This window comes from Pseudomonas sp. KB-10, from assembly GCF_018221585.1.
In the GTDB taxonomy this organism is placed as follows: domain Bacteria; phylum Pseudomonadota; class Gammaproteobacteria; order Pseudomonadales; family Pseudomonadaceae; genus Aquipseudomonas; species Aquipseudomonas yangonensis.
Genome location: NZ_QYYB01000001.1, coordinates 627,722 through 685,006 on the forward strand (window position 1 = coordinate 627,722; position 57,285 = coordinate 685,006).

Annotated in this window: 47 protein-coding genes, 1 tRNA gene and 1 pseudogene (2 of these 49 only partly in view); 15 read left to right on the forward strand and 34 right to left on the reverse strand. The window is 63.6% G+C overall.

Annotated elements, in window-relative coordinates; translation table 11 throughout:
• Window positions 1-976 carry the 5' portion of a D-amino acid dehydrogenase gene (dadA, locus tag DXK50_RS02835; protein ID WP_161866225.1) on the reverse strand. Its footprint begins 323 nt before the window's first position, so only the first 976 of its 1,299 coding nucleotides appear in the window; the start codon lies at window positions 974-976; its stop codon lies off the left edge, out of view.
• 156 nt (window positions 977-1,132) lie between these two features.
• Here dadA and dadR point away from each other — a divergent pair, with 156 nt between their 5' ends.
• Window positions 1,133-1,621 (forward strand): transcriptional regulator DadR, encoded by a 489-nt coding sequence (gene dadR / locus DXK50_RS02840; RefSeq protein WP_017678280.1) that lies wholly within the window; start codon window positions 1,133-1,135, stop codon window positions 1,619-1,621.
• 168 nt (window positions 1,622-1,789) lie between these two features.
• Here the strand turns inward: dadR and DXK50_RS02845 are convergent, their stop codons facing one another.
• Window positions 1,790-2,143, reverse strand: coding sequence for a YkgJ family cysteine cluster protein (locus DXK50_RS02845; RefSeq protein ID WP_161866224.1), 354 nt, complete (start codon window positions 2,141-2,143; stop codon window positions 1,790-1,792).
• A 255-nt stretch (window positions 2,144-2,398) separates the two neighbouring features.
• Between DXK50_RS02845 and DXK50_RS02850 the strand changes: the two genes are divergently transcribed.
• Window positions 2,399-3,712 (forward strand): NAD(P)/FAD-dependent oxidoreductase, encoded by a 1,314-nt coding sequence (locus DXK50_RS02850; protein ID WP_212629265.1) that lies wholly within the window; start codon window positions 2,399-2,401, stop codon window positions 3,710-3,712.
• A gap of 59 nt (window positions 3,713-3,771) precedes the next feature.
• Here DXK50_RS02850 and DXK50_RS02855 read toward each other — a convergent pair whose 3' ends face one another.
• Entirely contained in the window at window positions 3,772-3,996 is a 225-nt protein-coding gene (locus DXK50_RS02855) for a DUF1127 domain-containing protein (protein WP_024306379.1), read from the reverse strand.
• Between the two features lie 183 nt (window positions 3,997-4,179).
• On the opposite strand from DXK50_RS02855, the gene DXK50_RS02860 reads away from it, so the two are divergent.
• Window positions 4,180-5,634 (forward strand): aminotransferase-like domain-containing protein, encoded by a 1,455-nt coding sequence (locus DXK50_RS02860; protein ID WP_212629266.1) that lies wholly within the window; start codon window positions 4,180-4,182, stop codon window positions 5,632-5,634.
• 6 nt (window positions 5,635-5,640) lie between these two features.
• Here the strand turns inward: DXK50_RS02860 and DXK50_RS02865 are convergent, their stop codons facing one another.
• Together DXK50_RS02865 and DXK50_RS02870 are read right to left on the reverse strand one after the other, a co-directional pair.
• A complete protein-coding gene (locus DXK50_RS02865; protein WP_212629267.1) occupies window positions 5,641-6,789 on the reverse strand; it encodes an MFS transporter in 1,149 nt (382 codons plus the stop codon).
• 192 nt (window positions 6,790-6,981) lie between these two features.
• Window positions 6,982-8,475, reverse strand: coding sequence for an aldehyde dehydrogenase (locus DXK50_RS02870; RefSeq protein WP_212629268.1), 1,494 nt, complete (start codon window positions 8,473-8,475; stop codon window positions 6,982-6,984).
• Window positions 8,476-8,729: 254 nt separating this feature from the next.
• On the opposite strand from DXK50_RS02870, the gene DXK50_RS02875 reads away from it, so the two are divergent.
• Entirely contained in the window at window positions 8,730-9,089 is a 360-nt protein-coding gene (locus tag DXK50_RS02875; protein ID WP_024306375.1) for a cupin domain-containing protein, read from the forward strand.
• A gap of 108 nt (window positions 9,090-9,197) precedes the next feature.
• Here the strand turns inward: DXK50_RS02875 and DXK50_RS02880 are convergent, their stop codons facing one another.
• The 4 genes from DXK50_RS02880 to gabD form a co-directional block, all read right to left on the reverse strand.
• Entirely contained in the window at window positions 9,198-10,337 is a 1,140-nt protein-coding gene (locus DXK50_RS02880; protein WP_212629269.1) for an MFS transporter, read from the reverse strand.
• Window positions 10,334-10,861 carry a TetR/AcrR family transcriptional regulator gene (locus DXK50_RS02885; protein WP_161866216.1) on the reverse strand — a complete coding sequence of 176 codons (528 nt, stop codon included), beginning with the start codon at window positions 10,859-10,861 and terminating at the stop codon, window positions 10,334-10,336. Before DXK50_RS02885 ends, DXK50_RS02880 begins: the two co-directional genes overlap by 4 nt.
• A 118-nt stretch (window positions 10,862-10,979) precedes the next feature.
• Complete coding sequence (gabT, locus tag DXK50_RS02890) at window positions 10,980-12,260, reverse strand: 4-aminobutyrate--2-oxoglutarate transaminase (RefSeq protein WP_003242299.1); 1,281 nt, start codon at window positions 12,258-12,260, stop codon at window positions 10,980-10,982.
• Window positions 12,261-12,520: 260 nt separating this feature from the next.
• Window positions 12,521-13,972 carry an NADP-dependent succinate-semialdehyde dehydrogenase gene (gene gabD / locus DXK50_RS02895; RefSeq protein WP_212629270.1) on the reverse strand — a complete coding sequence of 484 codons (1,452 nt, stop codon included), beginning with the start codon at window positions 13,970-13,972 and terminating at the stop codon, window positions 12,521-12,523.
• 350 nt (window positions 13,973-14,322) lie between these two features.
• Between gabD and DXK50_RS02900 the strand changes: the two genes are divergently transcribed.
• From DXK50_RS02900 to DXK50_RS02915, 4 genes are all read left to right on the forward strand, one after another.
• Window positions 14,323-14,399 (forward strand) — tRNA-Arg (locus DXK50_RS02900).
• 150 nt (window positions 14,400-14,549) lie between these two features.
• Window positions 14,550-15,563: a virulence RhuM family protein gene (locus DXK50_RS02905; protein WP_212629271.1), complete on the forward strand. Its 1,014-nt coding sequence runs from the start codon at window positions 14,550-14,552 to the stop codon at window positions 15,561-15,563.
• Between the two features lie 168 nt (window positions 15,564-15,731).
• Window positions 15,732-16,346: a biliverdin-producing heme oxygenase gene (locus DXK50_RS02910; protein WP_212629272.1), complete on the forward strand. Its 615-nt coding sequence runs from the start codon at window positions 15,732-15,734 to the stop codon at window positions 16,344-16,346.
• Window positions 16,343-18,592 (forward strand): ATP-binding protein, encoded by a 2,250-nt coding sequence (locus DXK50_RS02915; RefSeq protein ID WP_212629273.1) that lies wholly within the window; start codon window positions 16,343-16,345, stop codon window positions 18,590-18,592. The genes DXK50_RS02910 and DXK50_RS02915 overlap by 4 nt, the downstream gene beginning before the upstream one ends.
• Window positions 18,593-18,894: 302 nt before the next feature.
• On the opposite strand, the gene DXK50_RS02920 is transcribed toward DXK50_RS02915, so the two are convergent.
• Window positions 18,895-20,322: an HD domain-containing phosphohydrolase gene (locus tag DXK50_RS02920; RefSeq protein WP_212629274.1), complete on the reverse strand. Its 1,428-nt coding sequence runs from the start codon at window positions 20,320-20,322 to the stop codon at window positions 18,895-18,897.
• A 98-nt stretch (window positions 20,323-20,420) separates the two neighbouring features.
• On the opposite strand from DXK50_RS02920, the gene DXK50_RS02925 reads away from it, so the two are divergent.
• Window positions 20,421-21,194, forward strand: coding sequence for an alpha/beta fold hydrolase (locus DXK50_RS02925; protein ID WP_212629275.1), 774 nt, complete (start codon window positions 20,421-20,423; stop codon window positions 21,192-21,194).
• A 69-nt stretch (window positions 21,195-21,263) separates the two neighbouring features.
• Here DXK50_RS02925 and DXK50_RS02930 read toward each other — a convergent pair whose 3' ends face one another.
• Window positions 21,264-22,847, reverse strand: coding sequence for an aldehyde dehydrogenase (NADP(+)) (locus DXK50_RS02930; RefSeq protein ID WP_212629276.1), 1,584 nt, complete (start codon window positions 22,845-22,847; stop codon window positions 21,264-21,266).
• Between the two features lie 210 nt (window positions 22,848-23,057).
• Window positions 23,058-24,059, reverse strand: a complete 1,002-nt coding sequence (araD1, locus tag DXK50_RS02935; protein ID WP_212629277.1) for an AraD1 family protein — start codon at window positions 24,057-24,059, stop codon at window positions 23,058-23,060.
• A 121-nt stretch (window positions 24,060-24,180) separates the two neighbouring features.
• Here araD1 and DXK50_RS02940 point away from each other — a divergent pair, with 121 nt between their 5' ends.
• The gene (locus DXK50_RS02940) at window positions 24,181-25,125 is read left to right on the forward strand and encodes a LysR family transcriptional regulator (RefSeq protein ID WP_161865904.1); all 945 of its coding nucleotides are present in this window, start codon (window positions 24,181-24,183) and stop codon (window positions 25,123-25,125) included.
• 78 nt (window positions 25,126-25,203) lie between these two features.
• Here the strand turns inward: DXK50_RS02940 and DXK50_RS02945 are convergent, their stop codons facing one another.
• Window positions 25,204-26,175 (reverse strand): LysR substrate-binding domain-containing protein, encoded by a 972-nt coding sequence (locus tag DXK50_RS02945; protein ID WP_249186601.1) that lies wholly within the window; start codon window positions 26,173-26,175, stop codon window positions 25,204-25,206.
• Between the two features lie 176 nt (window positions 26,176-26,351).
• On the opposite strand from DXK50_RS02945, the gene DXK50_RS02950 reads away from it, so the two are divergent.
• The 4 genes from DXK50_RS02950 (at window position 26,352) to DXK50_RS02965 (ending at window position 31,111) form a co-directional block, all read left to right on the forward strand.
• Window positions 26,352-27,377, forward strand: a complete 1,026-nt coding sequence (locus DXK50_RS02950) for a TRAP transporter substrate-binding protein (protein WP_212629278.1) — start codon at window positions 26,352-26,354, stop codon at window positions 27,375-27,377.
• Between the two features lie 73 nt (window positions 27,378-27,450).
• On the forward strand, window positions 27,451-27,999 hold the full coding sequence (locus DXK50_RS02955; protein ID WP_249186661.1) for a TRAP transporter small permease subunit: 549 nt from the start codon (window positions 27,451-27,453) through the stop codon (window positions 27,997-27,999).
• A gap of 16 nt (window positions 28,000-28,015) precedes the next feature.
• Complete coding sequence (locus DXK50_RS02960) at window positions 28,016-29,308, forward strand: TRAP transporter large permease (protein WP_212629280.1); 1,293 nt, start codon at window positions 28,016-28,018, stop codon at window positions 29,306-29,308.
• Window positions 29,309-29,374: 66 nt separating this feature from the next.
• Window positions 29,375-31,111: an IlvD/Edd family dehydratase gene (locus DXK50_RS02965; protein WP_212629281.1), complete on the forward strand. Its 1,737-nt coding sequence runs from the start codon at window positions 29,375-29,377 to the stop codon at window positions 31,109-31,111.
• 138 nt (window positions 31,112-31,249) lie between these two features.
• On the opposite strand, the gene pelG is transcribed toward DXK50_RS02965, so the two are convergent.
• From pelG to DXK50_RS03070, 21 genes and pseudogenes are all read right to left on the reverse strand, one after another.
• Window positions 31,250-32,620 (reverse strand): exopolysaccharide Pel transporter PelG, encoded by a 1,371-nt coding sequence (gene pelG, locus DXK50_RS02970; RefSeq protein WP_212629282.1) that lies wholly within the window; start codon window positions 32,618-32,620, stop codon window positions 31,250-31,252.
• Window positions 32,621-34,147 (reverse strand): GT4 family glycosyltransferase PelF, encoded by a 1,527-nt coding sequence (pelF, locus tag DXK50_RS02975; RefSeq protein ID WP_212629283.1) that lies wholly within the window; start codon window positions 34,145-34,147, stop codon window positions 32,621-32,623.
• A complete protein-coding gene (locus tag DXK50_RS02980) occupies window positions 34,144-35,133 on the reverse strand; it encodes a HEAT repeat domain-containing protein (protein ID WP_212629284.1) in 990 nt (329 codons plus the stop codon). The genes pelF and DXK50_RS02980 overlap by 4 nt, the downstream gene beginning before the upstream one ends.
• Window positions 35,111-36,478 carry a PelD GGDEF domain-containing protein gene (locus tag DXK50_RS02985; RefSeq protein WP_212629285.1) on the reverse strand — a complete coding sequence of 456 codons (1,368 nt, stop codon included), beginning with the start codon at window positions 36,476-36,478 and terminating at the stop codon, window positions 35,111-35,113. Before DXK50_RS02985 ends, DXK50_RS02980 begins: the two co-directional genes overlap by 23 nt.
• Before the next feature lie 5 nt (window positions 36,479-36,483).
• Window positions 36,484-37,002, reverse strand: a complete 519-nt coding sequence (locus tag DXK50_RS02990) for a penicillin-binding protein activator LpoB (protein WP_125880879.1) — start codon at window positions 37,000-37,002, stop codon at window positions 36,484-36,486.
• A gap of 27 nt (window positions 37,003-37,029) precedes the next feature.
• Window positions 37,030-40,626, reverse strand: a complete 3,597-nt coding sequence (locus DXK50_RS02995) for a tetratricopeptide repeat protein (RefSeq protein WP_212629286.1) — start codon at window positions 40,624-40,626, stop codon at window positions 37,030-37,032.
• A complete protein-coding gene (locus DXK50_RS03000; protein ID WP_212629287.1) occupies window positions 40,604-43,375 on the reverse strand; it encodes a bifunctional glycoside hydrolase 114/ polysaccharide deacetylase family protein in 2,772 nt (923 codons plus the stop codon). Before DXK50_RS03000 ends, DXK50_RS02995 begins: the two co-directional genes overlap by 23 nt.
• A gap of 578 nt (window positions 43,376-43,953) precedes the next feature.
• Window positions 43,954-44,925, reverse strand: coding sequence for a GGDEF domain-containing protein (locus DXK50_RS03005; protein WP_212629288.1), 972 nt, complete (start codon window positions 44,923-44,925; stop codon window positions 43,954-43,956).
• Window positions 44,926-45,003: 78 nt separating this feature from the next.
• Window positions 45,004-45,786 carry a type IV pili methyl-accepting chemotaxis transducer N-terminal domain-containing protein gene (locus tag DXK50_RS03010; RefSeq protein WP_212629289.1) on the reverse strand — a complete coding sequence of 261 codons (783 nt, stop codon included), beginning with the start codon at window positions 45,784-45,786 and terminating at the stop codon, window positions 45,004-45,006.
• A gap of 294 nt (window positions 45,787-46,080) precedes the next feature.
• The gene (locus DXK50_RS03015; RefSeq protein ID WP_212629553.1) at window positions 46,081-47,106 is read right to left on the reverse strand and encodes a hypothetical protein; all 1,026 of its coding nucleotides are present in this window, start codon (window positions 47,104-47,106) and stop codon (window positions 46,081-46,083) included.
• 13 nt (window positions 47,107-47,119) lie between these two features.
• Window positions 47,120-48,037: a flagellar hook-associated protein FlgL gene (flgL, locus tag DXK50_RS03020; protein ID WP_212629290.1), complete on the reverse strand. Its 918-nt coding sequence runs from the start codon at window positions 48,035-48,037 to the stop codon at window positions 47,120-47,122.
• A 23-nt stretch (window positions 48,038-48,060) separates the two neighbouring features.
• A complete protein-coding gene (gene flgK, locus DXK50_RS03025; protein WP_212629291.1) occupies window positions 48,061-49,428 on the reverse strand; it encodes a flagellar hook-associated protein FlgK in 1,368 nt (455 codons plus the stop codon).
• A 3-nt stretch (window positions 49,429-49,431) separates the two neighbouring features.
• Entirely contained in the window at window positions 49,432-50,556 is a 1,125-nt protein-coding gene (locus tag DXK50_RS03030; RefSeq protein ID WP_212629292.1) for a lytic transglycosylase domain-containing protein, read from the reverse strand.
• Between the two features lie 3 nt (window positions 50,557-50,559).
• The gene (locus DXK50_RS03035; RefSeq protein WP_212629293.1) at window positions 50,560-51,654 is read right to left on the reverse strand and encodes a flagellar basal body P-ring protein FlgI; all 1,095 of its coding nucleotides are present in this window, start codon (window positions 51,652-51,654) and stop codon (window positions 50,560-50,562) included.
• Window positions 51,655-51,663: 9 nt separating this feature from the next.
• Entirely contained in the window at window positions 51,664-52,326 is a 663-nt protein-coding gene (gene flgH, locus DXK50_RS03040) for a flagellar basal body L-ring protein FlgH (RefSeq protein ID WP_161865883.1), read from the reverse strand.
• Between the two features lie 5 nt (window positions 52,327-52,331).
• On the reverse strand, window positions 52,332-53,117 hold the full coding sequence (gene flgG / locus DXK50_RS03045; RefSeq protein WP_161865882.1) for a flagellar basal-body rod protein FlgG: 786 nt from the start codon (window positions 53,115-53,117) through the stop codon (window positions 52,332-52,334).
• 145 nt (window positions 53,118-53,262) lie between these two features.
• Entirely contained in the window at window positions 53,263-53,994 is a 732-nt protein-coding gene (locus tag DXK50_RS03050; protein ID WP_212629294.1) for a flagellar basal body rod protein FlgF, read from the reverse strand.
• Window positions 53,995-54,003: 9 nt separating this feature from the next.
• Window positions 54,004-55,191: a flagellar hook protein FlgE gene (gene flgE, locus DXK50_RS03055; RefSeq protein WP_212629295.1), complete on the reverse strand. Its 1,188-nt coding sequence runs from the start codon at window positions 55,189-55,191 to the stop codon at window positions 54,004-54,006.
• Between the two features lie 35 nt (window positions 55,192-55,226).
• A pseudogene (flgD, locus tag DXK50_RS03060) lies at window positions 55,227-55,832 on the reverse strand (flagellar hook assembly protein FlgD); the annotation flags it as partial.
• Between the two features lie 71 nt (window positions 55,833-55,903).
• Entirely contained in the window at window positions 55,904-56,332 is a 429-nt protein-coding gene (gene flgC, locus DXK50_RS03065; protein WP_161864085.1) for a flagellar basal body rod protein FlgC, read from the reverse strand.
• A 2-nt stretch (window positions 56,333-56,334) separates the two neighbouring features.
• Window positions 56,335-56,688, reverse strand: a complete 354-nt coding sequence (locus tag DXK50_RS03070) for a flagellar basal body protein (protein WP_161864086.1) — start codon at window positions 56,686-56,688, stop codon at window positions 56,335-56,337.
• Between the two features lie 183 nt (window positions 56,689-56,871).
• Between DXK50_RS03070 and flgA the strand changes: the two genes are divergently transcribed.
• Window positions 56,872-57,285 carry the 5' portion of a flagellar basal body P-ring formation chaperone FlgA gene (flgA, locus tag DXK50_RS03075; protein ID WP_249186602.1) on the forward strand. The gene runs 300 nt beyond the window's last position, so the window shows 414 of its 714 coding nt (coding positions 1-414); the start codon lies at window positions 56,872-56,874; its stop codon lies beyond the right edge, outside the window.

Below are 57,285 nucleotides of genomic sequence, written 5' to 3' on the forward strand. Positions count from 1 at the left end.
GGTTGAGCGACAGGTCGAAACCAGCGATCTCGGCCATGCCGCCGACGCGGATACGGCCGTCGAAACGGGTGATGGCGACCTTGTAAGTCTCGTCGAGAATGGTCGAAGTCGGCGCCATGTCGGCGTTGGTGATCGGTACGGTCAGCGAGTAACCCTTGAGCGGGTAGACCGGCGCGCGCACGCCCAGCGGCTTGAGCAGCTGCGGGCTGTAGCTGCCGAGGGCGAGCACGTAGCGATCAGCGGTTTCCAGCTTGCCGTCGATCCACACGCCGTTGATGCGGTCGCCCACGGCGTCCAGGCGCTGGATGTTCTGGCCGAAACGGAACTCGACGCCGAGCGCCTTGGCCATGTCCGCCAGCTTGGTGGTGAACATCTGGCAGTCGCCGGTCTGGTCGTTAGGCAGGCGCAGGGCGCCGGCCAGCTTGTGTTTGACGCCAGCCAGGGCCGGCTCGACGCGGGCGATGCCGTCGCGATCGAGCAGCTCGAACGGCACACCGGAGGCTTCCAGCACGGCGATGTCCTTGGCGGCGGCATCGACCTGGGCCTGGGTACGGAACAGCTGGGTGGTACCGAGCTGGCGGCCTTCGTAACTGATGCCGGTCTCCGCACGCAGCTCGTCGAGGCAGTCGCGGCTGTACTCGGACAGACGCACCATGCGCTCCTTGTTGATCGCATAGCGGCTGGCGGTGCAATTGCGCAGCATCTGCGCCATCCACAGGTACTGGTCGACGTCACCGGTGGCCTTGATCGCCAGCGGCGCGTGCTTCTGCAGCAGCCACTTGATGGCCTTCAGCGGCACGCCGGGGGCGGCCCAGGGCGAGGCATAGCCGGGGGAAACCTGACCGGCGTTGGCGAAGCTGGTTTCCAAGGCAGGGCCGTCCTGGCGGTCGACCACCACCACCTCGAAGCCCTGACGGGCGAGGTAGTAAGCACTGGCGGTACCAATCACACCGCTGCCGAGAACCAGAACACGCATGTTTTTCTCCCCGCCGCGCCCAGGGCGCGTGCGTTACAGGCCATTGTTGTCGATGGGCGCAGTATAGGAAGAGCCGCGCAGTGCTTTTCACCATATACACGGCTATATTTGGCGAGAATTCTTGGCAAAAAGCCGTTTTGCAGAGGCGGATTCCCCATGAGAACCCAGCATCAAAGCCGTCGTGAACTGGACAAGATCGACCGCAACATCCTCCGCATCCTGCAGGAGGATGGGCGTATCAGCTTCACCGAACTGGGCGAGCGCGTGGGGCTGTCGACCACGCCCTGCACCGAGCGCGTACGCCGCCTGGAGCGCGAAGGCATCATCATGGGCTACCACGCCCGCCTCAACCCGCAGAACCTCAAGGCCAACCTGCTGGTATTCGTCGAAATCAGCCTGGACTACAAGTCCGGCGACACCTTCGAGGAATTCCGCCGCGCCGTGCTCAAGCTGCCGCACGTGCTGGAATGCCACCTGGTGTCCGGCGATTTCGACTACCTGGTGAAGGCGCGCATCAACGAGATGGCCAGCTACCGCAAGCTGCTCGGCGACATCCTGCTCAAGCTGCCGCACGTGCGCGAATCGAAAAGTTACATCGTCATGGAAGAGGTGAAGGAATCGCTGGCCCTGCCGGTGCCGGAGTGAAGCAGCGGCAAGCTGCAAGCGAGAAGGATTATCGCTGGCACTCTCCGTACCGGAGTGAATCTGTAGGAGCGAGCTGCTCGCGAAGCTTTTGCGTGGCCAGGTTCGCGAGCAGAGCTCGCTCCTACGGAATGGCGTTCTTTATGCGCTGCTCCACAGCATCCCAGGGATTTACACCAGGCGCTGCCGCGTGGTGGCGATCAGCCGGTGCACCTGACGCTCCACCGCCGGCTCGATCGGCTGCTCGGGGCCGCGGCCACGGGGACAGGGCAGGTTCGGCGTGGTGCCGAACAGGCGGCAGATAAGCGGGCGCTGGTCATACACCTCGCAGCCGTTGGGCCCCAGATGCACGCAGTTGTATTCGGCCAGCGCCGCATCGTGCTCGGCATCGCTCTTGACCGGCAGACGCGCCAGCTCTTCGGACGAGGCGGTGACCGGCCCGCAGCAATCATGGCAGCCGGGCACGCAGTCGAAGCGCGGAATCTGCCGGCGCAGGTGGTCGATCTTGCGGTCGGTGCAGCTCATCGTTGGGTATCCTTAGGTGATGGCGGCAAGTTTACTGCCAGGCGCCGCAATGTCATTCGCTCAGACACCTCTAGTCGCGGCTAAAGCCCCTGCCACCAGGGCCGAGCATTTCCTGTGGGAGGCGCTTCAGCGGCGACAGACCAAAACGCCATGAGCGGAGGCAGCCTGCTTTTTTCTGCCTGTCTCTTGGCGTGATAACAATCACGCGCTTATGCTGCGTTGAATTTTCCACACAACACAATCAGGATTTCGCACATGAACGCCCGCGTTCACCAGCCCGTCCACAGCCCACAGCATGCCGCTTCCTATTACGCCGCCAGCGTCAATCGCCAGCAGGCCTACCCACCGCTGGACGGCGAACGGCAGGTGGACGTGTGCATCGTCGGTGGCGGGTTCAGCGGCCTGAACACGGCCATCGAGCTGGCACAGAAAGGCCTCTCGGTGGCGTTGCTGGAGGCGCGCAAGATCGGCTGGGGCGCCAGCGGCCGCAACGGCGGGCAGCTGATTCGCGGCGTCGGCCATGATGTCGAGCAGTTCGAATCGGTGGTCGGCAAGGAGGGCGTGCGCCAGTTCAAGCTGATGGGCCTGGAAGCCGTGGAGATCGTGCGCAGCCGCGTCGGGCAGTTTCGCATCGACTGCGACCTGACCTGGGGCTATTGTGATCTGGCCAACAAGCCGGCGCACATGGACGGTTTTGCCGAGGACAAGGCCGAGCTGGAAAGCCTCGGTTATCGCCACGAACTGCGCATGGTGCCGAAGGAGCGCATCCATGAAGTGGTCGGCTCCAATAACTACCATGGCGCCATGATCGACATGGGCTCGGGCCACCTGCACCCGCTCAACCTGGCGCTCGGCGAAGCCGCTGCCGCCCAGTCGCTGGGCGTGCAGCTGTTCGAAGACTCACCGGTGACCGGCATCGACTACGGCAGCGAAGTGCGCGTGCACACTGCCAACGGCCAGGTGCGCGCCAGGTACCTGGTGCTGGCCTGCAATGCCTACATCAACGGTCTCAACCCGACGCTGAGCGGCAAGGTGCTACCGGCCGGCAGCTATATCATCGCCACCGAACCGCTCTCCGAAGATCAGGCGCGCCAGCTGATCCCGCAGAACATGGCGCTGTGCGACCAGCGCGTAACCGTCGACTACTACCGCCTCTCGGCCGACCGCCGCCTGCTGTTCGGCGGTGCCTGCCACTATTCCGGGCGCGATCCGGCCGACATCGCCGCCTACATGCGGCCGAAGATGCTCAGGGTATTCCCGCAGCTGGCCAACGTGCGTATCGACTTCCAGTGGGGCGGGATGATCGGCATCGGTGCCAACCGCCTGCCACAGATCGGCCGACTCAAGGACCAGCCCAACGTGTTCCACGCCCAGGCCTACGCCGGGCACGGCGTCAACGCCACGCATCTGGCAGGCAAGCTGCTCGCCGAGGCCATCGCCGGACAGGAAAGCCGCGGCTTCGACCTGTTCGCCCAGGTCCCGCACATGACCTTCCCCGGCGGCAAGCACCTGCGCTCGCCGCTGCTGGCACTGGGGATGGCCTGGCACCGCTTGAAAGAATTGCTGTAGGCCTACACATCGCGGCTGAAGCCGCTCCTACGGGCGAGCCGTATAGTGAAGCTAGGGCCCTACAGCTTCCAGAACGGCAGGCGCGCCTCGCGCTCGGCCTGGGCGCGGCTCAGGCCGATGTCGCGCAACTGCTGATCGGTGAGCTTGCGCAGCATGCCCCGTGTATTCAGGCGCCGCCAGAAAGCCGGCCAGTTGCGGCCGAAATAGCGCGCCTCATCCTTGCACGGTGTTCCCCGCACGAACTCGCCCACGGCTGCGAAATCTGTCTTGCTGAATCCGCTCATGGTTGCTCTCCCGCTGCCTTCTGTCATGGGAGATCAGCATGGCGTGACCATAAAATGCATGACAGATCCAAAAATCTCTTATTAACTCCATACAGATTTCGCCGTTTTCCCACTGAATGGGATTTTTCCCGGCGATCTGTACTGGTTGCTGTCGAGACACCTTGCAACAGGCGGACGACTGTCATGACGCTCTATCTGAACCTGGCCGAACTGATCGGCACCCGTATCGAGCAGGGACTGTACCGCCCAGGCGACCGCCTGCCGTCGATACGCAGCCTGAGCCAGGAACACGGCGTCAGCCTGAGCACCGTGCAGCAGGCCTACCGCCACCTCGAGGACATGGGGCTGGCCGCGCCGCGACCGAAGTCCGGATATTTCGTGCCGGTGGGGCGGCAAATGCCCGCTCTGCCGCAGATCAGTCGAGCCGCACAGCGCCCCGTGGAAGTCTCGCAGTGGGATCACGTACTGGAACTGATCAGCAGCTCGCCACAGCACGACATGCTGCAGTTGGGCCGTGGCCGCCCAGATATCAGCAGCCCTACGCTCAAGCCGCTGCTGCGCAACCTGTCGCGCCAGGCGCGCCGGCAGGACCCGGACGTACTCACCTATGGCGGCATTCGCGGCGATATTCGCCTGCGGGAACAGATCGCCCGGCTGATGCTCGACTCCGGTTGCCAACTGGAAGCCCAGGACCTGGTGGTCACCACCGGTTGCCACGAAGCCCTGTCGGCGGCCGTGCGCGCCATCTGCCAGCCCGGTGACATCGTCGCGGTCGACTCGCCGAGCTTCCATGGCGTCATGCAGGCGCTCAAGGGCTTCGGCATGAAGGCGCTGGAACTGCCCACCGACCCGCTCACCGGGATCAGCCTCGATGCCTTGGAGATGGCTCTGGAGCAGTGGCCGATCAAGGCAATCCAGCTCACTCCCAACTGCAACAACCCGCTCGGCTACATCATGCCCGACGCCAACAAGCGCGCCCTGGTCGCTCTGGCGCAGCGCTTCGATGTGGCTATCATCGAGGACGACGTCTACGCCGACCTCGCCTACAGCTACCCGCGCCCACGCAGCATCAAGTCCTTCGACGAGGACGGTCGCGTGCTGTTCTGCAGCTCATTCTCCAAGACCCTGGCGCCAGGCCTGCGGGTCGGCTGGATCGCCCCGGGGCGCTACCTGGAGCAGGTGGTGCACATGAAGTACCTGGGCACCGGCAGTACCGCGCAGCTGCCACAGCTGGCGCTGGCCGAATACCTCAAGGACGGGCATTACGAACCGCACCTAAGGCGCATGCGCGCGCAGTACCTGCGCAGCCGCGACCTGATGGTGGATTGGGTCAGCCGCTATTTCCCGGCCGGCACCCGGGTCAGCCGACCGCAGGGCAGCTTCATGCTCTGGGTGGAGATGCCACAGGGCTTCGACAGCCAGAAGCTCAATCGCGCGCTGCTGCCGCACAAGATCCAGATCGCGCCGGGCAGCATCTTTTCCGCGGCCGGCAAGTACCGCAACTGCATCCGCCTGAACTACGCCGAACCGCCGAGCGCGGCCCTAGAGGCAGCGGTGAAGCAGATCGGTACGACCATCGCCGAGCTCATCGAGGAAGCCGACCTGCAGCAGACCCGGGCGCTGGGGCAATGGCGGTGAGGGGATTCAGGAGCGCGCTGCCTCCATCTCGCTGAAGGCGCCACGCTTGCTCGCCAGGATGATGAACACCAACGCACCGGTGGCCATCATCAGCGGCAGCGCATGGCCGCTCAGCCACTGGCTGACGGCGCCGGTGGTCAACGGCCCGATCAGGCAGCCCAGCCCCCACAGCTGGGCGACGTGAGCATTGGCGCGCACCAGTTCGTCGTCACGATAACGCTCGCCGATCATGATCAGCGACAAGGTGAACAGGCCACCGGCACTGGCGCCGAAGGCCACCAGCACCGGCCAGATCAACGGCGTGTGCAGCAAGGATGGAATGGCCAGGCTGGACAGCAGCAGCACGACGCCACAGGCGCGGAACAGCAACTGCCGCGACATGCGGTCGGCCAGCCAGCCGATGGGCAGCTGCAGCACCGCATCGCCGACCACCACAACGCTGACCATGAACAACGCCACTTCCTGAGTGAAGCCCTGGCGCAGACCGTAGATCGGCAACAGGGTCAGCATCATCGCTTCGAAGGCGGCGAACAGCATCACTGCCCAGGCGATCGCCGGCAGTTTGCGGCAGAACACCAGCAACCCGCGCCCGGAAGCGCTGTGTGCATCCACCTGCGGCGCGCCGCTGCGCCCGATCAGGATCAGCGAGCCGCCGATCAGCAGGCACACGCCCGTCCAGAACCCCCGGTCGGTCGCCGTGCCGAGCGCCGTGAGCAGCAGGGGGCCGCTGAGCTGGCTGAGGGCATAGCCGGTGCCGTACAGGGCCACCAGGCGGCCGCGCCACTTCTCCACGGCGAGTTGGTTGATCCAGCTTTCGCCCAGGATGAACACCACAGTCAGCGCCACACCGATGAACAGGCGCAAGCCGACCCAGACCGCGTAGTTTTGTACCAGCGCCAACGCCGCCACCGACACCGCGCCGAGCAGCAGGCACAGCTGCATCAGCACGGTGGTGCCGAAGCGTGCCGCCAGGCGCCCCGCCAGCAAGGCACCGAGCAGCACGCCAACGGCTGGGGTCGCGGCCATCACGCCGATGGCGAAGGAGTCGTAGCCCCAGCTTTCCAGGCGCAGCGACACCAGCGGCATGGTCACGCCCAGCGCCAGGCCGATGCTGATGACTGCCGCACAGACGGCGAAATAGGTGCCCCAACGCATTGGCGAATTCCTTGGCTGACGAGCCGCTGCAAAGACAACGGCCGGGTTCCTCGGGAACCCGGCCGTAGGTTTCGGGAGCGAGATAGCCGGCAGTTTCGCTGCGTTCTCGGCCCTCTCCCCCAGCCCCTTTCCCATAAATGGGAGAGGGGAGCCGATTACCTGGCCGACAGCCAGGTGATCGCCCCGATGCCGTTACAGTTTGATCCAGGTGGACTTCAGCTCGGTGTACTTGTCGAACGCGTGCAGCGACTTGTCGCGACCGTTGCCGGACTGCTTGAAGCCACCGAACGGCGCAGTCATGTCGCCGCCGTCGTACTGGTTGATCCACACGCTGCCGGCGCGCAGCGCCTTGCCCACCAGGTGGGCGCGCGAGAGGTTGCTGGTCCACACCGCAGCGGCCAGGCCGTAAACGGTGTCGTTGGCGATGGCGATGGCCTCGTCCTGATCGTCGAAACCGATCACCGACAGCACCGGGCCGAAGATCTCTTCCTTGGCGATGCGCATGGCGTTGTTCACACCGTCGAAGATGGTCGGTTCGACGTAGGTGCCGCCGGTCTCTTCCATCACCCGCTTGCCGCCGGCCACCAGCTTGGCGCCGTCGTCGTGACCGGCCTGGATGTAATTCAGCACGTTGTTCATCTGCGTGGTGTCGACCAGGGCACCGACGTTGGTGTCCGGGTCCAGCGGGTTGCCCGGTTTCCAGGCCTTGATCGCCTCGACCACCATCGGCACGAACCTGTCCTTGATCGAGTTTTCCACCAGCAGGCGCGAGCCGGCGGTGCAGACTTCGCCCTGGTTGAAGGCGATGGCGCTGGCGGCAGCTTCGGCAGCGGCCTGCAGGTCAGGTGCGTCGGCGAAGACGATGTTCGGGCTCTTGCCGCCGGCCTCCAGCCAGACGCGCTTCATGTTCGACTCGCCGGCGTAGACCATCAGCTGCTTGGCGATCTTGGTCGAGCCGGTGAACACCAGGGTGTCGACGTCCATGTGCAGGGCCAGGGCCTTGCCGACGGTATGGCCGAAGCCCGGTAGCACGTTGAATACGCCAGCCGGGATGCCGGCCTCGATGGCCAGCTGGGCGATGCGGATGCCGGTCAGCGGCGACTTCTCGGAGGGCTTGAGGATGATGGAGTTACCGGTGGCCAACGCCGGACCGAGCTTCCAGCAGGACATCAGCAGCGGGAAGTTCCACGGCACGATGGCGGCGACCACGCCCACCGGCTCGCGGGTGACCAGCCCGAGCTGATCGTGAGGCGTGGCGGCAACTTCGTCATAGACCTTGTCGATGGCCTCGCCGCTCCAGCGAATGGCATTGGCCGCGCTGTTCACGTCGATGCTCAGCGAATCGCTGATCGGCTTGCCCATATCCAGGGTTTCCAGCAGAGCCAGCTCCTGGCCATTTTCCTCGATCAGCTCGGCGAAGCGGATCATGACCTTCTTGCGCTGGGCCGGCGCCATACGGGACCACACGCCGGAGTCGAAGGTGGCGCGGGCGTCCTTGACCGCCAGCTCGGCATCGGCCTGATCACAGCTGGCCACCAGGCCGAGCAGACGCCCGTCGACCGGGCTGATGCACTCGAAGGTGGCGCCGGACTCGGCAGCGCGATATTCGCCGTGGATGAAGGCGCGGGTTTCGATGGTCAGGGTCTTGGCACGTTGTTCCCAGTCGCTACGAGTCAGGCTAGTCATTCCGGCATCCTCTCAATGGGTGGAAGCGGCGCCCGCAGGGACGCGCACTGTCAATAATTCTGCAAGGCCAGCTCGCTGGCCAAATCCTGTTCGCCACACTAAACCAGAGGCCTGTGGCTTTTCAATATTTTTGACATAGGCAGGTAAAAGCCCTTGTCATGTTCGTTTTTTTAAACATAGACTGCTGCCACGTCTTTGCCGTCGCGCCCTGCCGGCCGCGCGGCTGCCGCCATCGACCACCACGGAACAGCCAGATGAACATCGAGCAGATCGTCGACTTCGCCCAGGCCGGCACGGCCGCCGAACACTATCGCCCCGCAGCGGAGAAAGTGCTCAAGGGTGACCCCGAGCAGAGCGTACGCAACCATTACAGCAGCCCCTGCGGTCAGTTCAGCACCGGCATCTGGGAAGGTGCAGTGGGCCAGTGGACGGTGAACTACACCGAGCACGAGTACTGCGAGATCCTCCAGGGTGTTTCCGTGCTGCGTGATGCCGATGGCAACGCCAAGACCGTACGCGCCGGCGACCGCTTCGTGATTCCCGCCGGGTTCTCCGGCACCTGGGAAGTGCTGGAAGCCTGCCGCAAGGTCTACGTGATCTTCGAGTCCAAGTAAGTACCTGACCCCGAGCCTGACGCACTGGTTCCGGGCTCGCCGAATCCTGTTGTTGCTTGTCACCCTTCGACCCGCCTCGCGCGGGTCTTTTTCTGCGCAATGGCTGCCTCAGCCCGCGGGCACAGCCTCGACTACAGCCGAGCGCATGGTGCCTGCCAGCAACGCCAGCAACGCGAAAAGCACCACGGCATGCGTCAGGCTCAGCCAGCTCGCCAGAGCGCCGAACACCGGTGCACCCAACGTCTGGCCAACGGCAATGCCAAGAAAGGCGATGGTCAGTCCGGTGGCGGGGCGTTCTGACAATGCCGCCACGCCCCAGACCAGATAGATGCCGCTCAGCGTGATGTAGGCCGCGCCGAACAGCGCGCCGCCGAGCAGCACCAGGGCCGGCATGCCACCCATGCCGACCAGGACGATGGCCGCCGCCAGCGCGGCCAGACACAGCCGGTGCGCCCAGTCGATGCCCAGTCTGGCGACCAGAGCGCCAGCCCCGGCACCGGCGATCCCGGCGGCGCCGATCACCACCCAGAGCAATCCGGCCCCAGCGCTCTGCCACCCCAGACGCTGCGCCACGATCTCGCTGCCGAACGACCACAAGGCCGTACTGGCCGCGCCCATCAGCAGGGACGCCACCACCAGTCGCTTCAAGGTGGCGCTGAACAGTGCAGCGCCAGCGTGAGCCTGCACAGGCGGCGCGGCGGTACGCGGCACATGCAAAATCGCCAGCACCGCCAGCACGCATGCCGCGGCTGCGAAAACGCCGTAGGCCAGCCGCCACTCGGCGCCAAACATCAGTGCGACCGGGCCGGACAGAATCACGCCTGCACTGGTGCCGGCGTTGATCAGGGTATTGGTGCCGTCCTGACGCTGCGGCTGGACGATCGCCGCCACTGCTGCGGCCATGGGCGGTGAAGCCAGCCCCGTGCTCACGCCCGCGAGCAATACCGCAGCGGCGAGCCAGAACGCCGATGGCGCGAGGGCGATACCGAGCATACCGAGCATGGCGATCGATGCGGCAACGAACGCGACGGTACGCGCGCCGAGGCGCTCGGTCAGTTGTGCGGCGACGACGATGGCGAGGCAGTAGCCAAGAAAGGAGCCACCGGCGATCAGGCCGCCAACGGCGTCCGGCAGAGCGAGATCAGCATCGATCTGCGGCAGGAACAGGCCGAAAGCGAAACGGGCGAAGCCGTAGCACACCGCGATCAGGCCGAAGCCCGTGACACCAAGGCGCCATTCACGGGTCATGCCTGCCCCCGCAGGGCCAGCAGCGTCGCCGCGCGCCCTGCCGTGGCCACTGCAGCCGGGCCGCGGTAGCTGGCCGCGGCCGTGGCACCTTCGAAGAGAATGACCACCTGCTCGACCAGTTCCTCATCGGGGCTGACGCCCAACTGACGGGTGAGAATCCGCCGCACCGTTTCGCTGAAGCGCGCCTTGTACGCCGCCACGACCTCGGTGACTTCCGGCAGGGCCGTGCCGAGTTCGCCCTGGGCACGCAGAAACAGACAGCCCCGCGCACCTTCCTCGCCCATCCAGCTGGTCAGTGCATCGAACAACGCCGCGACGCTGTCCAACTCCAGGCGCTGCAGGAAGCGCTGTCCACGTGTCATCAACACGGCAGCGATCAGCTCGTTCTTGCTGCCCGCGTGCTTGTACAGCGTGCGGCTGGACATCCCGGCGGCCTGCGCCAGACGATCCATGCCGGTTGCGTTGAAGCCGTGACGGTCGAACAGCTCTTCGGCCACGGATATAAGCTTGGCGTCGATATTCATCGAATCAAGGTAAAACGATCATTTTACCTCGTCAACCGAAATTCGATGCCCAGGCAAAAAAAGACCCGCGCAGGGCGGGTCTTTTCATCAGCACGCACAGGCGTGCTCAGGGTCCGGCTCAGGCCAACTCGTCGAAGCACTCGGCGACGATGGCGATGCCTTTTTCCAGCTGCGCGTCCGGGATGGTGACGGGCATCAGGAAGCGGATGACGTTGTAGTAGGTGCCGCACGACAGCAGGATCAGGCCTTTCTCGCGCGCACGGGCGACGATCTTGCCTACCAGCTCGGCCGCCGGCTTGCTGTGGTCGCCGCCTTCGAACAGCTCGATGGCGACCATCGAACCCAGGCCACGTACGTCACCGATCACCTTGTGCTTCTCGGCGATGGTCTTGAGGCCGGCCTTGAGCTTCTCGCCCACGGCCTGGCTGCGCTCCAGCAGTTTCTCCTCGTCGAACACCTTTAGCACGGCCAGAGCCGCAGCACAGGCGATCGGGCTGCCGGCGTAGGTGCCGCCCAGGCCACCGGGGGCGATCTTGTCCATGATCTCGGCCTTGCCGCACACGCCGGAGATCGGGAAGCCGCCGCCGACGGACTTGGCGAAGGTGGTCAGGTCTGGCACCACGCCCAGTTGCTCGGTAGCGAAGAAGGTGCCGGTACGGCCGGCGCCGGTCTGCACTTCGTCAGCGATCAGGAGGATGCCGTGCTGGTCGCACAGGGCGCGCAGGCGCTGCATGAAGGCCGGGGAGTTGACGTAGAAACCGCCCTCGCCCTGCACCGGCTCGATGATGATCGCGGCGATGTCCTGCGGCTGCGCGTCGTTCTTGAAGATGCGCTCGATGCTGGCGATGGACTCGTCCTCGCTCACGCCATGCAGCGGGCACGGCGCCTGGGCGCGGTACACGCCAGCGGGCATCAGGCCCATGCCGGCGGAGTACGGTACCACCTTGCCGGTCAGCGACAGGGTCATCATGGTGCGGCCGTGGTAGGCGCCGGTGAAGGCGATCACGCCGGCGCGGCCGGTGGCGGCGCGGGCGATCTTCACGGCGTTCTCGACGGCTTCAGAGCCGGAGGTGACCAGCAGGGTCTTCTTGGCGAAGTTGCCCGGCACGCGCTTGGCGATCTCTTCGCACAGCTCGATGTAGGGCTCGTAGGCCAGTACCTGGAAGCAGGTGTGCGACAGCTTGGTCAGCTGCTCCTGAACGGCGGCAACCACCTTCGGATGCAGGTGGCCGGTGTTCAGCACGGCGATGCCGCCGGCGAAGTCGATGTACTCGCGGCCTTCGACGTCCCACACGGTGGCGTTCTCGGCGCGCTCGGCGACAATCGGGTGGATCTGGCCGACACCGCGCGGTACGGCGGCGGCACGGCGTTGCAGCAGGGATTCGTTGGTCTTGCTCATGGTGTCCTCATGGCCGTCATCGGGCGGCTCGGTTCAAGGAAATGCCTCTGGAGGGGGATCGCCGCAGCATACGATGATCGACTGCGTCGGGCCGCCGGAGGCGGGGGAAATTCTGGCTCGCTACGACCCGGATCAGAACGCTAGGCGCGTCGCGAGCGATGGCCGGGCTAGGCGGCGCAAACGGGAAAAGCGGAGTTGGCTGTAGCCAATGAGCATTTTTCCCGTTTGCGCCAACGACGTCCGGCCGAGTGCAGCAGCGACTAGATGCCGCCCAGGCACATGTACTTGATCTCGAGGTAGTCCTCGATCCCGTACTTGGAGCCTTCGCGGCCCAGGCCGGAAGCCTTCACGCCGCCGAACGGCGCGACTTCGTTGGAGATCAGGCCGGTGTTGATGCCCACCATGCCGTACTCCAGCGCCTCGGCCACGCGGAATACGCGGCCCAGGTCGCGGGCATAGAAGTAGGAAGCCAGGCCGAACTCGGTATCGTTGGCCATGGCGATCACCTCGGCCTCGTCCTTGAAGCGGAACAGCGGCGCCAGCGGGCCGAAGGTTTCTTCCTTGGCCACGGCAGCGGTTTTCGGCACGTCCACCAGAATGGTCGGCTCGAAGAAGGTGCCACCCAGGGCATGCGGTTTGCCGCCCAGGGCCAGTTTGGCGCCCTTGTTCACCGCGTCGGCGATGTGCTCCTGCACCTTGGCCACGGCCTTCTCGTCGATCAGCGGGCCGGTGGTGGTGCCATCTTCAAGACCGTTGCCGATCTTCAGCTTGGATACAGCGGCGATCAGCTTCTCGGCGAAGGCGTCGTAGACACCATCCTGCACGTAGATGCGGTTGGCGCAGACGCAGGTCTGGCCGTTGTTGCGGTACTTGGAGATCAGCGCGCCTTCCACGGCGGCATCCAGATCGGCGTCATCGAAGACGATGAACGGCGCGTTGCCGCCCAGCTCCAGCGACACCTTCTTGATGTCCTGGGCGCATTCGGCCATCAGCTGGCGACCGATCTCGGTCGAGCCGGTGAAGGACAGCTTGCGCACGATGGGGTTGCTGGTCAGCTCGCCACCCACTTCGCCGGCGCTGCCGGTGACCACGCTCAGCACGCCTTTCGGGATGCCTGCGCGCTCGGCCAGCTCGACCAGGGCCAGGGCGGAGAACGGCGTCTGCGAAGCCGGCTTGATCACCATGGTGCAACCGGCGGCCAGTGCCGGGCCGGCCTTGCGGGTGATCATCGCGGCTGGGAAGTTCCACGGGGTGATGGCGGCGGTGACGCCGATCGGCTGCTTGATCACGATCAGGCGCTTGTCCGGCTGGTGGCCGGGAATCACGTCACCGTAGACGCGCTTGGCTTCCTCGGCGAACCACTCGATGAAGGAGGCAGCATAGGCGATCTCGCCCTTGGCTTCGGCCAGCGGCTTGCCCTGCTCCAGGGTCATCAGGCGACCGAGGTCGTCCTGGTTCTCCATCAGCAACTCGAACCAGCGGCGCAGCTTGTTGGCGCGCTCCTTGGCAGTCAGCGCACGCCAGGCCGGCAGCGCCTTCTCGGCGGCCTCAATGGCGCGACGGGTTTCCGCACGGCCCATCTTCGGCACGTGACCGATGATTTCGCCAGTCGCCGGGTTGTTCACGGCAATGGTCTGACCGCTGTCGGCGTCCAGCCACTGGCCATCGATATAGGCCTGCTGGCGCAGCAGCTGGGTGTCTTTCAGTTGCATGGCAGTCTCCTTCAGTTCCGGCGCCCGGGCGTCGGTGCAAAGTCGTTGGAGTCACGGACAGAGCCCGCAGGCGGAAAATTTAGCCTTGCGGGTGCCTGGTAATGGATTCAGAGCCGTTGAACGTGCGGGGGTTCAGAATGACCGAACGCGCCGTTTGAAATCTCAAACGAATCCTAGGAGCGGCAACGGCAAAGGGCAATAGCCGGAGGGGCTAAATCGACGAAAGAATGATAAAAAACTTGGTCATGCGGTTCTTAACCACTGCAAAAGTGTAAAGTGCGTTCTGAATAATGCACACTCATGCACGATGGACGCTAAGCGCCCAGATGCGTATCATTGCGCCCCGCAACGCATCCGTAGCTCAGCTGGATAGAGTACTGCCCTCCGAAGGCAGGGGTCGTGGGTTCGAATCCCGCCGGATGCGCCATTTCAGAAGCCCGCCACCGTGCGGGCTTCTTCGTTTCTGTTGCCCTTGAATGTGAGCTTCTTATAGCGTTGAGGGGCAATGAACATGGCTAAGCGCCAACCCCCTTGCAGTAAGCAACGTTTATGGATGAACCGGAGGTGAGTGGTTGATATGGCCAATAGCGACCTGATTCTCTACAGCACGGAAGACGGCCTGGCGCAGTTCACGTTGCGCGAAATGGATGGACAGGTCTGGTTGACGCAGTTGGAAATGGCTGAGCTGTATCAGACCAGCAAGCAGAATATCAGTCTGCATGTACAGAACGTCCTTGCGGAGGGTGAGCTGGCAGAAGAGGCAACCGTCAAGGAAAACTTGACAGTTCAAATCGAGGGTTCGCGCCAGGTCAAACGCAAGCTGGCGTACTACGCCCTGCCCATGATCATCGCCGTAGGCTACCGGGTGCGCTCAACGCGTGGCACCCAGTTTCGTCAGTGGGCCACGCGCACCTTGGGTGAGTACCTGCAGAAGGGCTTCGTGATGGACGACGCCCGATTGAAGGAGCCCCGCTGGGACTACTTCGATGAGCTGCTCAAGCGCATCCGTGACATACGGGCCTCGGAGAAGCGCTTCTACCAAAAGGTACGTGATCTCTTCACCTTGGCCGAGGATTATCGCGCCAATGAGCAGGACACCGCTCGCTTGTTTGCCGAAGTGCAGAACAAGCTGTTCTTCGCCGTTACCGGCCACACCGCCGCCGAGCTGATCGTACAGCGCGCCGATGCCAGCGCACCCAATATGAACCTGCTTAGCTTCAAGGGCGACCGGGTGCGCAAGGCCGATGTTGTGGTGGCCAAGAACTATCTGAATGCCGAGGAGCTAGACCAGCTCAATCGCCTGGTCGGCATGTTCCTCGACTTCGCCGAGCTACGCGCTGAGCAGCGTAAGCACTTGATGCTCGCCGATTGGCGGCAATACATCGACAGCTTTATGGCCTTTAACGAGCAACCGCTGCTGCGCACCGCCGGTAGCATCAGCCATGAGCAAATGAAGCAGGTGGCCCACGAACGTTACGAGACATTCGACCAACACCGCCGCAGCGCCGAAGCCCTGGCAGCCGATGGTCAGGAATTGGCAGAGCTGGAACGCCTGGAAAAGCGCCTGAGTGCAAAGAAGAAATCCAAGTGACTGTGTTAACTGGGTAGAGCCCGTCTACGAAAGCCGGAGCGAGGCTGGCCTTCAGCAACGCTTATCCGGATTGAGCCTTTTTAGCTTGGATATCCCATCTCGCGTGATAGGGTTAGCCCCTGCTCATCTTAAAATTGGCCACAAGTGGCCCTCACAAGAGCGTCCCACATGCAAGCCAAGGCACGCGAAGTTCCTGTGCTGCCGGTGCTGCAAGATCTGCGGGCCGGTACTGCGGAACTGCACATCAGGCTGGAAAGACAGCTTCCTTTTTTCTCTGACCTGCTCGACACGAACGCCTTTCAACGACTGATGCAGGCGTATTACGGCTTCTATATGCCGCTTGAAAACGCGTTGCTCGCCAGCGACGTGACGTCTGCCGATTTCGATCTGGTGTCGCGTCTCAAAGCGCCCACACTGTGCAAAGACCTGCATGCGTTAGGCCTGTCAGCCGAGGCCCTCGAGTGTTTGCCGATCTGCCATTCATTGCCGGCAATTAACTGCAGGCCCACCTGCCTGGGCGTTCTATATGTGCTCGAAGGGGCAACGCTCGGTGGGCAAATCCTGCGCCGGGAAATGGCTTCGCGGCTGGGCCTGAATGCCGACAACGGAGCGGCATTTCTCGATATCTACGGCGCCAACACCGGGCGACGCTGGCGTAATTTCATTGCCTATCTGGGTAGCCGATCCCTGGATACGGGCGAACGCGGAGCCGTTGTCATGGCGGCCCGAGCCACATTCGGCTGTTTCGAGCGCTGGCTCGAAAGCAGAGAGGTACTGATATGACCCCGCAGAACCAAGATGCCTTTGAAGACTTGCTGAACAACTGCGCCGACGAGCCGATCCGCTTCCCCGGCGCGATTCAGCCCCATGGCTTGCTGCTGACACTCAGCGAGCCCGCTCTGGAGATCATCCAGATCAGCGCCAATGTCGAAACCTTGCTGGCGCACACGCCGCAAGATCTGATCGGCCAACCGTTAGACAAGCTGATTGGCCAGGCCCATACCGAAGCAGTACGCGAGGCGTTGGTGCGGCCAGCGTTCGCCGACGCAGGGCCCCTTCACTTTCACATCAATGGCACGGCATTCGAGGGTTTGTTGCACCGGTATCAGGGTGTGTTGATCCTGGAGCTGGAAATCCACGTGGAAAATTTCCAGCCGCGAAACGTCGCGGGGCTCAACACCAACCTGGCCCGCCTGCTCCAGCGCCTGCAGGTAGCGACCACGCTGCAGGAGCTGTATGACATCAGTGTCAGGGAAATTCAGGCGATGACCGGTTATGACCGGGTGCTCATCTACCGCTTCGAGGAAGAGGGCCATGGTCAGGTCATCGCTGAAGCCACCGCGCCGTCAATGGAGCTCTTCAATGGCCTGTTCTTCCCCGCCTCGGACATACCCGAACAGGCCCGCGAGCTGTATCGCACCAATTGGCTGCGAATCATCCCCAACGCCGATTACCAACCGGTGCCTCTGGTGCCGAAGCTGCGTCCCGACACGCAGACCCCGCTGGACCTGAGCTTCGCCACCTTGCGCAGCGTTTCCCCGATTCACTGCCAGTACATGAAGAACATGGGGGTGCTGTCGTCGATGAGTATCTCCCTGCTCAAGGACGACAAACTCTGGGGCCTGATCAGTTGCGGCAATCGCCAGCCGTTGCACGTACCGCATGAGCTGCGCAGCGCCTGCCAGACTATCGGTCAGGTGTTGTCGTTACAGATCAGCGCCATGGAGTCGCTGGAGATCAACCGCCAGCGGGAGGAGAAAATCGATGCGCTGACGCTGCTCAATCAGGCAATGATCGATTCGCCGCAGACTGTTTTCGATGGGCTGGCAGGGCAACCTGAGGTGCTGATGGCGCTGACGGTGGCTGGCGGTGTCGCCATCATCGAAGACAAGCAGTTACACCGATACGGCAACTGCCCGGAGCCCCAGGAAATCCGCGCGCTGCACCAATGGTTGCAGGACAGGGGCGAGTCGGTGTTTTCCAGTCACCACCTTTGTGCTGTCTATCCGCCCGCGGCGCAGTATCCGCAGGTGGCCAGCGGCGTACTTGCGATGAGCCTGCCCAAACCGGTGGATAACGCTGTGCTGTGGTTTCGTCCGGAGGTGAAGGAAAGCATCAACTGGAGCGGCGATCCGCGCAAACCCCTGGACTTGGAAAATTCCGATGCCGGCCTGCGCTTGCGGCCTCGTACATCGTTCGAAATCTGGAAGGTCGAAATGGCCGGTATCTCAACCAAATGGAGCCAGGGAGATCTGTTTGCGGCCAACGACCTGCGCCGCTCGGCGCTGGAGCATGACCTAGCCCGGCAAGTCCGCCGCGAGCAGGAGGCGGTGCGTGCTCGTGACGAGCTGGTTGCCGTGGTATCGCATGACCTGAGGAACCCCATGACGGTGATTTCGATGCTCTGCGGCATGATGCAGAAGACTTTCAGCTCCGACGGCCCGCACACCTCACGACGCATCGCCACGGCACTCGACACCATGCAGCAGGCTGCCGGACGGATGAATACCCTGCTCGAGGACCTGCTCGACACGTCGAAGATCGACGCGGGTCGCTATACCATCACCCCGCAGAAGCTCGATGTCGGGCACATGTTCGAAGAGGCGCAATCGCTGCTCGCCCCCCTCGCCCTTGACAAGGACATCAGTATTTCCTTCGAGGCTGATCCCGATCTGCGCATTCACGCTGATCCAGAGCGGCTGTTTCAGGTGCTCTCGAACCTGATCGGCAATGCGATCAAGTTCACCCCACGACAGGGCAAGGTCGGAGTCCACGCGAAATCTGTCGGTGATGACATCCTATTTACTGTGCGCGATACCGGCGAAGGCATCCCCAAGGAGCACCTGCCCCATGTGTTCGACCGTTACTGGACGGCGAAGGATGGCAATCCAACCGGGACCGGGCTTGGTTTGTACATTACCCAAGGCATAGTGGAAGCCCACGGCGGGCATATCGGCGTCCAGAGCGAATTGGGCAAGGGGTCGGAGTTTCAGTTTACCGTGCCGGCGCTTGCGGAAAGTGCGCTGTAGGCGACTCGGACGCCTCTCTAGCACCGAGGTTTTCACTGGATAGGCGTCAGGCCAGTGCCGCCAGGACCATCGCCAGGCAATGGAGAGAAACACGCATGGATATTCTGCCGCTGATCGCTATCGCATTCGCAGTGCTCTTCATCTATTCGTGGCAACGCTCGAGGCCCAAGTCACGCGCGGGCAAAAGCAGGAGAAGCGGCCTGAGCGGGCAGGATTCCAGCCCTGGATACGGTGACGGGGGCTTCGACTCGGGCGGCGGGGGAGATGGTGCCGGCGGGGGCGACTGAGCCGCCGCCCCTGCCTCAAATCACTCCCAAGGTCAGCGCCTTCAGGGTCGCTGCCGCTCGCGTCGAACACTGCAACTTGCGGAACACGCTTTCGACATGGGTGCGCACCGTGCTCGGGCTGATGCCCAGGTCGCGCGCCACTTCCTTGTTGCTCGCCCCGCTGCTGATGCGCTGCAGGATCTGCGTCTCGCGCTCGCTGAGCAGGCCGTTGCCGGGTTTGCTGACCAGCGGCGCCTGCTCGCCATGCGCCGCGCTGATCACTGCCTGGCAGGCGCGTGGGTCGAAGCGGCCCTGCTCGGCTTCATCCAGCAATACGCCGGCGGCCTGCTCGTCACTGAGAGCCGCTCGCCAGGGGCGCTCGCCGCGCAATGCGAGCCAGGCCAGTGCGGCGCTCAGCAGTCGGTGTTCGCCACTCAGGGCATCACCACTCAGCGAGCGGAAATAGCCGCTGCCATCCAGCCGTTCGTAGGCATGCGCGGCCAGTTGCCCGGCTTCGCTCAGGCCGCCGATCTGGCTGCAGGCGCGGTGCGTCCAGTAGGGCACCAGGCGTACCGATTCGAGGTCGCCTTCGAGCAGCGGGCCGGGCGTGCTCCAGATTCGATTGGGCACGGCCGCGCGCCCCAGGCCATGGATCAGCGTCGCCTTGGCGAGCATGTCGAGGCGATCTTCGGGCAAGCCCCACAGCCGGCCGGCATCGCGCACCAGGCTGGCAGCCTGGCGTGAATAGCCGGCCAGCCAGGACAGCTTGAGATCGATCACGTCGCCCACCAGGGTCAGCGAGACCTGCGGCCCGACGCCAGGCCGCATGCCCTCGGGCGTGCGCAGTGCGTCCAGCCAATCCGCTGCGTGACGGATAAGCAATGCGGCGAGGGCAGCGGGATAGCGGCGATCGCCCTGTGCGCCGATCCATTCCAGCGCCGCCTCCAGACCATGGACGCGCGAGAGGATTTCCAGATCGCCGGCCAGCACCACGTGATAGACCACCTGCGGAATATCGGGATGACGCAGGCCCAGCGGCCGGCCGCTGCCGTCGTAGCATTCGAAGATGTGCCGCAGCCCCAGCTCGACCTGCCCCGGCAAGTCGAGGGTGCGGGCCACCTCGCCGGCCACTTCGCAGTGCACCACGGCCAAGGGCGTGGTGCGCAGCATGGCGCGCTGGCCAGCGGCATCGAGGGTGTGCGCGAGCATGTCGCGGCGCCCGCCGACATCGTCGCCAAACAGGCGCATGAAGCCCTCGGCGTTGGCCGTGCAGCCCGACCAACGCAGCAGCGCCACCTGGCGGGCCGCATCGATCAGCGCCGACTCGCCGCCACTGGCCTGCACCAGCCACTGCGCAAGGCGCGCGGTACGGCGCGACTGATCGATGGGCTGGCCCATGCTCAGGTCACCGACCATGGCCAGCGCCAGCATGGCGTCTTCCAGCGCGACGGCGTCACTCACCATGCAGCTCTCCTTTTTTTGCAGACCTCGGATAAACGACCGATACCGGGACACCGGCGCATTATCGACACTGAACTCCCCCAAGCACAGGAGATTCAATCATGTTCAATTCCAAGCCGTTGATCCTGGCCCTCGCCATTGCCAGCCCCTTCTTCGCCATCAATACCCAGGCTGCCGAGGCCAAGCCCTCGGTGGTGATCGTCCACGGCGCCTTCGCCGACGGCTCCGACTGGGCCAAGGTCGTGCCGCTGCTGCAGGAAAAAGGCATCAAGGTCACCGTGGTGCAGAACCCGCTGACCTCGCTGGCCGATGACGTGGCCGCCACCCAGCGCGTGCTGAACAACCAGGACGGCGACGTGGTTTTGGTCGGCCACTCCTGGGGCGGCACGGTGATCACCGAGGCCGGGGCCGACGAGAAAGTGCGCAGCCTCGTCTATGTCGCCGCGTTCGCCCCCAACGCCGGTCAGTCCAGCGGCGAGCTCTACAGCGGCTACCGCACCGCGCCGGGTTCGAGCCAGATCGCGGCGGACAAGAACGGCTTTTTGTACATGACGCCGCAGGGCATGGCGACCGACTTCGCACAGGACCTGCCAGCCGCGCAGACGGCAGTGATGACCGCCACGCAAGGCCCGATCCGCGCAGCGGCGTTCGATGAGCGCACCAGCGTCGCAGCCTGGAAACAGAAGCCGTCCTGGTACCTGGTCGCCAGCGATGACCGCATGATCGTGCCGGAGATGCAGCGCGACTTCGCCAAGAAGATCGGCGCGCAAACCACCGAGGTCGCCGCCAGCCACGTGCCGCAGCAGTCGCGTCCGGCCGATGTGGCCAAGGTGATCATCCAGGCGGTGGAGAAAACCCAGGCCGCGGCCAAATAAAGACGCAGCCTTCTGAATGAAAAATGCCGCCCCCTCACGGGTGCGGCATTGTTCGTTACAGCGCTCGGATCAGCTCAGCGCGTCACGGCTGTGCACGCCGTCGACCAGACGCTGAATGCCCAGCGGGTTGGCGTTCTGCAGCGCCTCCGGCAGCACCTCGTCCGGGTAGTTCTGGTAGCAGACCGGACGCAGGAAGCGGTGAATCGCCAGGGTGCCGACCGAAGTACCGCGGGCGTCGGAAGTCGCCGGGTACGGGCCACCATGAACCATGGAGTCGCAGACTTCCACGCCGGTCGGGTAACCATTGAGCAGCACACGGCCGGCTTTGACTTCCAGCAGCGGCAGCAGGTCGCGGAAGGCAGTCAGGTCTTCACGCTCGGCGATCAGGGTGGCGGTCAGCTGGCCGTGCATGCTCTGCAGGGCACGGGTCAGCTCGGCGCTGTCGGCGACTTCGACGACGATGGTGGTCGGGCCGAAGACTTCTTCCTGCAGCAGGTGGTCGCCTTCGAGCAGCATGCTCACGTCGGCCTTGAACAGCTGCGGCTGCGCCTGGTTGCCGGCCTGCTCGTTACCCGCCAGATGGCTGACCTTGGCATGGCCTTTGAGCTGCGCGACGCCGTTGGCGTAGCTGCGCAGGGTGCCGGCGTTGAGCATGGTCTGCGCCGGTTGTGCGCCGATGGCATCAGCCAGGCCGGCGACGAACTCACTGAATTCGGCGCCGCGAATGCCGATAACCAGCCCCGGGTTGGTGCAGAACTGGCCGCAGCCCAGTACCACGGAGCCAGCCAGCTCCTTGGCCACTGTGGCGCCACGCGCCTTCAGGGCGCCGGGCAGGACGATAACCGGGTTGACGCTGGACATCTCGGCGAACACCGGGATCGGCTGCGGGCGGGCAGCGGCCATATCGCACAGGGCGCGACCGCCTTTCAGCGAACCGGTGAAGCCGACGGCCTGGATGGCCGGGTGCTTGACCAGGATCTCGCCGACGCCGCCGCCGAAGATCATGTTGAACACGCCCTTGGGCATGCCGGTTTTCTCGGCGGCGCGGATCACTGCATCGGCCACGCATTCGGCAGTGGCCATGTGGCCGCTATGCGCCTTGAACACCACCGGGCAGCCGGCAGCCAGGGCCGAGGCGGTATCGCCACCGGCGGTGGAGAAGGCCAGCGGGAAGTTGCTGGCGCCGAACACGGCGACCGGACCGACGCCGATCTGATATTGACGGATATCCGGGCGCGGCAGTGGCTGACGATCCGGCAGGGCGCGGTCGATGCGCGCACCGTAGAAGTCGCCACGACGCAGCACCTTGGCGAACAGGCGCATCTGGCCACTTGTACGACCACGTTCACCCTGAATGCGGGCAGCCGGCAGTGCGGTTTCGCGGGTGACCAGGGCGACGAAATCGTCACCGAGGGCATCGATCTCGTCGGCGATGGCGTCGAGAAACTCGGCACGGCGCTCGGCCGACAGATTGCGGTAGATCGGATAAGCGGCAGCGGCAGCCTGGGCGGCAGCGTCGACTTCTTCCGGCGTGGCCTGGATAAAGGTGTACGGCAGCGCTTCACCGCTGCTGGCGTCGAGGCTCTTGTGCTCCACGGTGCCGGCGGCGCGGCGCTCACCGCCGATGTAATTGTGGCCAGTCAGACTCAGCATGGCGTTCTCCTGTCAGGTGGGACGGCAACGCCGCCCCGGACAATGAATGAGGCCTCGACCCTGGAAGCCGAGGAATGACAACTCTACTGCAGTTGTCAGACATATGATAAGTGATAACTTAAAAAATTCGTCCTCTGGTGAGGGCGCAATTCGCTAATCCGGCGAGCGGATTCTCGATCCGCCCGCAGCACAGCCGGGCCTGACAGCGGCTTAAAGCTGGCGTACACCGCCCACCTTCACCGCTGGCGCGTGCACACGAATTCCGTTGCGCAGCGGCTCGCCCAGCGCTTCCAGGCTGACTTCGAAGGTGTCCCCCGGTTGCGCCTTGATGCCGTCGGCGAAGGACAGCGTCGCGGTACCGAAGAAGTGCACATGCACGTCACCCGGACGCAGGAACTGGCGATACTTGAAGTGGTGGTATTCCAGGTTCTCCAGGCTGTGGCACATGTTGTCCTCACCGGAGAGGAACTCCTTCTCCCACAATACCTGGTCGCCACGGCGGATGCGGCTGACGCCGGACAGATGCCGCGGCAGCTCGCCGATCAGCATTTCCGGGCCGAAGGAGCAGAAGCGCAGCTTCGAGTGCGCCAGGTAAAGGTAGTTCTTGCGCTCGACCACGTGGTCGGAGAACTCGTTGCCCAGTGCGAAACCGATGCGATACGGCTGGCCATCGTCACCAATCACGTAGAGGCCGGTCAGCTCGGGCTCCTCGCCGAAGTCCTCGGCGAAATCGGGCACCGGGAAATCCTCGCCGGGGCGAACCACGATGCTGCCGTCGCCCTTGTAGAACCACTCCGGCTGCGCGCCTTCGCTGCCGGCCGCCGGACGCCCACCGGCCATGCCCCACTGGAACATCTGCATGGAGTCGGTGAGCTTGCCTTCGGCCTGCTGCGCCTCGACCTGCTGGTGCATCCTGTCGCGCGTGGAGGCGCTGCCCAGATGGGTCAGACCGGTGCCGGAAACCAGGCAATGAGCCGGGTCGGTGTGATCCAGCGGAGCCAGCAGGCGCTTTTGCTCGATCAGCTCGGCATAGGCCGGCCCCTGCTCGACGCCCAGACGCTCGATCTCGGCGATCAGCCCATGGCCGTTGCGGATCGCCTGCAGCGCCAGCTCGCGGGTGCTGCCGATGCCCCTGACCACATTGATCTGCGCATCACCGACGACGCCGACCTGGCGCTGGCCCTGTTCACTTTCAAACTGGATCAACCGCATCGCTTTGCTCCTGCTGTTGTTCAGCACCATCGCGGCGCCATATCTGCACGGCACTTTAAAAAGTGCCCGCAGTACTGCCTAATGAAAGCTTCTGATTAGGTGATAACTTTTCCTCATCCCCATGTTGCCGCCACTGACCTACATCGTTTCGCGCCTGCGCATCCGCCAGCTGCGTCTGCTGATCGCTCTCGACGAACTGGGCACATTGCACCGCGCCGCCGAGCGCGTCGCCATCAGTCAGCCGGGCGCGACCAAGGCGCTGCACGAGATCGAAACCACCTTCGGCACGCCCCTGTTCGTGCGCACGGCGCAGGGCCTGCAGGCCAACGACATGGGGCGCTGCGTGATTCGCTATGCACGTCTTATCCACAACGACCTGGCACACCTGCATGACGAGATGCAGGGCATTCTCCAGGGCCACGGCGGCCATCTTGCGGTGGGCACCATCGCCGGCTCGGTGCCGCTGGTACTGCGTGCACTGACCCGCCTGCGCCAGGCGCAGCCGGACATTTCCGTACAGATCGTCGAAGACATCAGCCCGCGGCTGCTCAAGCTGCTCGATGAGGGTCGCCTTGACCTGGCCATTGCGCGCACCAGCGGCAGCCAGCACCCGGATGCCTATGAATGCCTGAGCCTGCACGCGGAACAGCTGGCACTGGTCGCCGCCCCGCAGCATCCGCAGCAGGGCAATCCGGCGCTGAATCTGGCCGACCTGAGTGCTTACAGCTGGGTGGTCTACCCGACCGGTACACCGATGCGCACGGTGCTGGAACGCGAGTTCGGCGAAGCCGGCCTGGAGTTCCCGCGCAACCCGCTGGAAACCTCCTCGACCTTCACCATGCTCAGCCTGCTGCAGGAAGACCCCCAGCTGGTGGCGGTGATGCCCCATTCCATCGCCTGCTCCAGCGAAGGCTTCGGTCTGCTGCGCCGGCTGCCGCTATCGCTGCAGTCGCGTAACGAACCGTGCTCGATCATCCATCGCAGCGGCACCAGCCTGTCGCCGCTCGCTGCGCAGTTGCTCGAGCACCTGCGCAGCGAGCAGGACGCCTTGCCGGAAGGCAACTGAGCGAAACCGGAGAGACCAGCCAGCGTGCATCTCCACATGCGGATCGAGGGGCTGCCCGCAGGCCCGAGCCCTGGCCGGTCAGATCGCGGCACGCCCAGCGACAGGTAGCAAATGTGCGCTCTCGCGCAACAGCGCCAGTACGCTTTTAGCCGCGGGAGACAGCAACTCCTCGTTCTTGGTGATGATGCCGTAGGCCATCAGGTTGCGGTTGAGGTCATCCTCTATGCCGGGCTCCAGTTCGGCGATAGCCAGCATGCCGTAGCGAGCATAGTGCGCCACCACCTCGCGCGGCAGCACGGTGAGCATGTCGTTCTGCTCCAGCAACGTAGTCACCATCAGCAGATTCTCCGCATTGACCACCTTGCTCGGCGGGTACATGCCGACGTGCTGGAAAAGAGCATCGAACTCATGCCGCAGCACACTGCCGGACGGCGGCAACACCCAATCGGCAGCGTGCAAGTCCTCGCGCGACAGCACGTGGTTGATCAACCCTGCCCGCGCACAGACGCATAGCGGCTCCTTGTAAAGCGGCTCGAAACACATGCCGGTCTGGGCACTTTCGGCAAAGAAACGCGCGACCAGAAAATCCAGCTCGCCGTCGTTGAGGATCGCCATCAGATCGAGACTGGAGCCGGTGCGAATACTCAACTCCAGATTCGGATGGCTCTGTTTGACTCGTCGCGTCAGCTCCGGAAGCAGCTCGGCGCAGGGCGTCAGAATGGTGCCGATGCGCACATGCCCGCGTTGCCCGCCGCGCATCGCGCAGACCTCATCGAAGGCATCCTCGAGGCTGGTCTGGATTCTGCGCGCATGACGAATCATCGCTTCGCCATAGAGTGTCGGCACCACGCCGCGGGCATGCCGCTCGAACAGCGCGACTTCCAGACCATCCTCGAGCTCCTTGAGCAGCTTGGAAATGGCCGGCTGGGAGATCCCCAGGCCTTCGGCGGCACGGTTGAGGTTGCCGGTATCACCCAGCGCGACCAGCAAGGGTATGTGCCGGCTCTTCAACCGGGCACGGACAAACCAGCTGCTATTGAGAGGCTTCATGGAGGTATATCCATTTTGATATGGACAAGGCGCAAATACATATTTGTTGATGATGCCTCGTCTGTCTACCCTCTACCGGGAATGACAGATGCCGCACTGCTCGTCTGTTTTCGCTGGCGTCCTGAACAGAGCCCTGGCGCTGGAAATGCCCTTATAAAAATAATCGGAGAGGCACCATGAAACTCACTGCAACCCCCTTCCGCCTGGGTAAAGGTCTCGCGGCCCTGGCCTTGATCCTGAGCTCGAGCGCTGTGCTGGCGAAGGAGGAATGGAAGTTCCAGATCAACGTCAATGCCGGCGACGACGAATTCCGCATCGCCCAGCAATGGGCCAAGAGCGTCGGCGAGAAGACCAACGGCGAAATCCTCATCGAAGTCATGCCTACCGGCACCATCGTTGGCAACAACGAGACACTCGACGCTGTCGGGGCCGGCATCATTCAGGGCCACATCACCGACCCAGGCTACTTCTCCGGCAAGAACGCGGCCTTTGCCGTCTACGGCAACATGGTCGGTGCCTGGAACGACACCACCACCTTCCTCGATTTCATGCGCAACGGCGGTGAGGACGGGTACAACCGTCTGGTGGAGCCCTATAACGTGCACCTGATCCGTGCTGGCGCGGTTGGCGTCGAGTCGCTGATCACCAAGCGCCGTATCGAGAAACTGGATGACTTCAAGGGCCTGAAGATTCGCGCGCCGGAAGGCATGGTGTCGAACGCATTCAAACTGGTCGGCGCCGCGCCAGTTAACCTTCCCACCTCCGAGGTCTATACGGCGCTGGAAAAAGGCGTGATCGATGCCGCCGACTACACCGTGTTCGCCACCAACTACCAGCAGGGCTACCACAAGTACGCCCCCTTCGCGATTTACCCTGGCTTCCACTCGATGCCGATGAAGGACATTTCCATCAACAAGGCCATCTGGGATGGGCTCAGCGACGAGCAAAAGCGCATTCTCGAAGACTCGGTGGACGCCTTCACCGCTCAGTTGATCGGAGACCTGCAGACCAAGGACGAAGAGCAGGTGGCTATCGCCAGGCAGAAAGGTGACGTGACCCTGACCACCCTCCCTGCCGAAGAGCTGAAGAAATTCCGTCAGATTGCCCGTGCCGAGTGGAGCTCCTGGCGTGAGCGCAGCCCCGAGGCAAAGGAAGCCGTCGACTCGATCCAGGCCTATCTGCAGAGCAAAGGCCTGCTCTGACGCCCTTCTTCAAACCACTCTGAGCACACAGCCCCGGTTTCGGCCGGGGCTGACGAGGAGCTTTACAGTGAAAATGCCGCAATCACCGAGCGACGGCCCTCTTCCCGCCACAGAACCCGCACCTGGCCAGAACCGCTTCGACCGGATGATCCAGCGTATCGGTCAGGCTGTCGCCTGGCTGGTGTTCGTCGCCATGCTCGTCAGCGTTTATGAAGTGATCATGCGCTATGGATTCAATGCCCCCACGGAATGGGCCCACGAGACCACCACGTTCCTGGTCGCGACCATCTTCGCACTGGGCGGGCCTTACGCACTGGCCACCAACAGACACATCCAGATTCGCATCCTGCTGGATCGTCTTTCGCCGCGAAAACGCTCCTGGCTGGAACTGCTCAACCTGGTGCTGGGCATCCTGTTCTGCCTGGCCATCGGCTATGCGGCCTGGGTGCTGGCCGTCAATGCCACCCATGCACCCGATGGCAGCTGGCGCCTGGAAACCTCGGGCTCCTCCTGGAACCCACCGCTGCCCGCCTTCATCAAGATCATCATCCTGATTTCGATCGCCCTCATGGCACTGCAGCAGGTCGTGCGCATCAGCCAGCACTGGCGCAATAACAAATGACTTCGGAATTCGCGCCATGAGCATTGAAATCGCAACTTACCTGATCATTTTCGCCATCTTCGGCCTGCTGATACTGGGCCTGCCCCTGGCCTATGTCACCGGCCTGGTGGCGGCGATCTTCACCCTGGGCTGGTTCGGTCCGATGGCCGTTCCCCTGGTGGCCAGCCGCATGTTCGGTTTCATCACCGAATACTCCCTGGTCGCCGTCCCCATGTTCGTCTTCATGGCCGGGCTGCTCGATCGCTCCGGTCTGGCCCGGGACCTGTTCAACTCGATGCGCTTCTTCGCGGGGCGCCTGCCCGGCGGGGTCGCAGTACAGACGCTGGTCGTGGCGTTCTTCCTGGCCGCCATCTCCGGAATCATCGGCGGCGAGATCGTCCTGCTCGGCCTGCCGCAGATGCTGCGCCTGGGTTACGACAAACGCATCGCCATCGGCGTGGTGTGCGCCGGCGGCTCGCTCGGCACCATGGTGCCGCCATCGATCGTACTGATCATCTATGGCCTGATCGCCAGTGTCTCGATCGCCGACCTGTTCAAGGCGGCGGTGGTTCCGGCCTTCCTGCTGATGAGCTGCTACATGATCTATGTGGTGGTGATGTGTACGCGTTATCCGCAGATGGGTGGCGCTCATGTCGAGCAGGATGCCCGCACGCCGCGCCTCAGCGTGGGCGAGGCGTTCCGCGGCATGTTCTACCCGGTCGCCATCGCCGGGCTGGTGCTTGGCAGCATCTATGGCGGCATTGCCTCGGTCACGGAAGCCGCGGCCATGGGTGCGCTGGGCGTGCTGTTCGCGGTCATCGTACGCGGTGAGTTCAGCGTCAAGTTGCTTCAGGGCAGCCTGACCCAAACGCTGGAAACCTGCGGGATGATCGTCTGGATCGGCATCGGCGCAGCCTGCCTGGTGGGAGTCTACAACCTGATGGGTGGCAACCGCTTCGTCTCCTCGGCGATCAGCGGTCTGGATGTAGCCCCCTTCGTCATCATCCTGGTGATGATGCTGATTTTCCTGGTGCTCGGCATGATCCTCGACTGGATCGGCATCGCCATGCTCTGCCTGCCGATCTTCGTGCCGATTGTGGTGCAACTCGGCTATGACCCGGTGTGGTTCGGCATTCTTTTCGCCGTGAGCATGCAGGTGTCCTACATCTCGCCTCCCTTCGGCCCGGCAGCCTTCTACCTGAAAAGCGTGGCGCCCCCGGATATCAGCCTCACCGACATCTTCAGGTCGATGGTGCCGTTCATCATCATCCAGTTGTTCGTGCTCGGGCTACTCCTGTACGTGCCGGCGATCTCCACCTGGCTGCTGTAACCCTCCTTGTTTCCGATCAACCCGAAGGGCCCCGGGCGGCCTTTCGTACCCTGGCAGGTTTTCCTCATGACAGACAAACGTCCCCTCCGCTCCGCGCAGTGGTTCGGCAGCGCCGACAAGAACGGCTTCATGTATCGCAGCTGGATGAAGAACCAGGGCATTCCCGACCATGAATTTCAGGGCAAGCCGATCATCGGCATCTGCAATACCTGGTCCGAACTGACGCCCTGCAATGCGCACTTTCGCAAGATCGCCGAGCACGTCAAACAGGGCGTGCTGGAAGCCGGTGGTTACCCGCTGGAATTTCCGGTGTTCTCCAACGGCGAATCCAACCTGCGCCCGACCGCCATGCTCACCCGCAACCTGGCGAGCATGGATGTCGAGGAAGCGATCCGGGGCAACCCGATAGACGCCGTGGTTCTGCTGACCGGCTGCGACAAGACCACGCCGGCACTGCTGATGGGCGCCGCGAGCTGCGACGTACCGGCCATCGTCGTCACCGGCGGGCCCATGCTCAACGGCAAGCACAAGGGCAAGGACATCGGCTCCGGCACGGTGGTCTGGCAGCTCAGCGAAGAGGTCAAGGCCGGCAAGATCTCGATCCATGATTTCATGGCCGCCGAGGCGGGCATGTCGCGCTCGGCGGGCACCTGCAACACCATGGGGACGGCCTCGACCATGGCCTGCATGGCTGAAGCCCTGGGCACCTCGCTGCCGCACAATGCCGCCATCCCGGCGGTCGATTCGCGACGCTACGTGCTGGCTCATCTGTCGGGCATGCGCATCGTCGAAATGGTCCATGAAGACCTGCGCCTGTCGAAGATTCTGACTCGCGAAGCCTTCGAGAACGCGATCCGGCTCAATGCCGCCATTGGCGGGTCGACCAACGCGGTGATCCACCTCAAGGCCATCGCCGGGCGCATGGGCGTCGAGCTGGAGCTGGACGACTGGACCCGGGTGGGGCGCGGCACACCGACCATCGTCGACCTTCAGCCCTCCGGTCGCTTCCTGATGGAAGAGTTCTACTACGCCGGGGGCCTGCCTGCCGTCATCCGCCGCCTCGGCGAGAACGGCTTGCTGCCCAACCCGCAGGCGCTGACGGCCAACGGCAAGAACCTCTGGGAGAACTGCAAGGATGCGCCGATCTATGGCGACGACGAGGTGATCCGCCAACTCGACAATCCATTGCGCGCCGATGGCGGTATCTGTGTGCTGCGCGGCAACCTCGCGCCCAAGGGGGCGGTGCTGAAACCCTCGGCAGCGAGCCCGGCACTGATGCAGCACCGCGGCCGTGCCGTGGTGTTCGAGGACTTCGACGACTACAAGGCGCGGATCAATGACCCGCAACTGGACGTCGATGAAACCTGCGTTCTGGTCATGAAGAACTGCGGTCCCAAGGGTTATCCGGGCATGGCGGAAGTGGGCAACATGGGGCTGCCGCCCAAGGTTCTGGCCAAGGGCATCACCGACATGGTGCGCATCTCCGACGCACGCATGAGCGGAACCGCCTATGGCACCGTGGTGCTGCACGTAGCCCCCGAGGCTGCGGCCGGCGGCCCGCTGGCAGTGGTCCAGAACGGGGATTTCATCGAGCTCGATTGCGCCAACGGACGCCTGCATCTGGACATCCCCGAAGCGGAACTGCAGGCGCGCCTGGCGGCCTGGCAACAACCGCAGGGCCTGCTCTGGGACGGCGGTTACCGTCGCCTCTATGTCGATCACGTACTGCAGGCCGATGAGGGCTGCGACTTCGACTTTCTGGTCGGCTGCCGCGGCTCTGCCGTGCCGCGGCATTCGCACTGAGTCGATTCAGCTCGGTGCCAACGAGTTCAGCATCAGCAAAGCGCCGCTTATGCGGCGCGATTCGCGCGGCAGCTATTCAAGGGCATGCGAAGAAAGGCGCTGACGCGTCCTTGATCGCGAATGACTAAGCCGCTTTTCTTAGCGGCTCATCATGAAGGTCTCGAATTCCAGATCTTCCAGCGCGTCGTTGAGCCGGTACAGACCCAGCAGCACGCACAGCAGCAGCGACAGGGTGAAGCCGTAGCCGAAGAAGGTCGGGCCGAGCATCTGGCTGAACAGAGTCAGCGCACCGTTGGCCAGCACGAAGAGCACGCACAGCTCGAGCACGATGGCGCGCTTGTCCAGATAGAAGAACACGTTGAGCAGGGCCATGAACACGACCTGGATACTCACCCCGATCACGTCGATGTAGAACAGCGGCAGGTAGTAATGGGAGATGCCCAGCCACGACAACAACTGTGGCGCCAGCAGGAACAGCAGCACCAGCGTCAGCCCCTGCACCTTGCAGATTTCCATCAGGCCCTGACGGATCGCCAGGATCATCTGCTCCTTCAACCAGCCGATGTGCTGCAGGGTTTCACCGCCACGGATGGCGTCATAGACGCGCTCGTACCACTCGGCAAAGTCGGTTTCGATACGCACCAGGAACACCGCCATGCCGGGAATGATCGACAGATAGGCGAGGAAGATCGGCAGGTCATAGAGAATCGACGCGCGCAGCGGGCCGATCACCGCTTCCGAGGTGGCCGGGTTGAACCAGAAAATGAACTTGTCGATCCAGATTCCCAGGTTGTAGCAGAGCCCGGTCAGCAACAGGCTGACGAACACCTGACGGCGCTTGAGGAAGTCGAACGCGACCAGGCGCTCGGCCGGATATTCGCGCAGGATGTCGAAGAGGAAGATGAACAACAGGCTAGAGTGACCGATCAGCAACCCCAGCAGCAGCCCATCGATGTTCAGGAAGCGCAGCAGGTAGGCCGAGGCCACCATCAGCGAGTAGCCGAGGAACATCACGCCGAGGATGCGGTTATAGGCCTTCATCCCGGACAGGAAGATGATCACCAGCCACAGGTTGCACAGCACGACGAAGTTGGCCATCACCAGCAGGCGATAGGAGAACGACTGGTCGAACAAAAAGCCCAGCACGACAATCGCAAGCAGTCCGGAGAAAACCGTGACCAGTAACAGAATGCCCACCAGGTTGGGCAGGATCATGTCCAGCCGCCGTTCGAACAGGCGGTCGGAAACGAAGCGGGTGAAAAACAGCTGCAGACCACCCGTGAGGATGAGCGACGTGGCCATCAGGTAGGTCACCGTCACCAGGAACTGGCCAATCAGCGTTTCCGGCAGTACCGCCCCTAGGCTCAGCACACCGATGAGCATGACGCTGATGATCGACAGCACCCAGGGGCCTGAGCTGATCAGGCCAGCATACAGGTAGGCGCGCATCGTCGAGGTGTAGGAATCCTTGGACAGGATCTTCCTCAGTTCAAAACCTATGCCGGCCATCTACGCGCTCTCCGTGCCTTCGCGGTACAGCTCGCGATAACGGGCGAGCATCAGTTCTTCGGTGTAATAACGCTTCACGCGCTCGAGGCCGACGGCCTGAGCGGCCTTCCAGCGCTCGGGGTTGCGCAACAGCGAGAGAATGGCCCGCGACGTCGCCTGAGGATCGGCAATCGCCACCACCTCACCCGCAGTCCCCAGTTGCCGGTCTTCCTCGCTGGAGCCTTCGACCAGTTCCCGGCAGGAGCCAACGTCACTGGTGACCACCGGCGTACCGGCGGCCCAGGCTTCGAGCACCACCAGCGGCTGCGCCTCGCTGATAGAGGTCAGCACCATCACACCCAATTGCGGGACGACCTCGCGCACCTGGCGGAAACCGAGAAAGCGCACCTTGTCCTGCAAGCCAAGACTCGCCACCAGGCTATGGCACTCGGCGGCGTAGTCCGGATCTTCCTCTTCCGGACCGACGATCCAGCCTTCAGCCTCGGGCATGACACTGACCACACCGCGAATCGCGCGGATGAAGGTCTTCACGTCCTTGATCGGGACTACGCGCCCGACCAGACCGGCCACTGCCGGCACGCCTTCAGGGCGACTGGCCAGCGCCTGATCCCAACTGCCGAGATCGATGCCGTTGGGAATGACCCGCGTACGCTCGGCCGGCGCGCCGTCACTGACCTGACGCCGGCGGTTGCCCTCGTACAAGGCGATGATCGAATGCGCCGAGCGATAGGTGATCAGACCGATACGTTCGAAGAAGCGAATCCACAGGCGGCGGATGTAGCTGACCTCGGCATCCAGACCGGTACTCAGACGTTCGTCCGGACTCTCGGCGATCCAGCCGGCCTGGGCCAGGTCGATCTTGCGCTCCTTGGTATAGATGCCGTGTTCGCTGAGCAGGTAATGACAACCCCAGCGGCGCTGCAAGACGCTGCCGAGCAGGCCGGCATAGCCCGTGGATATCGAGTGCAGCATGCGCGCACGCGGCAGGCTTCTGGACACCTCGGCGAGCATGAACAACGGTGCCTGCATGGAGCGCAGCGTCCAGAAATAGTTGACGAACGAGGGGTCGGCACAGTGCTGGGTGTAGCCATCGACGATGGCCTCCCAGCTGGCACGACTCTGCAGGAACGCTTCGCGACCGATACGCCCGACAGCCAGGGTATCGACGAACGCATCGCCCTGCTCGGCGCTCGGTTCTTCCGGGTTATGCAGAAAGCGATGCACATCCATCATCAGCTCGGCGAGCTCGGGGGTCTCCCGCAAGCTGGTAGCCGGCATGGCGCTCCAGGCGTCCTCGAGGAAGTGCTCCTGAATATGCACGACGTTGTCCGGGATGGCGTAGTGGCGCTTGCCGTAGGCCTCCTTCTGGCCGCCAATGAACAGCACCGAAAAGGTCAGTTCCGGCAAACCCAGAATCAGCTGATTGATCCAGCTGGACACGCCGCCGCGCACGTACGGCCAGGTTCCTTCGAGCAACAGGCAAACATCGACGCTCTGTACGTCAGGAACTGTGGTTTTCTCACTCATAGCCAGTATCTTGCCAATGCCGCGAAGGGGGGACGTTGCAACATGTCGGCCGGCATGCTCGCCAGCATTTGCGGAATATCGTCATAGCGCTGACGCAGGAAAGCCACTTCTGCCCGGTACGGCGCCAGTTGCGCCGCACTGGTCCCGGTCATTGCCGACTGGTCGAACTGCAACGTGGCCTCGTCAAGGTTGCCCTGCTCCATGGCGATTCGCCCTGCCAGCAGGTGCAGCTCGCCGCTGGGCTCGCCCTGCAATGCAGCGATCACATGACTCCAGGCCTGCTGCAGCACATGCTCCAGTACGCTGCCCTGGGCCAGACCGACGTATGCCAGCTCCCAGTACCAACGTGCCAGTTGACCATGCAGGGCAAACTTGCGATCGGGCTTGGTGCTTTCCATGCTCACCAGTGCATGCTCGATGCGCTGGTTGATGCGACTCTCGCGCTGATCGAGCATCGAGTAAGCCAGCAGACGTACGTCATCGGACGGATCGCGCAGCGCCAGCTTGAGAATCGGAATCGCCTCCTTGCTGCGCATACGCCGCGTGGCGAAGATCGCCGTCAGGCGCTGATCGGGGTCGGGCGCGTGACGCAACACATCCTGCAAACCGCCATCGTTGAACATCAGCTCACGGGTGCGCTGGCGCGGGCGAAAAGGCAGCTCGGGAACGGCTGTCGCCTCCCACGGCTGAACCTTGCGCTTGCGCGGCAGGTAGAGCGCAGGGAACAAGGCCAGCGCGACGCCGAGCATGCCGATCAGCGGGATGAAGAAGGAGAGGCTGAAAATGAACAGCGGGCTCCACGGCATAGGATTGCGATAGCGCCGAGGCAGCAACAGCCAGATCCCCGCCGTCAGCATGGCACTGCCCAGACCGTGGGCAGAGGCATACAGCAGGGCAGCCTGATGTGCCGGCAGATCGCTGACCGCGCTGGCCCAACTGCCCAGCTCGAGCAGCGCCGCGCCGCTAAACAGCCACTTGCTGATCATTCAGAGCACACTCGTTGAAAAGGAAGTGCCGCAGCGCCTCGCGCTCATCGCCACCGTCGAAAATGAACTGATGGGTCTGAACACCCAGCGACTCCAGTTCGCGACCTTGGCCAAAGCGCTCCGCAAACAGCTGCTTCAGACGCACCATGTAGCCCTTGGAGCCTTCCCCGGAAGTCAGTGGCAGCAAGACCAGCACCAGGCGACTGCCACGTGCGTTGATGACCTTCAGTTGCACGTCCAGACCACGCTGGCTGCTCTCCAGCAGTCGCTGGACTTCCTCGCCATGCTCCTCGGCCAGTTCGAAGGCGAACAGGCTGGCCGGCAGATCGTGATCGCGGGCATCGCTGAGCGAACGCTTGAGCAACTGGGAATACTGCTGCGCGTCGGCATCCGGCAACTGCAGGGCTTGCGCGTCGCTCACCAGCAGATCGGCGATATGCCCGGCAAGGATGGCCAGCAGGCTGAAGCTACGCTCGTGGAACATGAAGAACGGCATCTGCTGAATGGCCAGTACCGCCAGGATGCGATCCTCGGTATCGATCAGCGGCACGCAGGTCTGCAGCGCCGAGTGACGAGTCCCTTCGCCACGATCCAGCACGTCGGAGCGAACGCTAACCAGCTCGCCACGCTGCAGACACTGCTTGAGCAGGATGTCGCGCTCATCGAGCCGGGCCATTTCACCCTGCACGGCCAGCGGCTGAGGATCGATACGTTCATTGTCGATGACCCGGTAAAGGCCAGCGACCCTGAGCGAGCCATACTGGGCCAGCAGCGACAACACCGTATCGGAGAGGGTCTTCAATGCGTCGCGATCCCCCGGCAACGCCCGCAATTGCTCACGCAAGCTGAGCAGCGAACTGCGCAGGCTCTGGTCATTGCCTGCCACCCGCTGTTCCAGGCGGTCGTGAGAAATGCGCAGGATGTGATGCGAACGGGTGAACTCGTCGAGACGCAGCTGGCGGTATTCGTTGGCCAGGCTGAGGCGCTCCAGACGTCGCTCCCAGATATCGCGGAACTCGCCGACCAGCATGCTGCACAGCAGCATGCCGACGATGAAGGAAGCCGGTGTGTCGACGTAAAGCTCATGCCCCGCAATACGGAAGACGAAGAGCGCCGCGATCAGCAGCGCAGCACTGAACAGCCCCTGCAGGAATCCGTAGCGAACGCCGAGCAGTATCGGCACCAGAATCATCCAGGGGAACGAGGCTGCAACGAGCAGCGGGTCCTCTGGCGACAACCAGTAGCCGAAACCGAGGGCCAGGAGCGTCAGCAGAGAGGTTTCCCACCAGGAAACGCGACCGCTGGCCCTTGGCGCAAGAATGAAATCCTTGTGGGCAGACTGCATCGTGATTACTCGAAGTCGAGGTTACCTACCAGCTTGCGCAATACCTTCTGGGCTGCGCCTGCAACGCTTTCACGCGACCAACCGGCGCGCGCGCCGCTGGAGCTCCAAACCACACGACCGGTAGCCGGCTCGAGGATCTGCAGGCTGATGCCGACTGCCGGCTCGCCGTCCAGGCCGTTCTTGTACTGCCATTCTTCCACGCTACCGGTGATCACGTAAGCCAGCTTCTGCTGACGCGCCCAGGCCAGTGCCTGTGCCTGACGCTCACGGTCATCCTGCAGCAGAAGATCCTTCTGCGGTTGCTGCGGGTACATCAGAGGACGCACGCCCTCTTCCGCCAGGATACTGATCAGGATCTGCTCGGCACGTTCGCCCGCCTGGGGCGCCTGCGCAAAGTTGACCAGCGGAGCGACGCCCCACGAGGCATCACGGGACAGGGTCTGACCGCTGCCACCGGTAAAGCTCGAGCATCCCGAGACGATCAGTGCGATGACCGCCAGAGTCAGGCAACGTATGGTTTGCATCTTCATTCCTCCTTTGAGAATCCTTGCTTAGCGCCCGAAGCGGGTGCTGTAGGTGATACCAAGCGAACCACCAGGATCGCCTTCCCCACCCCGCGGGGCGGATTGGTAACCGAGGGTCACGGCCAACTCGTCGTCTCCAAACAACTCGACGCCGACGCCAAGGTTGATGCCGTAATTGAATTGCCGCTCCGTCCATTGCCAACCCGCAACGGTATCGATCATCCAGGTGAACTGCGGTCGGGTTCTGTTCAGTGCGCCAGGGAAGCCGCGGCGCAGGGTGCTGGCGACGTAGAGCTGGCCGTAGCGGCTCTGCAGCACTTCTTCGCCCAGAATGCCGGTTGCATCGCCGGTTGGAATGTAAGCGCCTCCATTGGCGCTCAGCAGGTCGTCGCTGAGCTCGCTTTTCACGCCGTTGCGCTGATAGTCGATACCTGATCGCAGCAACCAGGACGGCTCATCGAAAAACACCATGTGCGCCCACTCCAGCGAAAGGCCATGGCCACTGCCAAAAGCGTCGCCGTCTCTGGAGCTGTAGCGGCTATGGTTCAGCGACCAGGTCAACTGGTCCCGCGTCGACATGCCGTGCTGACCGCTGAGGCGAACCCCGTCGCGCATACCCAGCGCCCTCAGCATGCCGCTGTCCTGTGCCTGGCGATGCCAGTCAAACGCCAACCCCAGCTCATCGCGCGAGGTCAGGCGCCAGCTCCGCTCGATGCCAAGGCCATGGCGATCCTCGTCGTCGCGCAGACTGCTGTCTACGATCAGGTTGAGCTCGCCATCGGCCAGTTCACGACCGGCCTCTAGCTTGAGGTTACGCTCGGTACCCAGCACCGCATTGTCCAGATTGGCGCTGTCGTAGCGGCCCTGCTCGAGCTGCAGGTCGGCATACCAGTCATCGCCCAAATAGCGGGCAGCCTGCAAACGCGGGCCTTTCAAATCCAGGCCGCCAAAGTCCTGCGTGCGCCAACCAAGCTGCACGCCTTGCGGCGAACGCTGCAGCGAGCCAATGGCCTGCTGACGCAACTGTTGGCGAATCGACTCTGGTTGCTCCTGGCCCAGCGCACCAAGCGCGGTCGACAGCGCTTCGCCCTGATGACCCAGACGCGACAGGGCTTCGACCTGGTGCGCCGCATCGAGCCCGCCACGCTCCAGCAGCTGCTGTATCTGAGCATGGTTGTCGTTACGCAGTGCCTGCTGAATTTCGTCGTAGCGCCCCGCCCTCAGGCCACGCGCCGCACCCCAGGCCAGCCAGTCATCCTTGAGCGCGGTCTGGTTGCTGACGTCGAGCTGATCGAGAAAATGTTCGAACCAGATCTGCAGCGTCGCTTGCTCGCCATTCCAGCGCTGCTTAGCCTGCGCCAACGAGGCCAGCGAACCTTGCGAGCCTGCCAGCAAACGCAGGTACAGGGCATAGCTTGCGGGGGTCGCACTGGCGTTCTGATGGTGCAGCTCGCGCAGCAACTGACGACGCAGGCGCCAGGCCAGATCGTTATAGCCGGCAGCCTCGGCGGCATCAGCATAGGCCGCCATGGTCAAACGGTCCGACGGATTCGACTTGAGGTAACGGCGAAACCAGGCCAAAGCCCGCTGTGTGTCATTGAGCAGCATGTAGGCGTTGGCATAGGGCAGCCACAACTGGCCATCCGCCACGGCCAGCGCACGCCAAGCTGGCAGCAGTTGAGCCAAGGCATCGCGCTTACCGTTGTCGATGTGTAGCCACAACAGGCTCTGGCGCAGCTGGTTGTCATCGGGGAATAGCGCCAGGCCTTGCTCGTAATAATGCTGCGCCCGAACAACCTCGCCAACCATCGCCGCCAATGCACCGCGGGCGATCCAGTACTGCGAGTTATCGCGCCCGCTGGGCGAGGCCTGCGCCTCGACCAGAAGACGGCTCAACACCTCTCGGTCACGCAATGATTCGGCCAGTTGCAAGGCTGCAATCAGGCGAGCCACGCGCCCGGTGCGATGCCAGCTGTCGATCAGCACCTGCAGTGAGCGCCTGGGCTCGACATCCCAATACAGGTCGACCAGGCGATCCTCGTCCTCGAGGCCGAGCTTGAGCGAGAGGCTCTGCATGCGTTCGTAGGCAGCCTTAACATCCTCGTCTCGCTCCAGCTCCCACGCCAGATTGACGCGCAATTGCCAGAACTGTGCATCGTCGACCTGATCCAGATCGACTGCCTCCAGCACCTGCCACGCCCGCTCCGGCTGGAACAGGGTCCAATACGCACTGGCCCAGCGAATCCGCTCCTTGACGGTCAATGGCCCGCGCTCGGCCAACAGCTGCCACTGCATCACTTCCTTGCTCAACTGGTGGGTGTTTTCCAACAGCTGACGCAGGCGCTGACGTGCGAAGAGATGATTGGGATAACGCCGCAGGTAGGCCATCAGCCAGGCTTCGGCCTCCTCGGGGGTGCCACGCGTTTCGTGGGCGTAGACCAGCGTGTCGATTTCCACATCGCTCATCTGCCGCTGCTGGTCGATGGCAGACAGGGACGCGATGGCCTGGTCGAAATCGAAAAGTTGCAGGGCATAACGCCAGACGCGCTCGCGCAGTTCCGGGTCGGAACGCTGCCCCAGCATCCGCACCCAGTAGTGCAATGCCTCCTGAGTATGGCCCGTCCACTCGGCCAGCCGCGCCAACTCGGCCAACAGGTCATAATCATCCGGCTTGAGCGCCAGCAACTCGGGAGCCAACTGCCAGGCGCGATCAATCGCTCCGGAGGCCAGACTCAGTTGGAAGTCGGCGTTCAATGCGCGCACATCGTCGCGTTTAAGGTCGAGCCAGCGCTGAATGAAGGTCGCTGCGAGATCGTAGCGTTGCCCGCCCTGAGCGGCATCGACGCCAGCGGCGAGCCAGTCGAGCGAAGCGGGCTCGGCGTCCAGCTCGGCCAGGTGCCGGGCCAGCAGCTCGGCCGCACGCTCAGGCTGATCCGCAGCACGCAGGGCATCGAACGCCTCGCGCCGGTACTCCAGCCGTTTGTGCTGGTCGCCTTCGCCCTCAGCCAACTGCAGATAGAGCTGCGCTGCGCCGGCCTGGTCGTTGTCGGCAAGACTCCAGATCGCCGCCTCTTCCAGCCAATGCTGGCGGCGCTCTCCGTCCCGCTCAGCCAGGGCCTGGTAGACCGTTACCGCGACATCCAAGCCGCCGATCTGCAGCGCGTAGCGCGCCAGGCGCTCGAGCATGGACGTGTCCAGTTCCGGGATTTTCAGGCTGCGCAATTCAGCAATCAACGCGGCACGCCGCTCATCGCTCAAACCGTCCTGGTCGGCCTGGGCGCGCAGCACATCGAGCATCACCCGGTAGAAAGGCGTGACGGATTGCAGTTGCCCCTGCAGTTGCTCCAGATAGTCCCGGGCACGGGTGAAATCACCCACCTGAATCAGTTGATCGATCAGCCTCAGGCGGAGCTTGTCGTCTTCGGGGTGGGCCTTGATCAGCAGTTCGGTGTAACTGATGGCAACGGCGTCGGGCGTGTCGTCGGCATTCGGCAAGAACACCTCTTCGCTCTTGTACGACAGCACCAGTAACGCCACCACGAACCCTGCAACCAGCAGAATCATCCAGGGGTTGAGCAGGCGTGTACGCGGCGCGCTTCTCTTAGTTGCAGACAAGCTGTCCATCTCTCACCTGCTTCATCGGTAACTCGAAGTGCCATACACCATCGTCATGCTTACCCGTGAAGCGCCCCCCCCCCGCGTTGACGTGGCATGACGCAGCCGAACGCACACTGAATGCCAAGGGGAACTCGCCACTGAAGGAAAACGCGACACGCTTGTCGTCCAGGTAGCGCCAGTCGGTCAGCGGAATGTTGGCGTCCTCCAGAGCCGGACCCGGATCGCGGGTTTCGCGCAGCGCCAGCACTACATCGGCAGCGCTCAGGTGGACGTAGCGCCCCTGGGGCAACTCGCGCACGCCGGCGACGCCCTTGGACCGAGCCAGATCAGGCCAGCCCAGAGCGGGGTCGAGGCGTAGCGTGCGCATGCCCATCAACCCCTTGACCTGCCAGGCACCATCGCTGCGTCTGGCCAGGCTCGCCCGGTAGAGGCCCTCGACTCGCTTGATGTAGTCGCTCATCCACAGCGACAGGGGCTGGCCATCTAGAATGGTCTGATAGGTCTGGCGCATGGCGCGGATGGAGGCCTGCTTGGTGCCCGAGTAGAAGTGGTAATACAGGTGGAAACCTCTCAGCCGCCGCGGGCTATCGGTGAGCGCGAAGGTTTCCTGAACGTCACGGAAGCCGTAGTAGGGCCCCGTCCACAGGTTGGTGTAGAGGTTCTCGTTGATCACCGGGGCATAGAAATGCAGGCCACCAGAAGTCGGACGGATGAGCGGATAGAGTCCGGTGAGCGAGGGATACGCATTGGTCAGCGCGGTGTTGCCACCGTTGACGTTGGGCAAGCCGCTGTCGTAGGCCAGCTTGATCGTTTCGCCATCCGGCCGGGCATCGCCGGACCAGAAGATCATCTTCACCGGCTTCTCGGACGTGGTCAGGCGCTGGTTGATATAGTCGCGCGCACCGACCACCTCGCGGCGCATGTCCAATTTTTCGTAACCTGGAATGGCCATCATGTAACCGTAGGCAGCTTCGAAATTCTCGCGCTGCGCGGCCCTTTCCGGTTGCCAGAAGAAGGGATGACTGAAGGTATGGCTAGCCACCTCGACCTTGGGATTAGCAAAAATCTTGCGGGCGATGGGCTCTAGCTCTCGGGCCAGATGAGGGTACATGCCTCGAGGACCGACCTCGCCCTCGATCACCGATACCGAGGTCAGCAGCGGGTAGGGTTTGATAAAGTCCTCCAGCACCTGGGTGCCGGCATAGGGCGAACCCGGCACTTCCGCACGGGACACGAAGCCATCGCCGTCCAGATGCACGGTGGCGATGCGCCGGCCATTCTCGGTGGTGCTATCGGGCCGCGGCAAGGCCGGCAACTTGAAGACACGGGTAATGAAGGCGAACGGGTCGAGTATCCAACGCCGGCCCTCCAGTCCCTCCTCCAGCACGTAAGGTGCCAGGGCATAGCCGCCCCAATCGCCAGTCGCCACTGGCACGTAAACACGCTCACCGCTTTGCAGCGAGAGGGCCGCCTGAGTGCGCTGCGGATTGCTGACGGTCAGCGCGGCCACATCACGGGTGCGCACACGCAGCGGCGCTTCGAATGCACCGAGCAAGGTCGGGTCGTGAGACAACACCTGCGCCCCCTTGGCCACCGGCTGGGAGCGCGTGCGAATGCCCAGGCGCTCCAGTAGGCTGTCGTTGCGGGTGGGCATGCCAGACATGAAAGCAATCGGCACCTGCTCATCGAGTCGCTGTCCCAACCACACTTCGAAGTAGTCACGGGCAACCGGCGGACCACTGGTCATCCAAACCACGACGCCGGCATACAGTCCCTTCAACGAGCGCTGAGGCAGCGTGGCGTTCGCTGGCCAATAATCGACGCGATATCCCAGGTATTCGAGCAGACCACCTAGATACACGTGCCCCAGGTTGTCTTCCAGTGCCCCCTCGCGCTCGTCATAGATCAGGGCAATGCGCCTCGGCTGGACCTCCACCCCACCGATGCCCAAGGCGTTAAGTTCAGGAGACGTCACATAAGGAATGAATCCCTCCTGCGTCAGGCGCGCGGCCAGCTCACGCGCCCCTTCACGCTGCTCTGGCGGCAAATACTCGATCGCCACCACCGGAATGCCCTGCGCCCGCGCTTTATGGAGATGCGGCAGCAACCAGTCACGATCGCTCTGCGATACCGCCTTGTAACCCCCCCCCGCAGTCCAACCGGCATAGATGGACTCTACGGCAACGGCAGAGGCAACCCCTGGCAACTCTGGCAGCACATCGAAGCCGCGATTGAAGAACAGCTTGAGCTTCGGTTCATGACGGTGCAATTCGCTAAGCAGGCTTCTGAGCGCTTTACGCTGAGCCTCTTGCACCTCCTGCGGCTGCAGATGAAAGCTGTCCAGGGTATCGAGAAATATGCCGTCGTAACCCAGTTGTCGGAGGGTACTGGCACGTTTAAACAGGTAATCACGCCATGCCGGGGCCTCCAGGTTCATCACTTGGCTGTTCCAGGCATCGTTTCTGACAGTGCTGGTTGCCTCGCTCAGACCAGCCGTGGCCGCGTCGCCGTCAAATTCACCTATAGATAGATAGGCGAAAACCTCGCTGCCCTGCCCCTTGAGATAAGCGAGATCATTTTCAGACACATGCCCCGACTCAACGACCACCCACTCAAACTGAGACAGCTCGGGCAGAGGCGGCTGATCGGCATACCAAAAGGCGACACTTGTCGGCTGAGAGAACGCTGTAGCAGCGAAAAACGCTACGACCAAGCCAAAGAGCCCGGCAATTCCCTGTGAAGACTTCACCTGCATGACCCGCTGCAAAAAAAAGCGCTTGCGCGCTTACGGCTCGACAAAAGCCCCTGGCGAGGCCACCCCATCACGGCGAGAAGCCGGCACCTGCGCAGAGAGGCCGAGCAAAAGGCGTGACATCAAAAAGCTATCACATTGAATCAGCAAGCCCTCGATAAAGTCAATTTTCTGATGCCATACCAACCCAAGAACCGGACAAACGGACACAAAGTCAAATTAACGTCACGTGATACCGCGACGTCAGTCACGCCGACTGCGGTGCTTTGATATGAACAAAAAGCGTTATCGGAAAGTTCTGCTAAAAACTTGGCAAAACCAGGGTTTGAGTTTTCGATCCCACTGTACCAAACGGTCGTAACGCCGCCGCTATGAAAGCGCAACAGCGACAGGCAGTAGCAACGGGCGGGAAGTTGGGTGTTCAGCTTGGGCTCGCAATCGGCAATGCTCGCCGCGCGACATATGCAGCGCTCTCCGAACACGCACAGATGGAGGCGGCACGACCACTGCGGCGGTAGTCGTGACCTCGTAGTCATCAATCAAGCAGGCGGCGCAATCGTTACGGCCAGGTTAACGACTGCTCAAGCGCGGGCGTCAGCGGCACCATCGAGCGTCGAAGGAGCAGTAGCCTTGGCCACTTCCAAGCGGTCGCGACCGCGCTGCTTGGCCTGGTAGAGCAACTTGTCGACGCTGTTGAGGAAGTCCAACGGACGGTCGTGAGCGCCCGGCACGATGGTGCCCACACCGAGGCTGATGGTGAGTAGGGACGACACCGATGAGCGCTCGTGGGCGATGCGCTGCTGGCGCACCTGCTGGCGGCAGCGCTCGGCGATATGGCGGGCGGCGGCCTCGTCGGTCTCCGGCAACACCAGCACGAACTCCTCGCCACCGAAGCGGCCGACGAAATCCCTTGGCCGGCTGGCGGCGCGGCTCAGTGCCTGGCCGACGCTCTTCAGGCAATCGTCGCCCTGGATATGGCCGTAATGGTCGTTGAACTGCTTGAAGTGATCGATATCCAGCAGGATCAGCGACAACGGCTGCTGGGTGCGCTGGGCGTTCGCCCACTCGGTGGCCAGCACCGTGTCGAACATGCGCCGGTTGGCGACGCCGGTCAGGCCGTCCTTGTAGGAATACTCTTCCAACTGCTTCTGCAGGGTCAGCAGTTGCTCCTCGGTCTTCTTGCGTTCGCTGATGTCGAACATGAAGCCGATCAGCGAGTCCACTTCGCCGTTGTCATTGCGCACCACGTGCACCACGTCGCGAATCCACACGTAGTCGCCGGCGGCGGTCAGGGCGCGATAGTCGGCCTCATGGTCGACACCGTTCTGCGATTGCGAGATGCAGAAATCCACTACCTTCTCGCGGTCGTCCGGGTGCATGCGCGTCGCCCAGTCCTCGGCGCTGACCCAACTGGCCTGCGACCAGCCCAGCAGACTCTCGATCTGCGGGCCGATGTAGGCGAAGGTCATGGTCTTCCAGTCGATCTTCCAGGGAATCGCCCGTGTGGATTCCAGCAGGGTCTTGTATACCGCCTGATCATTCACTTCGCTCATACCCATTACCTCCGCCCGCCTTGCGCTCCGTTATAGCGCAAAAACGGGCGGCCCAGGTGACGGCCTGGCGAATGGCTATCAGGCCTCTTTAGCCTGCAGACCGGCGTACAGGCGGGTCAGTTCGTTGAGCTGGCGGAACAGCGAGTCGGTGCTGACGGTGATCACGGTCGGCACGAAGTCGCGCTCGGCATGCAGATCGATACCCTTGAGGGTGAAGCCCCAATGGGCACGGGCGCGGCGCTGGGCGTTGGCGATATTTTCATTCGGCGTACCACGGGCTTCGAGCTCCTTGAGGATGGTTTCGAAATCGCTCACGGCCTTGTCCAGCTCGGCGTCCAGGTCCGGTGCCGGCACACGCCAGGACTTGGCCATGTAGAGCATGGCGATGCGCTGGGTCTGCACGCGAGCCCAGCCGGTGCGGTGTACGGAAGCGCCCATGGCGCCCAGGTGTTTGCCCATCAGGTCGCTGACGGTTTGCGTCTGCTGCAGCAGTTCCTCGCTGGTAGCGAGCATCTGCGCAGCCTTAGCGTGGTCAGGCTTGGCTTCGACCTGCTGGCGATGGACGGCCCAGGTGGCGTCGACCTTGGCCAGCGCAGCCTGGATCTCGGCAGTGGGTGCGTAGCCGGCCAGCGCCTTCTGGCTGGCATCGAAACGCTCGATGGTTTCCTGCAGTTGACGCTGGGCCACGTCCACACGTACATCGGCGCCCAGCATCAGGTAGTTCTTGGCCATGCGCTGGGTCAGCGAGCGCTGCAGACCGGCCATGTTCATGGCTTCGGAATCGCTTAGCTGCGCCAGGCTTGGCATGCTCACCAGCGCGGTGCAGGCGAGCAGAATAAGAGACAGGTACTTCTTCAACACGTCGGTACTCCAATTCGGGGACGAGGCAATGCACCGCGGGCGAGCGCCAGCAGTGGACGGGTGAACCCTTGAATACGGGGTTTTTATTGGAATGCGAGGGGCAGTTTCGACGGGCGCAGGGCCCAGATGCTGCAGAAAGGGCGCGATGATAGCTGTTAAAAGGCCATCATTCTGTGCGACCAGTCATGAAGCGGACGACTGGTCGTACTTTTCTGCAGCATTCGGATAAAAAAGCCGTCAGTCGCCATGAAACAAGGGAAGCGGCTGACGGCTGAGGAATCGAAGCTCCGCCGATCAGGACAGCAGGCTGACCACGCTGGAACGGCTGATATTGGCCTGGGCGACGACGGTCTGGGTCACCGCGGCATAGCTGCTGGGGCTGCGGCGCATGAGGTTGAACACTTCGCCGGCGAAATCCCGCGCCCACTCGCGCTCGTTGTGCTCGGCATGACGGGCGAGAAACTCGCGGATCTCGTCCTGGCGATGGCTGAGTTGCTCACGCAGCGAGCCGATCTTGTCTAGCGCCGCCACCACTTCATCCAGGGCCCGGCGCAATTCTCGCGCACCGTCCAGGCGTGCGGCTTCGGGCAGGCGCAGCAGCTGGTCTTCCTGGCTGACCACAGGCGCCGCGGCCTTGGCCGCCAGCTTGCCCTCGCCCTGCACGCGCAGTTCGCCCTTGAGCTGCTGCCACTCACTCTCGCGGGCGCTGAACCTGAGCGCTCCGCCGCTATCCACTTCTGCGCGAATGCCGGCCGGGCCGAGGCCGGCATTGAAGCGGCGCAGGATCTGCTGCTCGCTGAGCCCCTCGTCGAGCACCACGGCCAACGGTTCGGCCAGTTTGCGCCCGGCGCTGAACAGCAGGGTTTCCTTACCGGCCTGCTGCACACTGGCGATCGAATCCAGGCCCTGCAGGCTGAAACGGCTGCGCACCGGCTCGTTGAGACGCAATTTGAAGCCGGCATCCAGTGCCTCGCCGGAGCGCTGACCACGCTCGGCGAGCAGCTTGCGCACCTGTTCCAGTTCGCGCTTGAGGCCTTCGCGTTCGCCGGCCTGGGCGTTGCTCAGCTCGCGGCTGAGGCTGAGCTTGAGCTGGCCGAGGCGCCCGGCCAGTTCGCCCAGGTAGCTGTCGGCGGCCTGCATCGAGGTCAGCTGCTGATTGAGCTGCAGGTTGAAGCTGGCGCTCTTGCCGCGAGGCTGCGCCGCCTGCTCGGTTGCCGGCGCCTGCTTGCGCTGGCGCTGCACGGCCTGCTCGCCCTGCACTGGCCGCCGTGCCTGCGGATCGAGGGCCGTGACGACCGGAAGCTGTTTATCGACCTTGATCACCGCAGGCTCCTTACAGCAGGCTGAACAACGACATCTCGTTGATCTTCAGGTAGGTCTTCTGCGTTGCCCCCAGAGCCAGCTGGTAGTTATTCAGATCGATGGTGGCGCCGGCATAGTCGAGACGCGACAGTTCGCCTTCGATCTTCTGGTTGACCAGCGAGACGTCCTCGTTGCTGTCGGTGAGCAGAGTGAGGGCGTTCTGCCGGCCGCCCAGCTCGGTGATCGAACCCATCACGCGGCCATGCGCCTCATCCAGGGCACCCAGGGTGTCGACGATCTGCTGCCGTACGGCCGGGTCGGTGACGTCCAGGGCCGGGTCCTGCAGGGTGTTGATCAGGCCGCGCAGCTCGTTGAGCACGCCCACGCCCGCACCGAAGACGCTGGCGGCGGTGACGTTCTCGTCAACCAGCACGCCATTGGCCACGGCGGCCTGACGGTGCTTGTCGTTGCCGCTGACGCTGTAGGTCTGAGTCGCGGCGTCGAAGGCCAGCGCCGGCGTGTCGCTGAGGGTGCCGGAGAACAGGTAACGCCCTTCCTCGTCACGCACGTTGGCGAAGCTGAAGATGGTGTCCTCGATGATCGACAGCTCGCCGGCCATGGCGGCCAGGTCTTCGCTGGTGTTGGAGCCGTTGGCCGCCCACAACAGCAGGTCACGCACGTTGAGCATGGCGTCGGAGGTGGACTTGAGGTTGGCCTCCTGTGTCGACAGGCTGTCGGAGACGTTGGCGATGTTCTTGCGAAACTGCTCAAGACTCGCTTCCTCACGCTCGACACGCAGCACGCGTACGCTGGCAATGGGATCGTCGGATGGCAGCAGGATGCGCTTGCCGGTGGCCATCTGCTGCATCAGCTTGCCCAACTCGGCGGAACTGGCGTTCATCGAGTTGTGCATCAGCGAGGTGATCTGCGAGTTGGTGATGCGCATCATGGCTGAATCTCTCTGGAACCGCGTCAGAACGCGGAAAGCATGTCGTCGAACAACTGGTTGGCGGTGCTGATGACCTTCATGTTGGCCTGGTAGGCCTGCTGGTAGGTCATCAGGTTGACCGCCTCCTCGTCCAGGCTCACGGCGCTGACGCTGTCACGTTGCGACTGCGCCTGCTGGGTCACGGCGGTGGCGGACTTGAGGTCGGCCTGATTCTGTCGGCTGTCGCTGGCCACCTGACCAAGCAGGCCGGCATAGGCGTCGTTGAGGGTGACCTGGCTGCCGTTCAGGGTGATGGTCCGGTTCTTCAGGCCGAGCAGATCGAGCAGCACCTCGTTGTTGCCGGTCTCTCCAGCAGCGGAGGACAGCGCCAGTTGCTCGGCCGCCAGCGGCTCGACACGCAACAGCGCAGTGGTACTGGTCGGATCGTAGACAAACAGCGGCTGGCCCGGGTTGCCATTGAGGTCGAAGCCGGTGGCCAGCACGTCATTAACCATCTGCGCCAGTTGCCCGGCCATGTCATGCAGGGCATCCAGATTCGGCCGCAGGCTGCCGTACTCGACGTCGTGGAGGCCGCCGAAGGCCCCGCCGAAGCCGTCCTGGCGCAGCGGGAAGCTGGTGCCGGCGAAGGCCAGGCTGACTTCCTGCTCGCCGCTCGCGGTCATCGTCACCTTGAGCTGGCCGGCGGTAGGCCCTGCTACCAGCGGCTGGCCGTTGGCCAGGGCGACGCTGACCGAACCGTCGGCCGTTTCGTTGACACGCAGTTTGGCGAACTGGCTGAGCTCGCCGATCAGACTCTCGCGATGATCGCGCAGCGCGGTGCTGTCGCCCTTGACCGATTCGGTCTCGACGATCTTCTTGTTCAGCAGCGCGATATTCTCGGTCAGGCCGTTGATCTCGGTGGCCATGGCCGTGCGCTGCTCCTGCAGCGCCTTGACCTGCGCGTCGATGTTGCTGCTCAGGCCATTGAAGCGCTGCGCCAGGTTGCCGGCCTCGCCGATGATCTGCTGGCGCAGGGCGATGGAGCCGGGCGTGGCGCTGGCTTCGCTCAGGGCCGCGAAGAACTGGTCGAGGCCGGCGCTGATGCTCGAACCGGTGCCGGACATCAGCGCTTCCAGCGCGGTCAGGTACTGCTGCGAGGCACTGTAGAAGTTCTGCTCGGTGGTGGCACGCCATAGTTGCTGGTTATGAAATTCGTTGGTCATGCGGCGGATGCTGATCACCTCGACACCGCCCCCGACGCTCAGGCCTCCCTGCCCGGCCAGCGACCCGGTGATGGTCTGCAGGCGGCTGAAGCCGGGCGTCTTGACGTTGGCGATGTTCTGCCCGGTGGTGGCTAGGGCCACCTGACTGGCACGCACACCGCTGTAGGCGATCTGGTTGAGGATGCTCACGAATTAACTCTCCTGCCGCTCGAAGCGCATCGGCTGAGCGAAGGCCGCCAGACGCGGCGCACGGGCGTCGTCGGCAGCGAATTGGGCTGGTACTGAGGACAGGGCGACGGAATCGGCGGTGGACTTAAACTCGTCACGCACCAGCGCCTGCTTGCCGGCCACGGCGCCGAGCAGCAGGCCGCTGTCGGCACTCAGGGCACTGGCCAGCTGCTGGCGGGTCTGTGCGCTGAGCGGGCTGCTGGCCTGCGCGTCATCCTTGCTCGGCGTCTCGGCCCTGGCCAGGTCGCCGAGGATCTTGCGCGTGTAGTCGCGGGTCTCCCGGAAGGGAATGCGCTCGATCCAGGCGCCAGTGGCGATCTCGCCGCGACGCGGGTCGCCGTTGACCTTCAGCCACTCGTCGACCCGGCCCGGCCCGGCGTTGTAGGCCGCCAGCGCCAGCGCCTGGTGGCCGTCGTAACGCTGCAGCATCTTGTCCAGGTAGGCACTGCCCAGACGCTTGTTGTAGGCGGCGTCCGTGGTCAAGCGGGCTTCGCTGAATGGCAAGCCGAGTTCGGCGGCCATTTCCCGCGCGGTGTCCGGCATCAGCTGCATCAGGCCGCGCGCACCCTTGGACGATACGGCGTCGACGCGGCCGGCCGATTCCTGCTGGATGACCCGATCGACCAGGGCGACGAACCCCGCCGAGCCCTTGTCCCAGACCTTGCCGAGGCTGTCGACGCCGCGCTGCCAGGTGCTGCGCAGCGGCTCCAGCAGGCTGCTGGCGGAGCGCTGCGGCAATTGCGCCGAGCGGGCGGCAGCGGCGGCTGCGTCCATGTCCACCGCGCTGTCGCCAGCGCCGGACAGCTGCTTGACCAGCATGTCGGCGATGCCGGTCTGCTTGCGCCCGGCCAGGGTCTCGGCCAGCACTTCGTCATAGAAGTCGCGCATGGTGTCCATCTCGCGGCTGCGCATCGGGTTGCCTTCGGCGAGTACGTCGCTGGCCTTGCGCATCTGCTTGAGGATCTGCTGCAGGAACAGCGCCTCGAACTGCTCGGCCGCAGCCTGCAGTTGCTGCTCGCGGGCGGTGCCGATGCCCTCGGCGCTGCCGCGGTGGCTGTTCATGTGTTGGGCGAGGGAAACGATGCTCATGGCTCAGATCACGATCAGTTCAGCGTTGAGGGCACCGGCCTGTTCCAGCGCCTGGAGGATGCTCATGACATCGTCCGGGGTAGCGCCGAGGCTGTTCACGGTGTTGATGATGCTGTCCAGGCTGGCGCCATCGGGCCACTTGAACATGGCGTTCTTGTCCTGGCTGACGGCGACGTCGGAGCGCGGCACCACGGCGGTCTGGCCACCGGAGAAGGCGTTGGGCTGGCTGACCTGCGGGTTCTCGCTGATGGTCACTGTCAGGGTGCCGTGAGCCACGGCAGCGGCCTTGACGCGCACGCCCTGGCCGACCACCACGGTCCCGGTGCGACTGTTGAACACCACCTTCGGTCGCTCGCGGCCTTCTTCCACGTCCAGGCCCTCGAGCATGGCCATGAAGCCGATGCGCTGGGTGCTGGTGATGGGCGCGCGGATGGCGATCTTGGTCGCGTTAAGGGCACTGGCGGTGCCGTTGCCGAAACGACCGTTGACCGCCTCGACCACCTTGGCGGCGGTCTGGAAGCTGGGTTGACGCAGGTTGAGCATGACCTCGGCGCGCTCGCTGAAGTCGCTGGGGATCATCCGCTCCACCGTGGCGCCATTGGGCACGCGGCCGCTGTTGGCGGAGTTGATCGCCACGCTGGAGCCGCTCTGCCCGGTGGCATTCAGGCCGCCGACGACCACCGCGCCCTGGGCCAGGGCATAGGTTTCGCCATCGACGCCCTGCAGCGGGGTCATCAGCAGCTGGCCGCCGCGCAGGCTCTTGGCGTCACCCAGCGAGGCGACGGTGACATCGACGCTCTGCCCAGGGCTGTAGGACGGCGGAATTTCCGCGGTCACGGTGACGGCCGCGACGTTCTTCAGTTTGGGATCGACGTTCGGCGGCAGGTTGATGCCGAACTGCTTGATCATGTTGGCCACCGACTGGCTGGTGAAGCGTACCTGGTTCTTGTCACCGGTACCGTCGAGGCCGACCACCAGGCCGTAGCCGATCAACTGGTTGCCACGGATGCCTTCGATATCCACCAGGTCCATCAGCGGCACGGCCTTGGTCGACAGCGGCCAGGCCAGGAGCAGGGCGACGAGTGAGCGTTTGAGCATGACCGGACCTCAGAGCGGGAACAGCGGGTGGGCGAAGAAGCGCGTCAGCCAGCCTGCCGAGTTGCTGTCGTTGAGCACGCCGCGACCGGCGTAGGAGATGCGCGCGTTGGCCACGTTCTGCGAGGACACCTGGTTGGCGCGGTTGATGTCGTCCATGCGTACCAGGCCGACCAGGCGGATGTACTCGTCGCCCTGGTTCAGGCGCAGGGCCTTCTCGCCCTTGATCAGCAGGGTGCCGTTGGGCAGTACCTGATGCACGGTGACGGCGATGGAGCCGCGCAGGGTGTTCTGCTGCGAGCTGCGCGCCGAACCATTGAAATCGCGCTCGGCCGCGGCGGAGCTTTCCAGGCGGTCGTACTGGTTGCCCAGGACGGTGGGAATCCCGACGGAAACCCCGGATTTCTTGCCGAAGCTGGTGCCGGCGCTCTTGCTCGACTGGGTCGACTCGTCGAGCACCACGGTAAGGATGTCGCCGACCCGCACCGCACGCTTGTCGCCGATCAGCGAGCCACTGTAGCCGCTGCGAAACAGCCCGCCGCTGGTGGTGGGCGGCTGGCTGTAATCCAGCGCCAGCGGCTGGTACTGGCTGGAATCCTCTTCGGGCAGCATCTCCTTGAAGCTGGCGCAGCCGCCAAGGGCCAGAAGCAGAGCGAGCGGGAGCAGGCGGGTCATGGCGGTCACACGGTCTGGTTGAGGAACTGCTGCATACCCGACGCGGCGTCGAGCACCTTGGCGTTGGCCTCGTAGGCGCGCTGGATGGAGATCATGTTGACCATGGCCTCGACCACCTGCACGTTGGAGCCTTCCAGCACGCCCTGTTTGATATTGCCCAGGCCATCCGCACCCGGCACGCCCTCGACCGGTTCGCCGCTGGCCACGGTTTCGCGATAGAGGTTGCCGCCGAGCGCTTCCAGGCCGCCCGGGTTGGTGAAGTTGACCAAGGTGATCTGGCCCAGCTCCGAAGGCAGGGTGTCGCCGGCCAGCACGGCGGTGACGATGCCGTCGCTGCCCACGGTGAAACGACTGCTGCCAGCCGGTACTTCGATGGCCGGCGTCAGCGGCAGGCCCTGGGAGTTGACGATCATGCCTTCGGCGTTGAGCTGCAACTGGCCGTTCTCGGTGTAGTAGATGTCACCGTTGGGCGCTTCCACCTGGAAGAAGCCGGCGCCGATGATCGCCAGGTCCATCGGCTGGCCGGTGGTCTGGATGCTGCCTTCGGTGAACACCTTTTGCGTACCGGCCACGCGCACACCACTGCCGAGCTGGATGCCCGACGGTACGGTGTTGACCTCATCGGCCTGCGCACCCGGCTGCAGTTCGATGGCGTAGAACAGGTCCTCGAACACCACGCGGTCGCTCTTGAAGCCGTTGGTGTTGACGTTGGCCAGGTTGTTGGCAACGGCGCTCATGGCCTTGTCCTGGGCGGCCAGGCCGGTCTTGCTGACCCAAAGTGCGGAACTCATGTGCATTACCTCTTCGCTGTGGCGAACGCTGTATCAACGACGTGCGCCTGTGTTTCGTGGGAGCGAGCTCTGCTCGCGAAGCTGTGTCTGGCGAAACTCGATTCGCGAGCAGAGCTCGCTCCTACACGGCCGCCGGCTTTCCGGCTCAACCGCCGCGGATCATCCGGTTACCGGCGTCGGACAAGTCTTCGGCGGCCTTCATCATCTTCACCTGGGTCTCGAACAGGCGGTTCAGGCTCATGGTCGCCACCAGCTGATCGATGGCGCCGACATTGCTCGCCTCCAGGTAGCCGGACACCAGCACCGGTGCTTCCAGCCCCTCGGCCGGCTGGCCATCGATGCGCATCAGCAGGCCGCTGGCGTCCTTGGTCAGGTCGGCGGCGTCGACATCCACCACCCGGATGCGGTCCACCTCGGCGGTGACGAAATCGCCACGCGGGATCACCGACACGGTGCCGTCACGGCCGATGTGCAGGCTGTCGTATTCGGGCAGCACGATGGGGCCGCCCTCGCCCAGCACGGCGCGGCCATTCAGGGTCAGGCGCAGGTCGGCATCGACCTGTAGCGCGCCGTTGCGGGTGTAACGCTCCGCGCCGCCGTCACCTTCGACAGCGAACAGGCCGCGGCCCTGGATCGCCACGTCGAGATCACGGCCGGTGGCCATCAGCTCGCCGGGCGCCAGGTTGACGCCGTTGTTCTTCACCCGTGCCAGGTGCCGGCTGTCGTAGCCGTAGCCTTCCACGGCAACGGCCTGGGCCTGTTCGAGGTCGGCACGAAAACCGGGCGTGTTGACGTTGGCCAGGTTGTTGGCGCGCACCGTGAGCGAGCTCATGGTGCGGCTGGCGGCGGTCATTGCGGTGTAGCCGAGACGGTCCATGGGTCAGCCTCAGATCGCGCCGAACAGCACTTGGGTGAGTTCCTTGTTGGTGGTCAGCACCTTGGTGTTGGCCTGGTAGTTGCGCTGGCCCTCCATCAGGCCGACCAATTGCTGGGTCAGGTCGACGTTGGAGTTCTCCAGCGAACCGGCCACCAGCGCGCCGAACGGACCGACGCCGGGCACACCGATCAGCGCCGCGCCGGAGTCGGCGCTTTCCACCCAGGCGGTGCCGCTGATGTTCTTCAGGCCGCCGGCGTTGGCGAAGGTGGCCAGCGCCACCTGGCCCTGCAGCATGCGCTGGCCGTTGCTGTAGTTGGCGTAGACCCTGCCGTCCTTCTCTACGGAGAGGCCGGTCTGCTCACCCGCTGCGTAACCACTGGCACGGTTGGTGGTGACGACGAAGTCGGAGCCGTACTGGCTGGAATTGCTGTAGTCGATGGCGATGGCCATCGGGTCGACACCGGGCAGGGCGAAACCGACGTTGACCGGACCGGCCGGCGCAGTGAGCGTGCCGTTGGTGCCGAAGGTCAGGGGTTGAGGGGCGCCTACAGCCGCACCGCCAGCGTAATAGTGGGCTTCCCAGCTGTTGTCGCCAGTCTTGACGAAGTACTGGGTCAGGGTGTGCTCCTTGCCCTGGGAGTCGAACACCTTGGTGGTGTAGGTGGAGTTGTAGGTGTTGACGTCCGCCGGATCGAACGGTGCGGTGGCCGGCACGGCCTGGTTGGAGTCCAGGTTCATGACGAAGGCCAGGCTGTCGGTGGCACGCGCCGGCAGGTTGGCGTTCTGCAGCTGCAGATCGCCCATGGCGCCCACCTGCAGATTACCGGCGGCGTCCACCGGGTAGCCCTGCAGGGTCTGCCCGGCGGCGTTGACGATGTTGTTGTCCTTGTCGGCACCGAACACGCCGGCACGGGTGTAGCTGACCTCACCATTGCCGCCGCGGGTGACGAAGAAGCCACCGCCGGAAATGGCCAGGTCGAGGCTGCGCCCGGTGGTCACCAGCGAGCCGCCCTGACTGATGCTCTGGGTAGTGGCCAGCACTTCCACGCCCATCGCCTGGCTGTCGGCGTAGATGCTGCCGAACTCGGTGCGCGAGGACTTGAAGCCGGTGGTACCGGCGTTGGCGATGTTGTGGCTGATGGTATTGAGCTGTTCGTTGACGGCGCTGAGGCCGGTCATGGCGATGTTGAAACTCATGGCGACTGGACCTTTGAATTGACGACTGGGTGGGTTCAGAGCAGACCGGCGGTCTGCGTCTGGCCGAACTCGGTGATGTTGTAGAAGGGCACGGAGCCGATGCCGACGACTTCCAGCACCGGCCCCTCGGCGCTGACGCGCACCTGGGTAACGCGGCCGGCCACCTCGACTTTCGGGTACTCGCCACTGTCGCTCTTGACCTCGACCTTGTAGCTGCCCGGCGCCAGGCCAAGGGCCTTGGGGTCCAGCTCGAAGGGCACGCGACCCGGCGCCTGGGCGCCCAGGTCGATCTCCTTCTTCACGCCGTTGCTGTCGGTTACCACCAGGGCCAGCTTGCCGGCGGCGTGTTCGAGATTGATCTCGCCTTTGACCTTGTCTGCACCCAGCTCCAGCTGCTCGGTGGCGACCTTCACTTCCTGGCCGACCAGGCCGGCGGCGGTGAGGGTCTGCAGGTTGTCCAGCAGCACCAGGTTGCTCTTGCTCAGCGAGGCCATGTTCTCCAGGCTCTTAACCTGGCTCATGGCGGCGAACTGGTTGAGGAACTCGGTGCTGTCCACCGGCTTGGTCGGGTCCTGGTTCTGGATCTGCGCGACCATCAGGGTGAGGAAGTTGTTTTCCAGTTGGGTCGCGTCACTGACGTTGACCGCTTGCTTGACCGCCTCGTCGATGCCGTAGGCTGGGTTGTTCTGGCTGTTGTTGCTGACCGCGGCCATCAGGATTCTCCAAGCTTGAGCAGGCCCTGCTGCATGCTTTTCAGGCGGTTGAGCACCTCAACGCTGGTCTCGAAGCTGCGGGTGGCCGACATCATGTCGGTCATTTCCTCGATCTGGTCGATGTCGGCGTAGAACACGTAGCCCTTGTCATCGGCCAGCGGGTTGTCCGGCTCGTAACGGCGCACCGGCTCGCGGCCGGCGGTGACCACATCGAGCACCTGCACGTGGGCGCCGCCCATGCCCACGCTGCGGGTCAGCTGGTCATTGTTGTAGACGGCGGCGAACACCGGCTTGCGCGCCTGATACACATCCTCGGCGCTGGCGGCGGCCGAGTCGGCGTTGGCCAGGTTGCTGGCCACGGTGTTCAGGCGCACGGTCTGCGCATTCATCGACGAGCCGGCAATGCGGTAAATGGAGTCGAAAGCCATGGTCAGCGTCCCTCGATGGCCTGCTTCAGGCCGCGAAATTTCATGCTGATAAAGGTCAGGCTGGTCTGGAAGTCCATGCTGTTCTTGGAGAACGCGGCCTGCTCCACACTCAGCTCGACGCTGTTGCCGTCCTGCGACGGCTGGGTCGGCACGCGGTACTTGAGCTCCGCGCTGCTGGCGGCGAAACGCTGCTGCGGATCGAGCCGCTGCATTTCGCCGGCGAAATCGATATCGCGGGCGAGAAAGCCTGGCGTGTCTTCGTTCGCCAGGTTGGCGGCGAGGATTTCGCTGCGTTGCATGCGCAGCTCCAGCGCACGCGAATGCAGGCCCACCACGTCATCAATCCGTATACTCATTCACCGGTACCCTTAACCCAAGGTTGTGCCCAGGTGCCTTGAGCACAAAGCGTGCCCAACCCAAAAGAGAGCCGTAGAGCATTGATTTTTCAGGGATTTACCAAATCAACCGGTGATATTCGCGTCGCCCTTTTTCCGCATCGCCGTATCGCCGTAGGGAAAAGCGGAAAGGCTTTTTCCGCCTTGGCGTCGGCGCTCTTCCTCTTCTCCGCACTGGCTGTGGATTCGCCACGCGCGCAGGCAGATGCCGCCAGTCAAATCGACGAGGCCATCGCCACGCATATGCAGCAGAAGCTCGCCGAGGAAGCCAAACGCCAGGCCTGGCAAGGCCAGCGCCACAGCCTCGACACCACGCTGGTGGGCAGCGCGGAACGACTGCCGGCCTGCAGCCAGGCACCGAGCGTGACGGTCAGCAGCAATGACCCTTCGGCGCTGGCGCGCCAGCGCCTGGAACTGAGCTGCCCGGACAACCCCGGCTGGAGCATCACCGCCCTGGTGCAGGCCAACGTCTTCCTGCCGGTGGTACATGCCGCGCGGGTGATCGAGCGCGGCCAGACCATCAGCGCCGAACAGCTGCAACTGCAGGAAGTGAATATC

What these genes read in the sequence shown, in the direction of transcription:
- flgG (WP_161865882.1), bottom strand. Translation starts at nt 53,117, where the DNA reads ATGAGTTCCGCACTTTGGGTCAGCAAGACCGGCCTGGCCGCCCAGGAC.
- DXK50_RS02980 (WP_212629284.1), bottom strand. Translation starts at nt 35,133, where the DNA reads ATGATCAGCAAGTGGCTGTTTAGCGGCGCGGCGCTGCTCGAGCTGGGC.
- DXK50_RS02955 (WP_249186661.1), top strand. Translation starts at nt 27,451, where the DNA reads ATGCCGCAATCACCGAGCGACGGCCCTCTTCCCGCCACAGAACCCGCA.
- DXK50_RS03005 (WP_212629288.1), bottom strand. Translation starts at nt 44,925, where the DNA reads ATGAGCGAAGTGAATGATCAGGCGGTATACAAGACCCTGCTGGAATCC.
- DXK50_RS02930 (WP_212629276.1), bottom strand. Translation starts at nt 22,847, where the DNA reads ATGCTGAGTCTGACTGGCCACAATTACATCGGCGGTGAGCGCCGCGCC.
- pelF (WP_212629283.1), bottom strand. Translation starts at nt 34,147, where the DNA reads ATGAGTGAGAAAACCACAGTTCCTGACGTACAGAGCGTCGATGTTTGC.
- DXK50_RS02875 (WP_024306375.1), top strand. Translation starts at nt 8,730, where the DNA reads ATGAACATCGAGCAGATCGTCGACTTCGCCCAGGCCGGCACGGCCGCC.
- DXK50_RS03050 (WP_212629294.1), bottom strand. Translation starts at nt 53,994, where the DNA reads ATGGACCGTCTCGGCTACACCGCAATGACCGCCGCCAGCCGCACCATG.
- flgL (WP_212629290.1), bottom strand. Translation starts at nt 48,037, where the DNA reads ATGATGCGCATCACCAACTCGCAGATCACCTCGCTGATGCACAACTCG.
- DXK50_RS02965 (WP_212629281.1), top strand. Translation starts at nt 29,375, where the DNA reads ATGACAGACAAACGTCCCCTCCGCTCCGCGCAGTGGTTCGGCAGCGCC.
- DXK50_RS02920 (WP_212629274.1), bottom strand. Translation starts at nt 20,322, where the DNA reads ATGGTGAGTGACGCCGTCGCGCTGGAAGACGCCATGCTGGCGCTGGCC.
- flgC (WP_161864085.1), bottom strand. Translation starts at nt 56,332, where the DNA reads ATGGCTTTCGACTCCATTTACCGCATTGCCGGCTCGTCGATGAATGCG.
- DXK50_RS03070 (WP_161864086.1), bottom strand. Translation starts at nt 56,688, where the DNA reads ATGAGTATACGGATTGATGACGTGGTGGGCCTGCATTCGCGTGCGCTG.
- DXK50_RS02905 (WP_212629271.1), top strand. Translation starts at nt 14,550, where the DNA reads ATGGCCAATAGCGACCTGATTCTCTACAGCACGGAAGACGGCCTGGCG.
- DXK50_RS02880 (WP_212629269.1), bottom strand. Translation starts at nt 10,337, where the DNA reads ATGACCCGTGAATGGCGCCTTGGTGTCACGGGCTTCGGCCTGATCGCG.
- DXK50_RS02915 (WP_212629273.1), top strand. Translation starts at nt 16,343, where the DNA reads ATGACCCCGCAGAACCAAGATGCCTTTGAAGACTTGCTGAACAACTGC.
- DXK50_RS02910 (WP_212629272.1), top strand. Translation starts at nt 15,732, where the DNA reads ATGCAAGCCAAGGCACGCGAAGTTCCTGTGCTGCCGGTGCTGCAAGAT.
- DXK50_RS02845 (WP_161866224.1), bottom strand. Translation starts at nt 2,143, where the DNA reads ATGAGCTGCACCGACCGCAAGATCGACCACCTGCGCCGGCAGATTCCG.
- DXK50_RS02995 (WP_212629286.1), bottom strand. Translation starts at nt 40,626, where the DNA reads ATGGACAGCTTGTCTGCAACTAAGAGAAGCGCGCCGCGTACACGCCTG.
- DXK50_RS02870 (WP_212629268.1), bottom strand. Translation starts at nt 8,475, where the DNA reads ATGACTAGCCTGACTCGTAGCGACTGGGAACAACGTGCCAAGACCCTG.
- DXK50_RS03035 (WP_212629293.1), bottom strand. Translation starts at nt 51,654, where the DNA reads ATGCTCAAACGCTCACTCGTCGCCCTGCTCCTGGCCTGGCCGCTGTCG.
- DXK50_RS02925 (WP_212629275.1), top strand. Translation starts at nt 20,421, where the DNA reads ATGTTCAATTCCAAGCCGTTGATCCTGGCCCTCGCCATTGCCAGCCCC.
- pelG (WP_212629282.1), bottom strand. Translation starts at nt 32,620, where the DNA reads ATGGCCGGCATAGGTTTTGAACTGAGGAAGATCCTGTCCAAGGATTCC.
- DXK50_RS02960 (WP_212629280.1), top strand. Translation starts at nt 28,016, where the DNA reads ATGAGCATTGAAATCGCAACTTACCTGATCATTTTCGCCATCTTCGGC.
- dadR (WP_017678280.1), top strand. Translation starts at nt 1,133, where the DNA reads ATGAGAACCCAGCATCAAAGCCGTCGTGAACTGGACAAGATCGACCGC.
- gabT (WP_003242299.1), bottom strand. Translation starts at nt 12,260, where the DNA reads ATGAGCAAGACCAACGAATCCCTGCTGCAACGCCGTGCCGCCGCCGTA.
- flgH (WP_161865883.1), bottom strand. Translation starts at nt 52,326, where the DNA reads ATGACCCGCCTGCTCCCGCTCGCTCTGCTTCTGGCCCTTGGCGGCTGC.
- DXK50_RS02885 (WP_161866216.1), bottom strand. Translation starts at nt 10,861, where the DNA reads ATGAATATCGACGCCAAGCTTATATCCGTGGCCGAAGAGCTGTTCGAC.
- DXK50_RS02950 (WP_212629278.1), top strand. Translation starts at nt 26,352, where the DNA reads ATGAAACTCACTGCAACCCCCTTCCGCCTGGGTAAAGGTCTCGCGGCC.
- flgE (WP_212629295.1), bottom strand. Translation starts at nt 55,191, where the DNA reads ATGAGTTTCAACATCGCCATGACCGGCCTCAGCGCCGTCAACGAACAG.
- DXK50_RS02860 (WP_212629266.1), top strand. Translation starts at nt 4,180, where the DNA reads ATGACGCTCTATCTGAACCTGGCCGAACTGATCGGCACCCGTATCGAG.
- DXK50_RS02985 (WP_212629285.1), bottom strand. Translation starts at nt 36,478, where the DNA reads ATGCAGTCTGCCCACAAGGATTTCATTCTTGCGCCAAGGGCCAGCGGT.
- DXK50_RS03000 (WP_212629287.1), bottom strand. Translation starts at nt 43,375, where the DNA reads ATGCAGGTGAAGTCTTCACAGGGAATTGCCGGGCTCTTTGGCTTGGTC.
- DXK50_RS02940 (WP_161865904.1), top strand. Translation starts at nt 24,181, where the DNA reads ATGTTGCCGCCACTGACCTACATCGTTTCGCGCCTGCGCATCCGCCAG.
- DXK50_RS02855 (WP_024306379.1), bottom strand. Translation starts at nt 3,996, where the DNA reads ATGAGCGGATTCAGCAAGACAGATTTCGCAGCCGTGGGCGAGTTCGTG.
- DXK50_RS02945 (WP_249186601.1), bottom strand. Translation starts at nt 26,175, where the DNA reads ATGAAGCCTCTCAATAGCAGCTGGTTTGTCCGTGCCCGGTTGAAGAGC.
- DXK50_RS02850 (WP_212629265.1), top strand. Translation starts at nt 2,399, where the DNA reads ATGAACGCCCGCGTTCACCAGCCCGTCCACAGCCCACAGCATGCCGCT.
- araD1 (WP_212629277.1), bottom strand. Translation starts at nt 24,059, where the DNA reads ATGCGGTTGATCCAGTTTGAAAGTGAACAGGGCCAGCGCCAGGTCGGC.
- DXK50_RS02865 (WP_212629267.1), bottom strand. Translation starts at nt 6,789, where the DNA reads ATGCGTTGGGGCACCTATTTCGCCGTCTGTGCGGCAGTCATCAGCATC.
- DXK50_RS03030 (WP_212629292.1), bottom strand. Translation starts at nt 50,556, where the DNA reads ATGAGCATCGTTTCCCTCGCCCAACACATGAACAGCCACCGCGGCAGC.
- DXK50_RS02990 (WP_125880879.1), bottom strand. Translation starts at nt 37,002, where the DNA reads ATGCAAACCATACGTTGCCTGACTCTGGCGGTCATCGCACTGATCGTC.
- gabD (WP_212629270.1), bottom strand. Translation starts at nt 13,972, where the DNA reads ATGCAACTGAAAGACACCCAGCTGCTGCGCCAGCAGGCCTATATCGAT.